This is a genomic window from Rhodococcus sp. RS1C4 (assembly GCF_002258225.1).
Lineage (GTDB): Bacteria > Actinomycetota > Actinomycetes > Mycobacteriales > Mycobacteriaceae > Rhodococcoides > Rhodococcoides fascians_E.
Window position 1 is genome coordinate 115327 of the sequence record NZ_NOXZ01000051.1, and the last position, 57161, is coordinate 172487.

Here is a 57161-nt window from a genome sequence, read left to right on the forward strand (position 1 = left end):
TACGCCTCTATGAGTGCGCCCATGAAGCCTGGTCATGGAGCTCCTATCGGTACGCCGGTGCCGGGTGATGCGTTGTTTGTGTTGGATTCCGGTTTGCGGCGGGTTCCGATCGGTGTGGTTGGTGAGTTGTATGTCGCGGGGCGGGGTGTGGCACGCGGTTATGTGCGACGGCCGGGCTTGACGGCATCGCGATTCGTCGCGTGTCCGCTCGGCCCTTTGGGTTCGCGGATGTATCGCACCGGCGATCTGGTTCGTTGGAATCACGACGGCGAGCTGGAGTATGTGGGTCGCTCTGACGATCAGGTGAAGATTCGTGGTTACCGCATCGAAATCGGTGAAGTGGAAGCAACACTCGCTGCCTTGACCGGAGTGGAGCGTGCGGCAGTGGTGGCCCGTGATACCGATACCGGCAAGCAGTTGATTGGCTACGTCGTACCTACCGAGGTGTCTGCGGGAATCGATGGTGGGGCGCTGCGCGAACGAGTTGCCGCGCGATTGCCTGCGTACATGGTTCCGGCCGTGGTGATGGTCATCGACGAGTTGCCGTTAACTGTCAACGGCAAGCTGGACAAATGGGCGTTGCCCGAGCCGCAATTCGCCAGCGGCGTTCACAGAGCGCCGTCATCTCCGGTTGAAGAAATTATCTCCGGCATTTTCACGAAGGTTCTCGACCTGCCGCGAGTCAGCGTGGACGACTCCTTCTTCGACCTGGGCGGCAACTCGCTCTCTGCGATGCGTGTCGTAGCCGCCGTGCAGGAAACCTTCGACTGTGAAATCAGCGTCCGTGCACTCATGGAAGCCCCCACCGTAGCGGGCCTGAGCAAACAACTCTTCAACTGGTCCAGTTCCGACGAGATACCTCAGGTCGTGAAGTTGTGCCGAGGGCCAGGGCGTCCACTTTTCTGCATACACCCTGGTGGGGGCGTCAGCTGGGCGTACCGCGCCTTGGGAAGCATCGTGCAGCGCCCAATATTCGCTATTCAGCAAACCGTCGACGGCGAACGTCCGCGTACGGTCCGCGAAATGGCCGGCGAGTATGCCGACCTCGTCCAGTCAGTCCAGCCCGATGGGCCCTACGACCTGCTGGGATGGTCCTTCGGTGGTGTCGTCGCCCACCAGATGGCTACCGTGCTGGAACGGAGAGGGGCGCACGTACGTCGGCTAATACTGTTGGACGCAGCTCTAGTAGAACCCGGTACGACACGCTCGCCAGACGCGGATTTCAATGAGACCGACGTCCTGCGGCATTTCGTGTCCAAGAACGTCGACCTGCCCGATCTGAAAGAATTGACCTCTTACGAGCAGGCCACGGAATGGCTGGAAACTCATTCGTCACTCGGCGCAGCTATTCCGCCAGCTTGGATGATCAGCCACGTCGTTCGCAATCTCCGATTCAATTCTGACCTCTGGCACGGCCACACACCGGACCTATTCGGGGGCGGCGCTGTGGTGTTCCAGGGAAGCGATCACGAACGCGATCCAGGTTATTCAAGAGACTGGACACGTTTTATCGCTCGTCCAGTCACGGAGATCGCAGTGGAGTGCGAACACAACGACATGTTGAGTCCCGATGCGTTGGACGCCTACGGCGACCGGCTGCGTGCAGAACTGGAAGGCGACGATTATGAGTAAACCAGGCGAGTTTCCTTATGAGGCAGGTATTCATCCCAAGGGCTATGTGTCTAGGCCATGGACGATCAGGCAATTGGCTGGGCTTGGCGACGGCGTAGACACCAATAGGCGGTTCCATTATCTCCTCGACCAAGGCGAGACAGGTCTTTCGTTGGCTTTCGACCTGCCCACCCAGCTCGGACTCGACCCGGACGATCCAACGGCTGCCGGTGAGGTCGGTCGCGCCGGGGTCTCGGTGTCCACCGTCGACGACTTGGCCGCAGTGTTCGACGGAATACCGCTGGATCAGGTGTCAGTCTCTTTCACCATCAATGCGACCGCACCGATGATCTTGGCCCTATGGATCGTGGTTGCCGAAGAATCAGGCGTCAACCCTGCGCTATTACGTGGCACTTTGCAGAACGAAATGCTGAAAGAGCACGCGGCTCGCAAGGCGTTCGTGTTCGACTTGGACGACAGCTTCCGCTTCTCGTTAGACGTTATCGAGTACTGCATACGCAACTTGCCCAAGGTCAATCCGGTATCGATCTCGGGTGGACACGCCCGTGAAGCCGGTGCGAGCCGAGCAATGGAAGTGGCGCTCGGCATCGCTGATGCGGAGACGTACTTGCAAGGGATGCTGGAGCGGGGGTTTACCGTCGACGAGGTCGCACCCCGGCTCAGCTTCATCTTTGGGACCCATATGGAGGTTCTTGCCGAGGCGGCCAAGTTCCGTGTCCTACGCAGGATGTATGCCCGCCGCATGGTGGACCTCTTCGGCGCTGCTGACGCGAAGTCGAGCCGCATGCGTGTTCAGGTCAATACTTTCGGCTCCGCTCTCGCCGCCTCCGAACCGCTCAACAACATCGCGCGTACGACCATTCAGGCCGTAGCGGCCGTCCTCGGCGGGGTGCAGTCTCTGCATGTGTGCGGCTTCGACGAGGCCGAACAAACGCCTGGGCAGCTATCGGCACGCATTGCGCTGAGGATTCAGCAGATCATCTTGAAGGAAACCGATCTAGCCAGATACGTCGACCCCCTCGGCGGGTCCGAGGCAATAGCTCGCATCGCCGATGAAATCGAAGCAGAGGCTACGGGGTGGCTAGATGACATCGCTGCCCATGGTGGCTTGTTGGACTGTCTGCGCAGTGGCTGGCTGGAATCGCGCATTGACGACATGGCCTACGCCACCCGCGGCCCCGTCGTCGGCGTCGTCGAAGCCGAGAGTTCCGAAGAAGAGGAGTGGCTCACTGAAAGGCAACTGCGTTCGGGTGTCGTACCGGGCCGCCGCCGTCCCTTCGAGCGCGGGGTTTGTAGCGCAGAACTACGTGCTGTGACCGATGACGTGGCCGCGGGCCGCAATGTCATGAATTCGATGATCGCAGCAGCACGGGCTCGGGCCAGCATCGGCCAAATGCAACGGGCGGTGGCAGAAGGGCTCGAATCGAAATGACCGCATCTAACCGGAGCAGCAGCAGTCCGGGTCAATCCCGTACCCAAACACACTCAAGGGTGCAGCCAACTGACCACTCGGATGGGGAGCAGAGAAATATGAGCAAACAACGGATGGCTACCACTATTACGAGTTTCTGGGAACGGGCTCTCGGCGAAGAAAATCTCACGCTCGATGACAATTTCTTCGATTTGGGCGGTGATTCGCTCACGGCCGCGAAAATCCTTGCCCTTATCCAGCGGGAGTATGGGCTGCAAGCGGAATTGCATCTAATTTTTAACAACCCCACCATCGAAGAATTCGTGGAGGCCGTTGATGAAGAACTAGCAGGGGTAGCGCCGCGGGGAGAAGATGCATGACCGCCCCAAAATTCAAGTCACTGTGGGGAGGTCCGGCGACACCCGATTGTCACTTAACTGGATTTGTTCGCCGTGTCACCCACGATCCGGGGCGTACGGCTGTAGTCGACGCCGATCGTTCGTACACCTACGGAGAACTGGCAGCTTGGGCGCAAACGGTGTCGTCCAACTTGACGCTGGCCGGCGTGAACGTAGGAGACCGGGTTGCGGTATCGCTTCCGCGAGGCGCGGGTGCAGTCGCTGCATTACTCGGGGTGCTGCTGCATGGAGCGACGTACGTCCCGTTGGACCCCGAGTACCCCGTGGAACGGATTCAGTTCATGGTGGATGACTGCGCACCTCGCGCCCTAATCGCCACCACGCGATCACGTGTGAACCACCACGCCCCGCTGGTCGACATCGGGCTGCCCCCCGGAGTAACCCAACCGATCGACCTGCGCGCCGTCGCGTGCGATGCCGCACTTCCGGTCTACATCATCTACACATCCGGATCGACCGGCTGGCCGAAGGGCGTAGCGCTGAACCATCTCTGCATCGACACAATGGTCGATTGGCAAACATCCCACTCACCCCACCCCGAACTACGCACCGCACAGTTCGCCCCGCTAAATTTCGACGTCTCGTTCCAGGAGATATTGGGCACGCTGTGCGGCGGCGGCACGCTTGCGATCATGCCGGAGAAGCTACGCCGTGAACCAGCCCAATTGCTTCGATGGCTCTCCGATCAACGAATCGAGCGGCTGTTCGTCCCATTCGTTGCGTTGCAGATGCTGGCAGTGACGGCCCAGCGGGACATGCTGGCGCAACTGTGCTTGGTCGAGGTAAATACCGCCGGTGAGCAAGTAGTGTGCTCGGAAGATATTCGCGCAATGTTCGCATGTATGCCCGGCTGCCGGCTGGTCAACCACTACGGACAAAGCGAATCCGCCATGGTGACCTCGCACATCCTGGGGCCCGATCCGTATGCCTGGCCCAATCTGCCACCAATCGGCGAACCCCTGCCGGGATGCGAACTACTCATCGCGCCGGAAGTTCCAGAAACTCCGAACATCGGAGAGCTTCTCGTATCCGGAAATCCATTGTCGGATGGATATCTGGGGCGTCCCGAGCTGACAGTGGAGCGCTACGTCAGCATCCTTCCCTCACCAGCCGGTAACACCCGAGCCTTCCGTACCGGTGACCTGGTGGAGCTGACAGACAGCGGCTTGCGCTTCCTATCCCGAATGGACAGCCAGATCAAAGTGCGGGGAATCCGCGTTGATCTCCTAGAAATCGATGCGCAGTTGCTAACAGCTCCCGACTTCGCTGCAGCGGCGACGGTCATGGTGGTGACTAAGTCCGGCCATGCCAGCCTGCGCGCCGCAGTAGTCCTTCGTGAGGGCTGCACCGGCCCAGTCGAGGCCAACGCTCTTAAGCGACTACGCAAGGTACTGCCCGAGGTTTCGGTCCCTGTTTCGGTGACGGAACTGCCCGAACTGCCCAGGACCCCCAGCGGGAAGGTTAATCGTGAGAGAGTCGCTGAGCTCATCGCAGATGACTGCCGGCGGCGTCGCCGACACAGTCAGGGCGGTGACGAATGACCACAATCCTGCACGATAGGCCCGCCGATGCGGGCCAATACGCACTCTGGGCCGAAGCCACGATTGATCCCTCGATTAGTGGCGGCGGATATTTCGTGGCGACCTTTCGCGGTGTACTTGACGAGCATCACCTCGAGGCCGCTGCGCGCGCCGTGCTTGAACGACACGAGCCGCTGCGGTCGGTGCTGCGGCTTGTGCGGGGACAGTTGCGCCAGTGCGTCCTGCCGGCACTTGAGGCATGTTCTTTCGAGCGCGCCACTATCCCATGCGAAGACGGCTCCGAGTCGGCGGCGGTCCGAGAATGGTGCAAGCAGCGCGAACAGGACAAGCGCTGGGACCTAGCCACCGAGGCACCAATTCGTTTCCAACTTCTAACCCATGCTCCCAACCGCTGCTCGATGGTCTTCGAGGCTCATCACGCCGGCTTTGACGGGCGCAGCAAGTTTATTGTCGCCCGCGATTTCTCGAACTATCTGGGGAAACTGAGAATCGGCCATCAAGTGAATCCGACGCCGCTGGCCGCGCCCAGTACGCCCGTTGCCACGGAGGCAGTCACCGCGGAGGCCATCGAATTTTGGCGTACTGCTATCGACAAACGGATGCCCTTGACACTTCCCGAGGGCGGCCGTCTGGGGCAGCGGTCCATTGCTGCCTCGCCGACAATCGAACTGGAGCCCTCAGCGGTTGCCGCCCTTCGCGCGATCGCTCAAAACCTGCAGGTGAGCACATTCACGATGCTTTTCGCAGCGCTCACTCGACAAATGACGGCTTACGACAACATTGATCCGGTGTTGTCTGTGGCTTCGGACGTCAGTGACGAACACACCGGACATGTCGCCGGCTTGCAAACCAACGTGGTCCCCGTATCCATCGAAACCTCCCGCCAGATGGCGACGGAAAAATCCGTTGCCTCGGCCCGCCGGGCGCTCACACACTTGGCTCGCTATCGCCGCGTCCCGTTCGTGGACCTGGTGTCCGGTGTGCCCGGCAGACCCCTCGCTCGGCTCAGTACTGAGCTCGGCCTGTCATTTCCCCGTCCGCCAGCCCAACTTGACCTGGAAATCCCCGGCCTACGTTCGGAGTGGGAGTTTTTCACGCCAAACACAAACGCTGCTTTGGCCAGAACGCTGCAGATCCGTGCGCACTGGCCGCAGTGCCGGGTGCGGCTCGACTATCGCCAGGATCTGATGGGTGCAGCGGAAGCAGAAATATTTCTTGCCGATTTTCGCACTGCTGTCACAGATCTCGCTTCAGACCGAGAAACATCCTTGGTCAGCTCTACGAGCAAAGTCCGGCCCCGAGCAGCCGGCGCGGGGACCCCGTACATCTGTGCTGGCGTCCGCGCGGGGACACTATGTAACGACGACGCTCCCCACCCTCCGCGCTTGATGCCATCGGACGGTGTGAGATTCACCGTGCGTGGCCGGTCGGAACAGTTACTGCCCTGTTGTATAGCGGGCACGATCTGGGTTCATCTCGCCGACGGCCGCGAGGTTTGCACCGACGACTGTGGGTACGTCGCGGCAGACGGCGAGATGCGACACCTAGGACCTCGGGAGGGTCGGTGGATCCGCACCCGAAGCCTCATTGATGCCTCCGCAGTCGCCCGCGTCGCCCGAACCCACACTTGGGTACGAGAGGCGGAAGTGCAGCTGGTGAGGGGCCGTACCGACACCGCGGTGCTCAGTGTGTCTGGACCAACTCGCAATGTCCCGAGCGCACGAGAAATCCGAGCACATCTGCGGACTTTTCTGCACGCCAGTGATCTGCCTGGACGTATCAAAATCACCTGTACCGACACCCTACCGACGAACAAGGATGACAATGAACGAACTCTCTGAAGCTGTAATCGCGGGTGCCTCTCCGGACGTACTTGAGAGCCTTCCCGTCCCACCTGAATACAACGCCGCCTACCTAGATGTAGAAGACATCCAGATTTTCGCCGGCGTCGAGGACAAAGACGTTCGAAAGTCGATTCACCTCGGCAGTGTGCCCATGCCGGAACTTGCTCCTGATGAGGTGTTGGTCGCTGTTATGGCAGCGGCGATGAACTACAACACAATCTGGTCCGCTACCTTCGAGCCGATCCCCACTTTCAACTTCCTGCGGCACTACGCAAAACAGGGCGGCTGGGCCTCTCGTCACGACCAGCCGTACCACGTACTGGGGTCGGACGCAGCCGGGGTGATCGTGCGCGTCGGGGCCGGTGTGCGCAAGTGGAAGGTCGGGGACCATGTCGCCGTAGGGACGGCTCATGTCGATGACCAGGAACCGCTCACCCATCACGACGGCATGCTCGGCCACGAGCAGCGAGCATGGGGGTTTGAGACAAACTTCGGAGGCCTCGCTGACTATGCGGTCGTCCGCGCGAGTCAATTACTACCCAAGGCAGCGCACCTCACCTGGGAAGAGGCTGCCAGCAACCCATTGTGCGCGGGAACGGCCTACCGGATGCTCGTCAGCGAGCGCGGTGCCAACATGCGTCAAGGCGATGTAGTCCTCATTTGGGGCGCGGCGGGTGGCCTCGGTGGCTACGCCGTGCAATTCGTCCGCAACGGCGGCGGCATACCAATCGGCATAGTCAGCTCGGACGCAAAAGCCGAGGTCGCCCGCAAGCTTGGCTGTGAGCTGGTCATCGATCGGCGCGAGATCGGTGAGATTTCCGCTGACCCGGACGCCACCGTCGCGGCAGGAAAACTGCTGGGCAAGATCATCAGGCGAGAGATCGGAGAGGATCCGAACATCGTCTTCGAGCACGTTGGCCGCGAGACCTTCGGCCTCTCGGTATTCGTGGCCCGCCGCGGCGGCACAATCGTCACCTGTGGATCGAGCACGGGTTACCAACACACGTTCGACAACCGCTACTTGTGGATGCGCCTGAAAAGAATAGTAGGCAGCCACGGGGCGAATTTGTACGAGCAGTGGCAGACGAACCGCCTCATCCAGCGCGGCCAAGTGCAACCTATGTTGTCTGAAGTGCACCCGTTTCAAGAGACACCAGAAGCCGCACGCAGGATTCAACTAAACGAGCACCTCGGCAAAGTTGGCATACTTTGCCTAGCACCCTCGAGTGGGCTCGGTGTCACCGACGTCGACCTGCGTTCCCGGATCGGCGAGGCGCGGATCACACCGCTGGTGACGGCATGACAGCTCCGAACCCGAGCTTCGACGCAGGAAAGGCCGAAGGCCGCGTGCATCGTGTCCGAGTGGTGGTTGCCAAACCTGGGCTGGATGGCCACGATCGCGGTGCCAAAGTGGTGGCGCGCGCACTTCGTGATGCCGGCATGGAAGTTATCTACACCGGATTGCGTCAGACACCCGAGCAAATCGTCCGCACCACTTTGGAAGAGGGTGCCGACGCTGTCGGTCTGTCACTGCTATCGGGCGCTCACATGGAACTGGTACCCCGCGTAATCGAGCTGTTGGCCGAGAATAACGCGATGGAGATACCCATCTTCTGTGGCGGCGTCATTCCACCTGGAGACGCACGCAAGCTCGCTGAAATGGGAGTGCTCCGGGTCTTTACCTCTCGGGATTCCCTTCAGGAGATCACCCGTTGGGCACAAACGAACCTACATCCGCTCAAGGAGACGGAGTGACGAGGCACCAGAACTGTCAGACCTTGGAGTCTGCACGGCAAGGCAATATCAGGGCGCTGGCGCAACTAATGACTCGCGCGGAGAACTACGCCATCACTGAGGTTGACGTCATCTCTCCGGCTGCACCGGACCACCCCCGAACCGCCTGTACGGTGATTGGCTTGACAGGTCCTCCTGGTGTCGGAAAGTCGACGTTGATTTCATGTCTTATCGCCGAGTACCGCAAGCGGGGTCAGCGCGTGGCAGTGCTCTGCTTTGATCCGTCATCGCCGATAACCGGCGGTGCGCTCCTCGGTGACCGCATCCGTATGCAGGAGCACTCAGATGATCCCGGAGTTTTCATTCGGTCAGTGTCCAGTCGTGGCCATCTCGGAGGACTTTCGGCCACGGCCAGGACAATGATCGCGATCCTGTCTGAGATCGAATTTGACAGGATCTTGATCGAGACGGTCGGAACCGGGCAGTCAGAGGTGGAAATCGCATCAATCGCGGACGACACCATCGTTGTTCTAGCGCCTGGAGCAGGTGACGGCATCCAAATGGCCAAGGCTGGTGTTCTGGAAATCGCCGACCTCTACGTCGTAAACAAGGCAGATCAGAACGGAGTCCACGCAGTACTTCGCGAACTCCAGGCCGTGATCGAGCTTGGTCAACGCGACGTCCCCATTGTGACGACTACCGCCAGCCGTCAAGAAGGGGCCGCCGAGGTAGTTAGAGCCCTTGAGGCCAAGCGAAAATCTCCTATGACGTAGAGCTGGAGCAGATCGTTCCTCCAGTCATTACCTCTGCCGCGCTTTGCAAAGCAGCGAAGCTTTGGGCCACCGTTAGGTGATCGAAGTCTGCGACATCGACGGGGACACCTGCATGGCACGAAATCACCTGCGCAGCGGCTTGAACTGGGCCCGAGTCAAGGGTTGGGCTGAATTTGACGACCTAGGCAACCAAGCAAAGTAGGGACTGTTGGCAGAGTTCAGATTGACTGATCTTGTAAATATCAGTCAGACAAGCGGATTCGGTCATGTCAGCATGTTGCATAGCGAGCAGTTATGCGGTGGACTGTAGGCATGCTGACTCGAATTGACCATATCGGGATTGTTTGTTTCGACCTCGACAAAACCGTCGAATTCTACAGTGCCACCTATGGATTCGAGGTTACTCACCTGGAATCGAACGAGGAGGAGGGTATCCGTGAAGCGATGTTGAAGATCAACGAGACCCCGGACGGTTACGCCTCGTACCTCCAGCTGCTGGGCTCGACCCGGGACGACTCAGTAGTAGGCAAGTGGCTGGCCAAGAACGGAGAAGGCGTCCACCACATCGCATTCGGCACGAACGACGTGAGTGGCGAAACAGAAGCCATACGGAGTAAGGGCGTCCGGGCACTCTACGACGAGCCGAGACAAGGTTCAATGGGGTCCCGAATCAACTTCCTGCACCCAAAGGATTGCCACGGGGTCTTGACTGAACTCGTCACCGCCGCAACACCAGACTCCGAATGACAACTGCCAGTTAATGTTGCGATGGTCCATATCGTCAGAGTGTTGATGCGGATTTGTGCCATGGAGTGGTAGACGAGGGGGCGGGATGGGAAAATTGGCGCGGCGTTCGGATAGAAGAGGGCAGAAGCCTCGGAATGCGAAGGGCACTCGGGTTCGCCGTGATGGATTCGACGGTGAGTTCGTTCCAGGGCAACAATTTTCGGTCGACATGCGTATCCGCCGGCAGGCCGCCGAGGTCCTGGAAGCAAAGGTCACCGCGGCGCGGTGGCCCCTTGTGCTCGAGGCCATCGAGGCCGCAGCCTGGCCGGTGGAGACCTACCTGGGAAAATTCCTTAAGGGCGGCTACGACGTCATCCGGTTTCGGTCCGACCCGACCGACGTGGGCGAGATGCTCCACAGGTTGTCCCGGATGACGAAGCTGCCGGTCGAAGTTGTCGCGCGGGAGCCCCACAAGCACTTGCCCTTCTGGCTCGATGACGAACCGGAATCGCACGATGTCGGCCTGCAGCCCTTCCGTTGGTTCCAGATGCTCTACTACAGCCACTTCCTTCTGCGCGCGTCGACGGCGGACCGGTATGCCTACTATGCGACGCCGGAGATGACTGCGTTGATCGAGGCCGGCCAGAGTGCCGATCGAGACCATGATGTTGCTGTGACCGTGGCAGATCTTCCCTCGAGCAGAGGAGTTCTCTATCTCGCTCCAGCGGATGGAGTGCCCGACCACGGGCGGGTCCTGGTGTGGAACGAGACAGGTCGCGACAGTGGAAGTGGAACCGATGTTCTCCTGATGGCCATGCTTACCGTTCCTGCTTTGCGGTGGTGGTTGGCGCGGGCCGACGGGGCAATTCCTACTGACGGAAACCGGTTGTACCGCGTCGTCAACGACTACCTACCGGTGTTTCCTTTCGCCGAGGTCCAGCTCAGCCCAGCCGAATCCGATGCTGCGCCCAGTGCACCGAACCGATCAGGAGGCGCGGGTTTCACGGACGTCGGTCCCGACGAACCTGCGCATTCCGTGACCGCCATGAATGACCTGGATTACGTTGCGCGAACGTTCTTCTCGATGGTGAACATGCTGCGAGGCAACAAGTTCGTGGAGTCCACCCGCCAGCAGTCGGCGCGCATGCGAGACAACGACGGCGTAGTCAAGCGGATGCGTGAGGTGACGTATTTGTCGTACCGGCAGCCGCGGCCTGCATCCAGTGCTTCATCGTCGGAAGGATCTGGCAAGCTCTCGCACCGCCACGTCGTTCGGGGGCATTGGCGTCGGCATTGGTATCCATCGCAGAAGCGTCATCTACCCATGTGGATCGATGAGCATTTGCAGGGGCCCGCGGATGCCCCGATTGTCGTCAAGAGCAAGGTGACTGTGGTGCGCCCGCCTGCGGAGAATGAGAGTGTTGAATGACCAACGACCGTAGTTTCGATCCGGACGCCGATCACGGCCAGGCGGGCTGGGTGACTCTGCCCAGTGGACAGCGTGCTTACCGCTACCACGGCTCGGACGACCTGATCTACGACGCAGCAACCGCCCCCGAGGCCGACGCGTCGAACTAGACGTAGATCGGAACCCCGCGGCGCAGGCTCGAGAAGACCGATGCACCGTCATGCCGGAAAGAACGACGCAGCTCGTCCAGTCATTCACATGAATGACTGTTGCCTGGGAACCACAAAGCAGCGCTGTGCGTCCAACACAGCATGGACGACGACGAGTGCGCAGCCATCCGTGACGAGGGGCGCGACCCCAGCGACCCGGCCGTCGTAAGCGCCCTCGACCAGGTGAAACGAACGCTTCACCTATACCGGCATCTCGCCTGGACCTTCACGGCAGACGACCTCGACACTCACACCCTCCACCGCTGAACGCGCCCACCTGCACGTTCGACAATCGAACATGCGTTCGATACGGTGTGGTGGTTCCTACCGGCGCGCGAAAGGTCGATCCACATGGCCACCGTCGACGCAATCGGGGACCTCACCGGCTTGGGCAAGGCCGAACAGCTCGCCGCGCTCCGACGCAGCATGGCCGCGATCCCCGGACGACGTGTCCACGCACCCATCGAGCCCGTCGACGCATCCCTGTTCGCCCCATCTCAGCCAACGGCCCCGCCCGCCGACGAACAGACCCTCAGCGGCCCTGTGCGTTCACAGACCCTGCGCACCATCCCCGTGCCCACGCCACTGTCGGAACTCCTCCCACGCGGTGCGCTGGCCCGCGGAACGGCCATCTCGATTACCGGTGCCGGATCGATCCTCGTCGGTCTCGTCGCTACAGCCAGCGCGGCCGGCCACCACGTCGCATTGATCGGGCAGTCGAAGTTCGGACTCCTCGCCGTCCACGAGCAGGGCGGCGACCTGTCGAAAATCCACCTGATCGACCCAGGCCAAGCAGACCCCCTCGACGCTGCGAGCATCTGTATCGAGGGCCTCGATCTGGTCGTGACGACCGTGCACGGACGCGATGTTCCGCCAACCCGGGCGCGTGCCCTGTTGGCCCGAAACCGTACGCACGCAGGAATTCTCGCGATCACGAACGGACGCATGCCCGGTCTCGACCTGGCAATCTCCTCGCGGCCTGTCGCGTACGGCGGAATCGAGCAGGGCAGGGGCCGTATCCGGTCGATCACCCTCGAGACCACCGTGCACGGGCGCGGTATCGCCGAGCGCACCGGCCGCTACACCCTCACCGCGCCCACGTTCGGCGAACAGGGCCTGCGGTGGACCCCGACCAGCGTCGACGCGGCCGTCCTGCACCGGCCACACGGTCTGGCGGTCGCGCAGTGAGCCCCGAGATGTACGAGAACTGGCCCGTCACTTTCGATCCGCCCACACGCCTCGTTGTCGATCCCCCTCAGAGAGTCTTGGTCAGCGTCGCGCTCACCGTGGCTGGCTCGTCTGGAGGATCCTTCCGTGACGGGGTGCCGCTCAAAGTCCGGTCCGAAGTTCTCTAGCCAGTGAAGTGTTGTTGCAATCAGTTGATTGATTTCTGGTCGCCGCTGTCCCCTGAGGATTACTACTTTACGAATCTTAAAGTAGCGGTTAGGCTCGTGGGAGATCAGCTAGGGAGGCAAAAATGTCCGAGCAATTCGACTCAGCGCGAGCGCTGTTCGAGTCCGAGCAGGCTTCACGCCGAATCGGCAGCCATCACCGCAGTGCCTCATCCCGTGGGCGTTCACTTACGCTCTCGTCGGTGGCAGTGGTGGTCGCGGCGGCTGGTTATGCAGTAATGGGGTTCGTCGAGCCTGGCTGGGTCTGGTTGCCCGCCGCTGTAGCGATTCTGGCGATATGCGCGATTCTGTTGATAGGCAAGTCGATTGGTGTCCCATTGCCACCGGGACGGGACTCCTCCGGGTCGACCACCGTCGGAACGGTGTTGATCGGCGTCGCCACGATCGCTCTTTGTATAGCGCCCCATGGCTTGATACTGGCGGTCGCATCCGGTGCGTTGGTACTGGCCGGCGCAGGTATCGTCGCCGTCGTCCCGGTGTTGGTGTCGGTGCGCGGAGTGCGAACGTCGTGACGGTCGATCATCCACGGCACCAACTCGATCGAGCACTGACCCAGCCGATTCGACTGTCGATTCTGGCGGCTGCGTCGAGGGAAGGTGTGGCTGCGGTGGAGTTCAAGATCCTCGCATCGGCACTTCAGATCAGTGATTCTCTACTTTCTCAACATGTGTCAGCTCTCGAAGCGGCCGGGTACGTTGCGGTAGAGAAGGGTCGAACCGCTCGGTACTCGCGCACATGGATACGGGCCACCGACCGCGGACGTACCGCGCTCGGTGAACACATGCAAGCCCTGCAGGACATCATCAAGTTCGTACCGGAAGGTGAGCAACCCACATGACTTCTCCCGTCGACACCATTACTGCAACTGTCTCTGTGAAGCCAGCGTGGGTGAATACGTGGTTTCACGCGTTGTTCACCAAACCTGGCCTCGAAGTCGATGGGCGCGGCCACGAATTGAACTGGGGCACCAACGACGTCGAGATCCCGTCTACCGCCAACCGAATCGGCGTCTACTTTCACTACCGAGGTCGGCCCGCGCAGCGCCTCGCATTGAGCGAAAAGCTACTCGACCATCGAATCGGTAGTCGCATCACTGCACGCCTGGGAGTGCGAAACTCTGCACAGTTCAACATCATCGAGCCGTAGAAATCCCAATAGCGAGGTTTCACGTCAGTCGTCCCATTCGGATCGTTTGTCTCGTTAATTAGTCCTTCGTAAAGGTTTACACCCGCCTGTCTCGTCGTTAGTATCAGCTTGTTCGGTTTGTTTTGTTCGCCGACGGACTGTCCATCGGCGAACCGGCCAGGCGACCCGCATGTGCCGTTGCTGCGTAGGCATGGTGGGGAAATCGGTGCGCGATAGCAGTTGCGTGGAGCTGCGTAGTCGGCACGGTCTGGGGTGGTCCACGCGGTCATCGGCGTGGCAAATCGAGCGCTCGAGTCGGCGAACCCGTCGATCGAAGCCGCCTCGGCGTCGCCCGCCGGTATAGGGGTCTCGTCGAAACACACCCTTCGAGGATGAATTGTGTTCCCACGTAAAGTTAAAGTCGCCGCCGCTATTGCCGCCCCGCTGGTGGTCCTGAGTCTCGGGGCAGTAGGGACTGCTCAGGCCTTGACCGTTCACGACGCGCCGGTGCAGGCCGCATCGGCGACCGGTCCGAAGCAGGATAAATACACCGACCAGGACGTGGTGGGGCTACTCGCGCTCGCCAGCGGCCGTGCGGCGCAGGACCATCCGGACGTCGCCGCCAAATTCAAGGTCGAAGGAGCACCTACCGCCACTGACGAACAGATCGGCCAACTCACCGATGCCCTGGTCTCTGTCGATCCGAACTTCCACTCCTCGGTGACCCACGCCGTTCAGGCGAACGATCCCTACCAGGCTCAGAAGGGTATCGACACCATCTCGGCTGATCTGAAGACGTTGGCCGCGCAAAGTGGCGCGAGTGAGTCCGGCGGAGATGTCCATACCGACGGATTTTTCTACCACGACTCCAACATCGCTGTAGAGATCAATGTGGCCGGCGTCCTCAACGCAGTCGGGTACGCCAACGTCGCAGCTGCGACCGAAGTAGGGGTCGTGCTCTACGTCGTCCCCGATGCGATCTCCTACGGCTTCGACCTGAATCGAAAGGGCGACTTCGAGCGAACCGAGACTGCTGCGTTGGTGACCTCAGCGCTCTGAGACCCGTCAACGCTTTCGCCCCTGGGTGCGTTGCCTCGATCCCGCTTCGATCCGTGCACCGCACCCAGGGGTGGTCGACCCATCCGATCAGCCACGTCCGAGCATGAGAGCCCGCCATGACAGACGTTCGACCCGAGCTGCACCAGATCGACGAGGCAACAGCGAGCACAATCGAGGCCGGTCGCGGCGAGTACTCGACTTCTATTGGGGCGCAACGTCGGCCACCGAAGGTGCTGATTGTTCTGCTCTTCGTGGTCGCCGCGGCAGTAGTAGTCGGCGGTTTCGCCTTCGCCATAGTCTTCACACTGCCCAGCAACGTCTTGTTCACACGCGACGGCGATCACCCCGTCCGGACGGCGTTCAACGCATTGGATCCACAGGACTGGGCATTCTTCACCCGCGATCCGGAAGGAACCCAGGTCGGTGCCTACACCGTCGACAGTGCCGATGCTGTCTACAGCCTGATGAAGACCCCACAGGGAGCGGTGACCAACCTCTACGGGCTATCGCGCACCCAACGGGCGCAAGGCCCCGAACTCGGGTTCCTCAACGCCGCCGTCCGAACCTGGTTGCCCTGCGACGACCCAACGGCCACATGCATTGTCACCGCTGCCGAGTCTGTTCCGGACGAGGTGACGAGCAACTCACCGATACCGACCGTCTGTGGAGACGTCGTCCTGACCGAAGAGCACACCACACCCTGGAGCTTCCGACGTCTCACGGACGAATATCGGAAAGTCACCGCAACCGCGCACCTGAATGTGCAGTGCTCATGATGACCACCGCTCGGCTCGAGACCGCAGGCACCATCAACGACACAGTGGAGTACGTCTACCGAAAAGTCTCCGAGCACGATCCTCGCAACAGGTGGTTCGGGACCGGCCGCACCGTCCTGGCGCTAGCTCAGCTGTCGATCCTGCTCTTCACCACCCCAGCTGCGTTGATGGTGCCGGTGATCGGACAGAACGATGCTCCGCATTGCGCCGGAGTGCAGAGCGCATCTCTGTACTGCCTCGGACACGACGCCATCCCACTGGAGTGGCGACACTGGGGCATGGCCGCAATCCTGCTGCTGGTGGCCACAGGGTGGCGTCCCCGAGTGACCGCACTCCCACATGCCTGGGTCGCCTACTCGATCGCCGGCAGCATCGCACTGCCCGACGGTGGCGAATCGGTCGTGCGCATCGTCTGCATCCTGATCGTCCCCCTTGCCCTCCTCGACGACAGAGGCTGGCATTGGCAACACCCCACCACCGAACCCAACCGGTGGATTCAACCCCTCTCGTACGCATGCCTGCTCGCGCTGCGACTGCAGCTGGCCTTCATCTACTTCGACAGTGCGATCAGCAAGTTCGGTGTCTCGGACTGGGTCAACGGGACCGCCGAGTACTATTTCCTGCGCGACAACGCATTCGGAGCAAGCTACCCACTCGAACCGATGCTGATCTGGACCTCGAACATACCGGCATTGGTGATCTCGATGACCTGGGGAGCACTGGTCATCGAACTGCTGATCGGAATCCTGTTTCTAGGCACGAGACGATGGCGCAAAGTGGGCCTGACACTCGACATCGTGCTACACGTCGGGATCATCGCGACCATGGGACTGTGGAGCTTCTCCACGATCATGATCGGATCCGCGATCATCGCCGCGATGCCCACCCGCCGGCGCACCACATTCTCGACGGACGGCACACGATCAACCCTCGACGTGAGCGAGCTCGATCGCGACCGAAGCCGCCGCCCCGATGTCACAGACCCCATCACCGCTACAGCGGGCCCTCCCGAAGCCATCGGGTCGGACGAGCGATGACGACCCAATCCACTCACCACGCCAGCCGCGACACGCGCCATCAGTGGCTGTTGATCGACACCCTCGGACCGCACGAACACACCGTGGTGGGAGTGGGCGACACCTCACGCCGGGCAACTCCACTACAGAAGTTTCTCCGCGGTTCCCACCGCACCGCGGCACTCGATGCGGTCCGCTCGGCATCCGATACGGGACGACGTCACGACGTCACGGCCGGCCGCAAGAGGGTGACCGCCGAGCCGATCCTCGATCACCGCGGTCGTACACGAGCTGTGTGGCTGCTCATTTCACCTGTCGAGGAGGCATCTGCAGCTCCGCCGTCCGCTCACGCCTTCGAATGGAATCTCACGCGAGGAACCGCAATCACGATGGCAGCGCCCCACCACGGCCGACAGCGTACTGTTGCCGACGCCATCGAGCCACATGATCTCGGCGTCGACGCCGCCCCAGCTCTGGGACACCTCGTGGCCGCACACGCCGACACAGCAGTGCAACTGACCACAGTGAAGGCCACTGCAGACCATGCGCAGCGCCGAGTGAACGTGACCGGTCGCATTCGCCTCGACCGCGCGACAGGAGACCGTGTGTTCCACGGCCTCTCGCACGACCTCGGACCCTCCCCGCTGCCACCCCAGAGCGCCGCTACTCACTTGTCGGACCTCATCGTTCACTCGCTCTTACGTCCCCAAGAACACCTTGCGATCGTCGATCCCGCCACGCTGATGTTGCTGGTTTGGCACACCGCACCGCCGCCCGGACTGGCGTGGAGAAGCATCGCCACTAAAGCGCGGCCCGTCATACACCCCGAAGACCTGCCGTGCGCACGACTTCTGGCGACAGCCGTACAACAACCTGCGGCCACTGCTCGAACGCCAGAGACAATTCGGTTGCTCCACGAAACCGGCCACTACGAGAAGTACGAAATCAGAGCTGCCCCATTGCCTCTGGGTGCGAAAGCGCGCGCAGCATTGGTCACCGTACGCAGAGTGGGTGAGGTCGGAGCCGGTAGCTCCGCAGATGTCGTGTTATACGACAACACCTTTCCGACCGCGGCATACTGTTCGCCGTGACCTTGAACGACGTCGATGAGGTTCTCTCAGGCCGTCGGCCACGGCGGTATCGAGCAGGGAGGGGCCGTATCTGGTCGATTACCATCGAAACCACCGTTCACGGACGCGGCATCACACAGCGCACCCACGTTTCGGCGAGCAGATTACTGCGCTGCAGGCCCGCCGGCGCGGACATGTCTGTCGCCCACCGGCCGCACAGGCGAGCGGTCGTGCATTTGACCAGCGAACTGTGAGAGAACTGGCCCGTGACCTTCGAGCCACTTAGCTCTATTCGACCCGCTTCAGCAACAGCGACGGACAGGCGAGAGATCGGAAGGTCTCGCGATGGACGTCAAGGCCCCTGGGCTTCTTCACGCATGGGCGAAAACTGGACGGGGACAGTGGATTTGCTGCCTAAGTTTCAAAATTCCGATCGGCAACGGCAAGGGGTACCTTCAGCTCGATCACCAATGGTGCCCCGCCGACGCCGCCCAGCCCGTCGAGTAGCTACCGGAGCGGGGTGTTCGGGCTGGCCGATCAGTCTTGTTCTGTAATCGGTGTTTTCCGATGGGCAAGTGCGTTACTCATCAACGCATCCATCCATTCCCGTGTCATGTCCAAGCCTGAGTGGTTTTCCAGCAGTTCAGCTGCGGTAGCCGCCACCTTCTGTGAGAAGAGAGCCAGAATGCTGATTGACTCGTGCGCCACCAGAGTCGTCACCACATTCAGTGCGTCACCACGCGCTCGCTGCAAGGCGTACGGCTCGTCCGCGTCGAGCTGCAAGTCCTTCAGGAGCTCTCTAGCGCCTTCCCAATTAGGCTTTTTGTGGGCGTGCGCGTACGCGCCCAACACTCGATTCCAAGCCGACAGTCGACCCCACCCGGCGGCCTCTATCCACCGCTGAGGCTTGTTGTGCACGGATTCTTCAAGGCGCTCCGCTTTCGCCGGTTTCGTCCGGTGGACCCTGGATCGAGCGATTTGCTCTAGCGTGCATCGAAGCGAAGCCATCGCCCGGTCGTCGTCTTCCAACCACAACCAGTATGCGGACCGCAACGTCGACGACACCAGAGCCAGGGGAGTCGATGCTGCTGGTATCAGAGGACCGTTGCGTGTCCACAGAGCAGCAAGAGCCGCCAACTCGGCAACCACGATGTAGTTCGTCCCGCGCGAGGCCACCGAGTCAATGTTGAAATCGTCGCCTAGTTCGTCTCGCTCGGCGGCGAGGGCTCGTAGCGCAAACGATGCACTCGCCTGGCGATGAGCGCCGAAGGCTAACGTCGCAAGCTCGTCGTCCCGATACAAGCGACCTGCGGGCCGATGATTCCAGGCCAGCGACTCGTACGTGGATCGTTGATCGTCTAGGTAGCGAACAAACACCGGCAAGAGGCCTTCATCGGGCGACAATGGCATGACGGTAGGCAATCTCGGCAGTACGAACGATGACGAATACGGGAGGGCATCGTCTGGTGGTTCTTCACCCGCGACGTCAGCCGAAGGCCGTACGGCAAGGTTGATACTTGCTATCAACGTCACGGCGTCCTCGGGATCGCCCTGCCGATACAGGCCAGCAGCCGTCATGTATTGAATCTGGGTAAGGCTCAAGCTCAACGCATCCGCTATGCAGTCCACCGCGCCGTATACGACACTTGGTACATCGAATCTGCTCAGGAGCGCGGCCGACTCCCACCACATGGCTTCCTCGAAGAGTCGCGCATGCATTATTTCGCTGAGAACGCCGTAGACGACGGCTGGGCATACTTCACGTCCGTTCGCCAGGACGACGTGCTTATGAGGCGCGGTTGGCTCCTCTGTGCTTGCGGAGCTGTCGTCGCCCTCGATATCTTGCGCAGTAGTCGGGTCTGCGTCGCCCTCGATGTTGGATGATTCCGGCGGTGCGCCAGGATTTGGCATGCGCTCGGCGTATGCGGTCCACGCACGCGCAATGAAGTCCTCCACTTTTTCAGACGGATGTTGCTCGACTCCGACGACAGGTGCCATGACCGCAGTCCATCGTTCGAGTTGTTGTCGGGCGATCGTGGCAGCGGCCACCACTTGTCCTGCGAGAAGCAGTCGGGTGGCCGCGACGCAGCTGTCCACTCCCCAGCCGAGGTCGTGAGGCCATTTGCCATAATAGGCTGACGGTGCGCGATCCAAAGTAAGGTTCAGCTTGCGATGCGCGATATCCAGTATTGCTATCGGTGCCAGAAAAAGGATTGCTTCGAATCGGAATCCATCCGGCAGCTTCTCCGTGTTCTTCATCCTGACGTTGTGGCGCGCAATCAGAGTCTCGGCCAATCGATCGGGTCCAGATCCGCACATGCGCTCGTAATCGCGCACGTTGGTGCCGACTCGCCGTCCACGGTCATCTTTGCGCTTCGCTTTGCGTTCTGCGCTGCTCAGATGGTCCATATCGCCAGGCGACGGAATGCTTGCTCTGTCCATTCGTGCAGCCTACGAGGTCGAGCAATGCTAGGTCGCCGAATGCAGTCAGCCAGCTGTAGAGTGGTCCCAGCATGCACGACGCCTCCGGGGTGATTGAGGCGAGGTCTTGAATCGTTTTGGCCGGTGATCCGGGAAGTGCTATCGCAGGTATCGAAGCGGTCAATTCCGTAAGGTCTGCCGGGCAGCGGCGCGGCAGAATTGATGCGACAATAGGACTACTTAAAGTATCTGCCTTCTACTCTTCGCAGAGTTCGTTATCATCGTTTGGAGGAATGGGTTGCTCAAGCGAAAAGGTGAATTACCTGCTATAATTGGTGGATGCCGGAAAAGCATCGGTAAATCTATTGAATGGAGGACCTATTTGAATCGTGATAGATAAATTATACACCTTAGCGGCGATCATTGTTGCCGTGACAGAAGTAATTAAGGCAACAACGGGATTGGTTGTAGCAGCGTCTACATTGATCCCTTCGATATTAATGTTGATTTGCATTATTTCGGCGCTTTAATCGATGGAAAGACCCGTCACTCGACCTAGGGTGGCGGGTTTTCTGTATCTGTAATGTCAGTTGTCATGGTCGTGTTTTCGTTTCGGTCGGTCAGTGGTTAAGAATGCTGGTCGTGGCGACTTCGGCCAAGACGTCAATCAGGTGCTGACAGACAGAATAGGCCTATAAAATTCTAAATCCCACGCACGTTACAGCGTTCCGAGCAGTTCCATCCAGGGACAAAGCCGAGAGGTCAACCGGCCGGTGAACTAGCGAGTTCCTGAACGGGTAGTCGAACTGGAGTAGTTTGCGATCCGTTGGGTCAGCTGTTCTGCGACCGCCTCGGTGGAGGCGGGGTTCTGTCCGGTGATGAGGGTGTCGGTGATTTCGATGTGCTGCTGCCACGGGTGTCCTGCGGTGTACGTGCCGCCCCGGCGCCGGATTTCCTGCTCGACGGTGAAGGGGAGCGTGCCGAGCAGTCCTACATCGGCTTCCTCTTGGTCCGAGAAACTCGTCATCGTCAGGGCTGCATACGGCCACGTTGCTCCGGATGCGGTGTCGGCAAGCAACGCCGCAGTTCCATGGCAGACCGTCGCGATCGGGGTCCCCTCCCGTCGGAGCGCGCGGAGAAACTCTCCAACGTGAGAGTTCTTGTGCAGGTCCACCACTGGCCCGTAGCCGCCGGGCACAAAGATCCCGTCGACGGTAGAGGGGTCAACCGTTTCGAGCGCGGCCGGCGCGCGCAAATTCTCGCTCAGACCGGATAGGTACGTTCTGTACCCGTCAGGGTCTGGGCTGTGAGGGGCGTGCATGCTGTCGGGTTCGACGTGCGCAGCGCCGCCGCCGGGTGTCGCGATGATCGTCCGTATGTTTGCGGCCGTGAAGATTCGATGGGCTGTGATGAACTCTTCGGCCCAGAAGCCGCATGGTCGAGTGGAGCCGTCATTGAGCGTCAGGATGTGGGCTTCGGACAGCAGGATCGTGATGGTCGACGTTGGTGTCACCGTTGTGCGTCTTTCTCTTCGCGGTAGAGACCGAGGGCGGTCATCGCGGGCGCGTCGTTGAACTCGAACAGCACGGCTGGAATGTCGGTGTCGTTGACGTAGCTGACAGTCGACCACGATGGAACGGCGATGCTGTCTCCTTCGCTGCACCGGAACGGCTTTCCGTCGACGTGGATGGTGGACAACCCTTGTGCCCCGATCAAGACGGCGGAAGCGGTGCGCCGCATCGGTTGTGTTCGGATCCCTGCAGGTAGGAGTGTGAATGCAGCATCGATGACCGGTGTGACAGGGTCGTGGGTTCCTTCTGCGTGCAGGGTGTGTCGGTATGCGTGGTGCGGGTCGGCCTCGTGGGTCCGCTGTTGCTCACCGAGGGCGCGAAGTACGTTGTCCCACTTGTAGAGCAGCGGCTCGCTCAGGTTTCGGTGGTGTCTGTCCTGCGCGAAAATGTGGGGCTCGAGGTGGGTGTTGTCGGTGTGGAGCTCGAACTGTGTCGCGGCGAGGGCGGCGACGAGGGGGTCGTTGGTGCAGTCCTGCCAGATGGCGGGGGAGTCGGTGGGGCTGTCGTTGCCGTGCTCATGCCATTCGCCGGCGGGGGTGATCACCACGTCGCGAGGCTCGAGATACATCTTGGTTCCACCGACGGCCGTCCATGCCCCGTCACCCTCGTGCATGTAGCGCAGGGCCGTCGGCGCGTGCCGATGCGGGGTCATACCTTCACCGCGGTTGATGATCTGCAGCCCCGAATAGAGATATCCGACGGCGGCCTCGCGGGCATGGCCCGGATTGGCGAGGGTCAGTACCCGTAGAGCTGCTCGGTCGCCCTTGACCATGTCGGCTGCCGCGATCGCGAGCGGTCGAAGCTCGGCATAACTCCAGTGCACGGCATGGGAGTCGGGGGCCGGGGCCCACGGCAAGTTCTCGTTGGCCGCGGACCACCGCCCGATGGCGGATATTGCTGCCGCCTTCTCGTGCAGCATGGCCTCGGTGGAAATGGTGGTGGTCACGACGCGGATACCTCCTGTTGGGTGACGGTCACTGAAGCGAGTGGACGGGGTGTGCCGACGACGGCGTCGGCTGCCTCGGTGAGCTCGGCAACCAGTTGGTCGATGTGGTCGGCAGTGGTGTGGATGTTGCCGATGGACACTCGGATGACGTAGTGGCCGTTGAGCTCGGAGTGGGAGAGCAGCGTCCGGTGGGTGCTGTTGACGGTCTCGAGGATCTTCCGCGTCGCCTGTCCGTCGGCAGAGGAGATCCGGAGGCAGAGCAAGGGGAGCGGCGAATCGTTCGCGAGATGCCACCGCGGGTCTGCGGCAAGGGCGTCTCGCAGCCTCGTCGCCAGGGTGAGACTGTGTTCGAGTCGAGTTCGGATGCCTCGTATTCCGAAGGCGCGCAGGGTCCACCACAGTTTCAGAGCTCGGAATTGTCGCCCAAGGTTGAGGGTGTAATTCATGTAGTCGATACCGCCGGTGGTGTCGGTACGCAGGTATTCGGGAACCAGTGTGAAGGCGGCTTCGAGTGCTCCGGGGTGACGGCAGAACAGTGCCCCGCACTCCATAGGGGTGAAGAGCACTTTGTGTGGGTTGGCGACGAGAGAATCGGCGGCCGCGAGTGACGGAAGGACCTGCGCGATGGCCGGGGCTATGCGCCAGAAGCCTCCGTACGCGGCGTCGACGTGCAGCCACACTCGGTGGTCGCGGCACACGGCCGCAATCGCCTCGACCGGGTCGAGAGCACCTGAAGTGGTCGTACCGACGGTGGCGACAACAGCGATCGGTGTGTAACCGTCCGCGACGTCCGATCCAATGCGAGTCGACAGAGCAGCAGGATCGAGTTGGCCGCTAGCGTCGGTGGGTAGGCGTACGACATTGTCGAGCCCGATGCCGAGAGCGATCGCAGCTTTGTCGACCGACGAGTGGGCCTGGTCGGAGGTGTAGATCCGGCCGGGTTTCTGGCCGGATGTTCCGTGATGTCGAACCTCGGGCTGTGCCCGGTGGCGGGCGGCGGCCAACGCGTAGAACGTGCCCAGTGATGCACCGTCGACGAGCAGTGCGTCTGCGGCGGGGTAGTCGAGCAGTTCGGCGAGCCATCTGGTGACGGTGTCTTCGACGGCGGCAGCCGAGGGCGCGCTCTTCCACAACATGACGTTGACGTTCAATGCCGCAGCGGTCATCTCGGCGAGGATGGCCGGTCCGGAGGAACTGTTGCTGAAGTAGGCGTGGAATCGTGGATGGTTCCAGTGCGTCAAATGCGGAACGACGTTGTTCCAGGTGTCGTCGAGTATGTCGGCGAAATCTGTTGCCTCGGATGGCAGCTCGCTGTCGATCGCGTCGGCGACATCGGCCGCATCGGCCGGCGTCGTGACGGGCACGTCGTCGAGCGCGGCGAAGTGTCGACATATTCGATCGAGGGTGTCGGTGCCGAAGGCTTTGAGCTGCTCGGGAGTCCAGTCGCCAGTCGGCTTTGTTGGGTCGGGGGTCATTCGACGTCGACCGGCAGCTCGTGGGCGAAGACGACCTCGCGGGGGCGTTCGCAGTACCGGCGGTAGAAATCTTCGAGTAGTGGCGTCTCCGATTCGATGAGGTGCGTGGCGTGCTCGGCGCTTTCCCAGGGGTAGGTCATCGTTACGCGTTGGGGGTCCGATGCGTGCTGGAAGAAGCGCGCGTGGCCCGCCCACCCCGGGTGGTGGTGTGCGTTGTCGTCGAGGAGTTCGTCCATTTCTTGCAGGACCGAGAGGGCGTTCTCGGCCGCTTCGGCGGTCAGGTGCCAGGTTTCGATGACGGTGATCATGAGAGGGCGAAGCCTTTCTGTTTCAGTTGCTCTGACCGGTGCTGTCGAAGTGCTCTTGCAGCAGTGAATCGCCGCCGGGGACGAATCGTTGGCAGATGAGTTGGTGGGCGCGCCGGTTCTCGGCCTGGCTCTTCCAGAGCCGTCGTGCGGAATCTGCTGCGACGCCGGGAAGTTCAGCCGTCTTGAGTGTTGTACGGACGATCTTGGCGCGGGTGAGCATCACGTCGTGATCCCGGTTGAACACGGCGGAGAACCCGGGTTCGAGCCAGGGCGGTTCCATGGATGGCCGGACGAAGTCACGGTAGATCTCCGGTGAGAAATCGGACGCGTACCGCATGCTCTCGGTCGCCCCGGCGTAGAGAGTCCCTAGTTCGGTGAGTTGGTGGGCGAGAGCGGGCCACTGCTTGTTTGCAAGGCACTCCAGCACTGCCGCGAGCCGGCTGTTCATGGATATGACGAACAGGTGGAACAGGTGGTGGCCCTTCTTCCAGCGTGTGATCGCTTGTCGTGCAGCGTCGTTGGGAGCCTGCGGGGTGCGATCGTCCGTGCTGTGGTCTGCCGGCGCTGCCAGCGGGGAAGGATCTCGTCCCTGTGCGGCCACAGCTGCTGCGGCGGAGGCGTCGCCGACGACTACGGCCAGGGCGTCGAGTAGGCGGAGTCGTGAGTCGTTGTCCAGAGTGGACTGCGGCAGATCTGTGGTGATGGCGGTGACGACGGTCAGTGCGCTGACCGCCCACGCGTGCGGGTCGGCGCTGCGGGAGATCCTGAAGTAGGTGTCGTATTCGGCGCTGCGGGCGACGGGGATGGTGCTATCGGTGGGTAGGACGACTCGATCGATGCTCGTCGGAGATGGGGTCATGAAGGCCTCTTCCGTGGCTTGAAGTGGAGTCAGGGTGGTGGGGGTGTCGGGTTGCGGTCCAGACGGCTCCGACGACGACGGCGGCTCCGGCCAGTTGAATCCAGGTGGGTCGCTCGCTGAGGACAACGAATCCGAACGCGATAGCCAGCACAGGCTGCAGCAGGAGTAAGGCCGCGACGGTATTAGCCGCCAGCGATCGGGATCCCGAACTGATGAACAGCCAGGCGGCAACCTGTCCGAGCAAAGCGAGCGCGATCATCCATCCCCACGCGGCCGCGGAGATGTCGAGATCGAGGTCTCCGAGGCCTGCCGAGACAATGCCGGCAGTGACCGTTGCCGATGCGGTGGCCACACAGATCGGGGTGACCAGATGGCTGGGGCTTCGCTGGGTGGAGCGGCGGTTCAGGAACAGGTAGGCCGCGTACGCGGCACCGGCGGAGATTCCCAGGATGGACCCGCGGAGCGCGTTGTCGGCTCCTGTTCCGCCGATGAGTCCGCCGGCGAGTGCAACGCCGAGCAGCATGCAAGGCACCGCCATGAGGAATCGTCGGGGGATTGCGGTTCGATCGACGACGAGCGCGATCAGCGGCAGCACGACGACCTGGACATTGATAAGGACGGTGGCGATCGAGGCACCGACGTCGAGGATGCTCGCGGTCCACATCACGTAGTCCGCTCCGAGGAAGACTCCGGCACCAATGGCCATGGGATACAACCTCGTCGGCATTGCGCCGCGTCGGTGAAGTTCCCACAGCGCCATCGGAACGAGAGCCGCCAGCGCGATAAGACATCGTAGAAATGCCGCCGTCCCCGAGGTGACATCGGCGAGTTTGACGAAGGTGGCGGACAGCGACAGCGACGCGGCACCGGCGATGACCAGCGCCGCATTCCCGCCCACCCCCCGATCGGCGGCGTCAGCTCTCGGTATCGCGGTTCTGGTCACCTGGTCAAGGCAACCAGTTACAAACCGATAAGTCTACTAGCCAGTTCTACCGCTAAAACAGTAGTATCACTTATATGTTGTCGTGGGATCGGATGAAAGTTTTCGCCGCAGTAGCCGAACAAGGTTCTGTCACTCGAGCTGCAGAATCTTTACACCTCACCGGACCTGGAGTGTCGCAACACATCCGCAAGTTGGAGAAGGAAGCCGGCACCACCCTGGTCGAGAGAGAGGGAAGGTCGATACGGCTGACCCCCGCCGGTCGCGCACTGGCGACACGTGCGGCCGCCATGTCCGCTCTCGCCGAAGCCGCAGAAGACGACCTTGCCTCGATCGATACCGACGTTGCCGGAGCGCTGAGAGTAGGCGCGGTCGCAAGTGCATTACGTCGGCTGGTGGTCCCAGCTCTGGCAGACCTCGCTCGCACGTATCCACTGCTGCGCCCCGAGGTCGTCGACGGAGAAGGAATCGATTTGCTCGACCGCCTCCAGCACCGCACCCTCGATCTCGTCGTCTTCGAGTCCTGGGACCATCGGCCGGCGACGGTCCCCGCAGGTATCGACGTCCACACCCTCCACACCGAGGATGTACACCTCGCGGTACCGATCGAGGATAGCCGTGAGATGGCAACCCTCTCCGGCGAAACGGAATCGATCTGGACGGTATGCCCATCAGGGTCGGATGCGCACTCCGCGCTCGTGCACGCATTGCGCGAAGCTGGAGTCGAACCGACGATCCGCTACGAGGTGTCCGACTATTCGACCCAACTGGCCCTCGTCGAAGCAGGTCTGGCCGTCGCGCTGGTTCCGGACACCGCGCGAGTCCGAACGGCCGGGGTGCGGTATCTGCCGACCGAGCCGGCCGTGACGCGTTCGTTGCGTGCGGCGAGCTCGACCCGAATCCCGGCTGTCGGCGCGCTCCTGAATGCGATGAACGTGATTCTCGCAGGCTGATTCCGCGGCCGACCTGCACCCGTAACGCTCGGTTCTCAGGACTGCTCAAAAGGTAACGGGCAGGCATATGACATCTGCGAAACAGGTTGTATGGCAGTGATTGTCAGGGCGCAGGTATGCGCTAGATCCGGGTTCACGGCCACCGGAAGCGCGGGAGATCGCGAATGCTGAACGTCGGCAGGGCGACGGTGGTGGCCGAACACTGTCCGACACGCCCGTGGGATCAAGCTTCGTAGAATTCCCCTATTCGGGGAATTCTACGTTCCGTTCAAGACCTCCGCCATCGGTGCCACAATCGTTACGGTGCGGCGATGAACAGCATCACGCCCCATGAAATGACCCCACTCAGCCCGATTGCATCGGCAGGTTTGCTCGGACGAGCGGCGACGACGTGCTGAACTTCTGCTCCCTGGTAGTGGCAGTCACTGCCGTTATAGCGATCCGTTCCTTCACGGAGTTCCGATCCAGGCGGGTCACGATAGCCGTCTTCCTCGCGGTGTTTCTGCTCTTCAGGTTCGGTGTTCCTCGTCTTACGCCGTTCATCGGATGGCTGCTCGGTTTGTCCACCGAGTAACGGTGCGGGCCAAACGTGCAGAGCTGGCCCGCTGGCCGGGAGAGAAAGGAGAGTGATGTCGAGCGGTATCGTGCATCGAACGATCGATTAAAGGGTGGGTGCGAGTTGTGAGCTGCAGCGAACAGGGTTCGTTCGAGGACATCGTGCCGGGGCTTTTCAAGACCTCGAACGGCATCGCCGACGACGCCGTGAACGGGTGTCCGGGGTACAAATCGCCCCAGGTCCAGCAAGTGACTGGGGTAACGTACCGCCAGCTCGACTACTGGGCCCGTACAGGGCTTGTGTCACCGTCGATCCGCGCTGCATCCGGTTCGGGATCGCAAAGGATGTATGCCTTCTCCGATATCGTGGTGGTCAAAGTGATTCGTCGCCTGCTCGAGGCCGGAGTGTCTTTGCAAAATGTACGCATTGCGATCGAGTGCCTGCGTGCGCGTGACGCCCAGGGTCTGGCATCTGTGACCCTGCTCTGCGACGGTATTTCGGTGTACGAGTGCACATCTGACGACGAGATTGTGGACTTGTTACGCGGTGGGCAGGGCGTGTTCGGCATCGCGCTCGGGCATACAGTCGCGGACGTGGCTGCCGATATCCGTGCGCTCCCTGCAGTCGCTGCGGGAAGCGGCAAGGTCGCCGGGATCGACGAACTGCGATCGCGACGCGACCGCAGGACCGCTTGAAATCGACTACGGAATGAGTAGACACCCTCGGACCAACCATATGGTCCATGCAATGAATTTCGCTGCTTCCGACACGTGGGACCTGATGGAGACGGGAATTGCAGGCGGCATCGGACCTGGAGAAGAGACGCTCACCGATCTCAATTTGATTCGGTTGCAGACTCACATTCCGTCGTTGCGAGTGACGAAGTTCGACAAGGCTGTCGAAGCGGGAAACGGCGCAGATTGGGAGTGGTGGATCGGTTCTTCGGCCGAGGAGCGGTGGATCAAGCTCCGAATTCAAGCGAAACGCGCAAGTCACGATGCCGACATGTACGAGCAGCTCGGACACACAGTGAAGGGAGTCAAGCAATACGACAACCTGATCTTCAAGAGCCTGACCGAAGATGCAATTCCGCTGTACGTCTTTTTCAACGGGTGGCCCGAGGACAGGTTTCTCGTGGGAGGCCACTATCACGATGCGATCGCACAAAACCTCAGAGCGGTGCACGGTGGGCACGTTCCGTACCCGTTGTGGGGCTCGTTGGACTGGGGGTGTGCAATAGCCGCGGCGCAGAAAGTCAAAGCGATCCACGGCGATCCATCGGTATCGGACTTCCCGGCGGCTCTCATCCCCAGGAGACGCCGCAAAAACAAGCGCTACATCCCCCGCTATCTCGTGCACTCGACCCCCTGGGCATACCTCCTGCACTCCGGATCTGGAGGCGCGACACCCACAATTCGACAGGTGGCCGAAAATCTTCACCATATGGAGGGAAACAGATCGCCGCTCACCGACGACGCCTTCGAGGAAATGACCCATCCTCTGCCGTCAAGAGCAGCCGAGCAGGCCGCCTACAACGGCGGGTTCTCGATCCGGAAATCTCTCACCACAGTCGATGAAGCGCGCCATGCTGAACGTCTCGTCACCGCGAGGGAATTCGCTCGCGAGATCGGCAGAGACGATCTCGTGGGTCGGATGCTGAACCTGACAGATGAGACCGAGCGGACAGGACCGGGATATCGACTGTTGTTGGAGCTCAACCCTGAAAGCTCATTTTTCATGAGCCAGGGATAGCGGCGGTCGCCGGATGTGAGATCTCCTGGTTCGACACGAAAAAGTAGTCGGAGGCCACCGTGTGGTGTGCCTCCGACTCACCCTGTGCAATCTCAGTACCAGGAATGCTACACGCGCACAGTCGATATGGCGATCTACACGAACTCGCGTATTCGAGGGAGCACTGCGGCGATCTCCTCGAACAGGCTCGGCCAACCTCGACGCAGACGAGTGACCCTGCCCGATTCGAGAAAATTTCCGTCGAGAATGTGTGAAACCCGCAGATTCGCTGCAGGTGCGCCCAGCGCGGCCAGTTTGGCGTAGACAGGGTTGCTCGGAAGCTCGTGCTGATGGGAATAGGCCAGCACATCGTCCGCGGACCAGTCCCACACCGGACCATAGGCCACAGTTCCATCGTTGCGGCGAACCGTCCCCCCGTGGTGTCGACGCTGCTCCGCTTTGTTGCTGCAGCAGCTCGCGCCTTGGCAGCGCTCGTTGATCTCACGTGCGAGAGCGGAGTAGTACATCGACCACCTGCCGGTTCCTTTCCTGGATTCGTCTGCCCGCACGCCCCAGACCTCCCCGTCACCGAATTTGGTGTGCGCAGCCCGGGCAGGCTGCGCAATCAAGGTCTCGAAGCCTCGCGCGGGTACATGAGCCGACGGGCTACCGCCGTGGTCCCATTCCCCGGTCCGGGCCATCACAGTCAACAGCGTTGGTTCAGCGCGAATGATGTGCAGGTCCAGTCCCAGCTTCGTCGCAATCTGCTCGACGTAGGCGTAGGTCTCGGGGTATTCGAGACCGGAATCGAAAAAAGCTACCGGGACATCTGGGTCCGCCTGACGGGCGAGATCAACAGCAACGACGGAATCCTTTCCACCGCTGAATGCGACGTACCCATCGAATTCGTCGAGGTGTTCGGCCACGCGATCGACGATCGTCGAAATGTCATGTCGCGAGGATCGAAGGGACCGCAGGCGAGTGAGATCGAGGCCGTCGAAATCGTTGCTACGCACCGCCACAACGATAGTCGGGACACGGACACTTCAGACTGGACGAAGCAGAAGCTGCTACCCCGAACAGGCGGAATTACCGGTTACACAATGGGCGTCCGTGTGGTCGCTCGGCAGCAGTTTTCGGGTTGTTCGAGGTGTCCGGTGCCGGTGTTATGTTCGCCCGGATATCGTCCGTTGAATGAGCAAGAGGAAGAGGTGGCGACCGATGAGTCCCACAGAGTCCGACCCAGGCAGCGCGTTGCCCCGGTGGGTAGTTGATCCGTCGGCGGCGAACAATGCGACCGATCAGTCGAACGATTCCGAGCCAGAAGGGGGGTCGGAAGATCGCCACGATGGGCAGGACAGTGACCTCCTCCAGGACTCAGGTGCAGGTCAGCCAGAACCCGCCCGTGAACAGCCTGTAGCCAGCGAATTCGTGCCAATCGACGCACCCAGAATCGCAGCCGACAACGCTGATGAAAACGTGTCAAAAAACGTACCCCAAGCCCGGTCCAAAGTCGCATCCGAAATCGTGCCGAGAGACCGGCCCAGCGCCGCACCCAGCAGCTCCCCCTCGGCGAGCCAGCCCAATTCTGGTGCTCATCGACCCACCTCGGAGCCGGCCCCACGGCCGCCGCGCGTCAACGATGGTCAGGTACCAATACCGGACCGGCCCTCGGCCTGGCCAGGGCAGGGCGGCTCCGCACCCGCTGTTGAGCAATGGCACACCAACAAGTCGGCCGGCAGTTCAGCACCGACATCTCACCCGGAGCCAACAAGCGCCCCCGACTCTCCGGCAGTGACAGCTCATCGCCCCTTCACCTCGCAGCCCGTTCAGTTGGTAGAACCAGTGCCCACAGCAATTCCGACAGCAAGGCCGACAGCAGCTGTTGCCCCTCCGCGGTCGATCGACGAACTGGAGCTGATCCGCCGTGCGCAACTGCCACCTAGCAAAGGTTGGCGACGATGGCTCTACCGACTCTCCTTCGGTTCAGCCAATCCCGGCCAGTCGCCGGCTGAACTCGAGTACGAGCAGCTCCTGCGCCGCGTACGGCAACCGGTTCGAGGGAACTACAAGATCGCAGTCCTCTCCATGAAGGGCGGGGTCGGAAAAACAACCACGACAACAGGGCTTGGATCGACCTTCGCAGCACTGCGGGGCGACCGCGTCATTGCCTATGACGCCAACCCAGATTTCGGGACGCTCGCGTACCGCATTCACCGAGACAGTGACCGCACAGTGCGAGACTTGCTCGCGGACAAAGAAGTACACAGCTACTCCGACGTACGGAGCTACACCTCGCAAGCGCGAAGCAGGCTCGAAGTTCTTGCAAGCGAGCGTGATCCGTCCGTTTCCGAAGCATTCAACGAGCACGACTACACCGCCGCACTGCGCATCCTCGAACAGTTCTACAACATCATCTTGACCGATTGCGGCACCGGTCTCATGAACTCGGCCATGGCAGGCGTCCTCAAAGAAGCCGACGCACTGGTCCTGGTCTCCTCCGCAGCCAAGGACGGAGCACGCAGCGCTGGGGCGACCCTCGAATGGCTGTCGCGACACGGCTTCGACGACCTGGTCAAACGCACCGTCGTCGTCATCAACGAATCACGGAAGGGCTCGACCGCCCTCGATGTCGAGCAACTCAAGTCCTACTTCGCAGAACGCACTCGCGCCGTCCAGGTCGTCCCGTACGACGACCACCTTGCCGAAGGCGACACCATCGATCTCGAGTTACTGGGCAAGCCTGCACAACGCGCGTTCGTTGAGCTGGCTGCTCTGCTCGCCGACGACTTTCCTGCCAACGTCGGCCGGCACGCACCAGCGCCCGGCCCGAGTCCTTGGTGAGTTGGACTGTGCCGGTGAAAGTTGGCCTGTCCGTAGTGTCCGGGCGCGCCGTTAGAGTACAGATATGGCCGAACTATCAAGGGGCAGAGCAGCGCTCGACGTTGTGACGACCGCCTACGAGGCCGCGACAGGATTTGCGGTTTCGTGGCCACCAACCGGAGTTTCAGGTGACTCCGCGTGCGCGCGGTGCGGTGGCGCGACAGAAGGTTCCGGACGGCGAGTGCGTGAGACTGTGTCGAGAACGTTCACCGGGTTCGACGGGTGGGTAGACGTTGCGGCTCCTACGATGTGTCGCGTCTGCGTTTGGGTGTACACGACAACGGCACTTCGCTCGGACCTCCTGCTGGTCACCAGCGATCCACGGCGTGCCACGAAATTGTCGAAGACCCGCTTACGTCGCGTTCTGGGACAAGCGATCTCTCCGACGTCCGCCGTCGTCGTTCCGTTACGTCCTGGGCGCAAGCACATTCTTCCTCATGCCCGGTGGGGTCGGGTCGCCGTCGACGACATCGCGCTTCCATGGACAGAGCACGACGCGGAACGCCTGAGCGCAGTCGTGCGATTGCGACGGCGAGGGTTCTCCCTGGCCGCCCTTGCGCGCGCAGCGCCGGCATTCAGCACGCTCAAGAACATTCCGCATCGAACGTGGACGTCTGTGTTCGCGGATTGGGACAGCCTCGATCCGTGGCGAGAGCGGCCTGTGTACCTCGACCTCGCAGCGACGGCTTCAACGTCAACCAGAGGCACGGCATGACCCCGATCAGAGCTACGACACCGACCCAAACCTGGCTGGACGCAGCCAGCTTCCTGCCGCCCGTCACCGGTGCAGCAGCAATAGCCGAACGACTGTTGCTGCTGCTGCACTACGGAATCAACTGGGACACCGGGTGGGTGGGACGCCGGAGAGAGCTGTACTGGGACCACCACCTGCCAGACCGAGTCCGGGTCGCGACATACACCGGCGGAGCCGACCTCGATCGATGGTGGAGCACCGTGGCAACCGATCTCGAGTCAGCGCCGTCGACGAAAGAACAACGCCTCGAACTATCGGTCCTTCTACGCGAGGAATCGATACCGGTCCTGACCCTCTTACGGGAAAACACCACCGCCCTCGTACTCCGAACACGGATCGTGGCCGAAGCTGTTCAAGCGCGCCGGGCCACCACAGCGACTGCTACATCGCCCAGGAGGCAGAAGTGACCTCGACCCTGCGCTGGCAGCTCGACATCACAGCGGTCTCGGCGATCTCGCACCGCGGTGAACACAGCGCCACCACAACGACCTTGTTCCGGCGCGAAAAAATACTGCAGCCCAACGGTTCCGCAGCCTTGGTTCCGATTGTGTCCGGCAACTCCTTCCGAGGGGCGCTCCGGCGGATCGGAGAGGAGCTATTACGGGACGCCCTTGCATACGAAGGGCTTCTCAGCTTGTCTGCAGCTCACACACTTCGGAACGGGGGCAGCCTGACCAAGGTCACCGGAGAGCCACTGTCCGGCGAACGGCTCCACCGGCTCCGTACATTGAACCCACAGGTCAGCGTCTTTGGCGGCAGCGGCGGCGGTCGAATGATCGACGGCTGTCTCCGCGTGGGCAAAGTGATTCCGCACGTCCTCGAAACCGACCACCTCATGAGCCGTCCCGCACCTGACCGTGCTGTCTTGAGCCAATTCGACACCATGGCGCTCGAACGATACAGCCGGTTCGACGATTCCACCGATCATGACTTCCCCACAGTCGCCCGAACCGACGCAGCCACCGTCGACGGTAGCTCTCTGATGCGTTACGAGATCGAAACACTGCCTGCCGGTACACGATTCGAGTCCTTCTTGCGTCTCGATCGCGCAACCGATCTGGACGTGGCCTTCTTCTCCGACGTCGTCGGCAGGTTCGTCGAGTCCGGAACCATCGGCGGGCGTACAGCTATCGGACACGGTCTCGTCCGCACCAGCTTCGAGCGGACCCTTCTCGCCGGCGACGACCCGAAGGAGCTCGACTGGCGAACCCATCTTCGAGAGCGCCGTGAGGAGGCGCTGGAAGTCATGGAGGCGCTGACGTGATGAGGCCGTTTGAGGTGAAAGCACACCTGGCGGTCGGACTTGCGCATGCAGCTCCATGGGCGACGAGCCTCGATGGCTTGCTCGCATCCGAGATGTGGGAAGACGAGAAAGCCGCTGCTCGGGGCCGCGGACAGTACCTCGAAGCCGCCGGCCCCGACGAAGTGCCCGCCGATCTGGATCTGCCACTCGCTCGGTGCACTCTGGGGGGAGGCGACGACTGGCATTGGTGCGCTACATACGCCTATCCCGAAGACCCGGTCGACGCCCCGGAAATCCATCACTGGAGCGGACGCCCCGACCACCGTGCGCTCGAGCAACTCTCGAGGTACCGACCATCGGTCATCTCCGACCGGCAGGGCCGATATCGCGCACGCCAGATGCCGCTCCTACTGACCTCCACGCGGACTGTGCTCTGGCGAGGTGTCGGCGACATCGACCGGGTGAGCGCAACCCTGGCATCGATCGATGCAATCGGGAAGAAGCGCAGCCAGGGTGAGGGGCAGGTGCTGAGATGGGAAGTGCATCCCGTCGACATCGATGCCTGGTCGGCCGGCCACCTCCATCCGAACGGCCACCTCGGTCGCCTGAGCCCACGGATCTGTCTGCAGGGCAAACCAACAGTCGAAACAGGCGGTTTGGGCCGAGGCGCGATACGGCCACCGCACATGCACTGGTCGAGAATGCGCGAGGTATGCATGCCATGGACACCCCAGTGACCCGTGAATCGGCACCGGAAACGTTGCGGGACAGCAACTTGTCGGAGTCGAACGCCATACTGACAACTATGCGAATCCGAACCCTCGATGGTCCACCGCTACCTGCCGAAATCTTGGCCCATGCGGCGCGCGCGGTCGTTCTTGCGGACCTTCTCGCCGGCCAAGACATCTCCTGCGGCGAGAAGCTTTCAGCGAGGAGCGACGCAAGTCGAGACGCTTCAACAATCAACCGCGGTTGACCGCGCCGACTATAACGGGGTCGGCATCACCGGGCAGGTTTGACCGGCGACTCGCGCGTTGATTCACGCTGTGCGGGAGCGTATTCGGTACACCTGCCGGGTGGTGATTCCGAGCTGGCTTGCGATGGACTCGACTGGGACGTTCTGGGCCGAAAGCGTGGCTATCGTGAGCGCCTGTTGTTGATGCCGGGTAGGCCGGCTCTCTGTGGCTGTGGTGTGCTGAAGCTCTTGGCGCTCTCGTGGTGTCTTTCCGCCCCAAATGCCGTGCTGTTCGTTGTACGTCAGTGCATGGGCGAGGCAAGCAGCTCTGGCGGGGCATTCTGCGCAGACCCGCTTTGCTCTGCTGGTTGCTCCACCCGGGGGCGGGAAGAACTCCTCGGGGTCTGTCTGTGCGCACAATGCGTCCGAGCGCCATGACGAAATGTCCGCCGCCGCGGGCGGGGGCAGTGGCACGGCGATGGCTGTTTCGAGCGGTGTCACGTGTTGGGTCCTTTCTTTCGGGCGACCCGGCCTTTTTCGAGTGGGTTCGACGATATCGAGGGACCCGGACACTTCACCCAGCACACGTGGCGGTCCGGTGCTTTTTGAGCCCGGACCGCCACTGTCCCCGGCACTGAGTGCGCCGGGGACAGTGGCGGTTGGTGTGACTGGGTGAAAAGCGTTCTGGCGCGGTATGATTGAGGCGTTCTGTTGTTGGCGAGACTGACCATCTTGCCCATCTTTCGAGGAGTTTCAAATGCCGGATTTGGCGACTGCGGTAACTGTTGTGGATGCGTGCGGAAGGGCTGGTGTCCCGTCGTTGTTGATTTCGGGGCCGGGTATGGGGAAGTCGAGCCTGGTTCGAGCACTTGCTGCATCCGAAGGGGTGTTGTGCGAAACGGTCTTGGGGTCCTTGCGGGAGCCTGCCGACTTCGCAGGCCTGCCGGTAGTCCGTGAGAGTGGAGTGAGATTGGAGGCCCCGGATTGGGCGCGACGGCTACATGCAGAGGGCGGGGGCTACCTCTTTCTGGACGAGCTGACCACGAGTCCACCGGCCGTTCAGGCTGCGATGCTGGCAGTCGCACTGGATTTGAAGGTGGGTGATCTGCAACTGCCGAAGGAGACTCGGGTCATCGCAGGTGCAAATCCGCCCGATTGCGCAGCAGGGGGGTACGAGTTGGAGGCCCCCTTGGCAAACCGCTTCTGCCACATCGAGTTCACGCCGTCTGTCGATGAATGGCTCGACGGCATGGCCACGGGTTGGGCAAGCACAGCCTATTCGCGTGCGGTGACCAGCGACGAGCAGCGGGAGGCGTTGGTGCGCAGTTCCATCATCGGGTACATCCAGCGTGCACCCGAGGCGCTCGATGCGTTCCCGAAGGTCGGAGTGCAGACAGGTGGCGCATGGCCGTCTCGGCGCACCTGGTCGATGCTCGCGAAGGTGTTGCCACATCTTCGCGACGATGACAACGCCGCGACCAACGCGGTGGTGTTCGGCCTGATCGGGGAAGGCACCGGTGTCGAGTTCCTCGAATGGCGTCGCAACGCCGACCTCCCCGACCCCGTAGCCGTTGTCGAAAACCCCGAGACAGCGTTCGATTGGCGCTCGCGTCCTGATCTGGTGTGGGCCGTGCTGTCCGGTGTGACGGCGTGGGCGGCCTCGCGCGGCACTGTCGAAGCGTGGCGCAACGCCTGGGGTCCGCTGATTGCCGCCGCCGAGGCAGGAGCGCCCGACGTAGCCGGGGCTGCGGCACGAACCCTGGCGAAAGCGCGACCGGCGAAGGCCTCCGTTCCGGCCAGCGCGCGCCGATTTGCACCGATGCTGGTGGCAGCGGGCTTGGTCGAGGCAGCGGCATGAGCGGTGTGCGCGCGCTCGAACCGGCTGAAATGCGAGCGTTCCGACTCGCACGGCTGGTGTCGGCCGAACACATGCCCTACTTCATGCGCGCCCTGTTCGCAGCCCAACCCGTGGCGGCACCGGGCCTGGGTACCTTCGCGGTGGATGCTCGGTGGCGGCTGTACTTGGACCCGGATCTGTTGATCGGGCCTTGCGCATGGCCGGTGCCGATGGTCGGTGCAGTGCTACTGCACGAGGTCGGGCATCTGTTGCGGGCACATGCTGACCGCGCCGCCGCTCTGGGGAAGCCCATCGATCACCTGGTGTGGAACTTCGCGGCCGACGCCGAAATCAACGACGACCTGTTGGCTGCGGGAGTCGGCCTGCCCGAAGGGGTGATCACCCCTCAATCGTTCGGCTGCCTTCCCGGAGACACAGCCGAGCAGTACTACGACTACCTACGTGACCCGGTTGTGCAACCGATTGCCGTCGAACTCGCTGGCGCTGAAGGCGATCCGGGATGCGGATCAGGATCGGGGTGCCCTGCGGTCCCCGGCGAACTCATCGGCTCGGGAGAAGTGATCACGGAGGGACTGGACAATGCGGAAGCGGACCTGGTGCGCCGATCTGTCGCGCAGGCAGTTCGCGAAGCAGCTGGTACCGGTCGAGGTAGTGCCCCGGCGGGACTGGTCCGGTGGGCAGCTGATGTTCTCGCCCCGCCGACTGTGGCGTGGGATCGTCTGCTACGGGCCGTAATTCGGCGTGCGTTGGCAGAGCAGGCGGGTAGGACGAACTATTCGTACTCCCGTCCCTCCCGTCGTCGCATTCCTGGAATCGTCGCCCCGGCTATGCGGGGGCCGTCGATCACGGTTTCGCTCGTCATCGACACGTCCGGGTCGATGACGAGCGCAGACCTCGATGCCGCGATGGGCGAAGTGGCGGGAGTTCTCAAAGCTGGTGGCATCGCACGCGACCGGGTTCGGATTCTGGCGTGTGACGCCAAATCCACTACGGCACAACACGTACGATCGGTCGCTGATGTGACGTTGGTTGGTGGTGGCGGAACCGATATGAGGGTGGGAATCGCCGCAGCCAACGCTGCGCGCCCTGCACCCCACGTCGTCGTGGTGCTGACCGATGGCGATACACCCTGGCCCGACCGGCCCACGAGGTCGCACCTGGTGTGCGCAATCATCGGCGGCGTCCAGGGTAGGGGCGTCACACCGGCATGGGCATCGACGGTGCACGTGCCAGTCGGATCGGGGGCCACGCGATGAACGAAAGCGGACCCGTGGAACTGCTCAAGTACGCAGACAGGGTGCTCACCGGCACTGGAATCGCCGCCGCCGATATCCGCATCGTCGTCGCCAGCGCAGCGGCCGACGCCGCCACAATGGCGTTGCGCGCAGGGTGGGAGTGCGCGAGCAACGCCCTGATCCTCGTCGACGGTGACGAGCGATGAGCGTGGAGTGGTTCGACCTCGCGCAACGCCTCTACGCCGCCGAGAAGATGCAACCGGTCCCTCGGCTGGCACATGCAACCTTCAAGCCGTCCACGACCGCAGTGGCCGTGCGTGCGGTCACGCGAGGAACAACGCTGGCCGTGTCCGTCGCTCGAGATGGATGCACCGAAGAGTCCGCGCACGACACCGAGGCTCTGGCCCTGCTCGCTCGCAACGGGGCAACGACGGTGGGTACGGCTGAACCGGCCATGCTGCTCACTGATGACGCCGCGACGATACCGAGCCTGCTGGCCCTGGCGCGTGCGCACGCCCACCACCCTGATCCGGACATAGCGGGGGCTGCCGCCATGATCGGATGGTGGGCCGATCGGGCCGACCATCCCGGAACGTCGGCGGTGATCGATCTGGTTGCTGCGTCGTCCTCGCGTCTGGTCCTCGGCACTGCGCCCGACGCCGAGCGAGCGGCCCGAACATGGCGTTCCTGGCTCGGCATTACCGACGAGAGCGTCGCAGGCCTGCATGAGTGGGCAGCGTGCATCGCAACGGGACCGCTGTTGCCGCTTCTCGATCCGATACACGACGATGACCGATACTCCTGGGATCGGACATTGTCGGCCACGACTGCGGGCCACGACTGGTCACGGCCGGACAACTCAGCTAGTGCAGCCATGGGACTACGGACCCGATGCGATGCCGCCGACCTCAAAGCCGCTGCGTTGCTGAGTGATCCACTGTGGCGAGTACGAGCGCTGCACACGGGACACGTGGCCCAGGGCATCGCATCGGTGGCGGCACCGCCGACAGGTTCACGCCGCCGCAACGTTTCGGTGTCGGTGACCTGCGACCGGCTGGACTCGAGGATGCGGGTTGATTCGGCAGTTACGGGATGGGTCGGATCAGCACTCGATCAATTCTTCGAGCGCTTCTCTGCCGACGTCACGTCCGCACAGGTGGTCAACGGCAAACTGACGCTCGGTCTCGGCTCGGTCGGAGCGCACGCACCGAACGACGGAGACCAGGTGACCTTGATGCCCCAACCGCCTTCACCGGCGACGATGCGAGCAGGACGGGCGAGGTACTGGAATCTGTACCGCGCTCGCCGTTCCTGGCTTTCGACCGGACAAGCCCCGAGCGCCGTGCGCCGCGAAGTCCCGCTCGATGTCCTGATAGCGGGTGCAGAGGATGTCCAGGATCACTAGGGGATCAAAAATGTTCACTGACAACACATTAGAAGAAGAACGGCACAACAATGCGTATCGTCGCACCCCGAACGGACACCCCGAAAACCGCCGCAACACCTTTCACGGGAACCGAACCGTCATCGCCCGCCCACTGGCCCGGATCACAGATCATGGCCGACCCGATCACTGCACGCGTGCTGTTCTCTGTGTGGTCCGGAGACCCCGCCGTCGTCGTCCCGTCACCACCGGGCGCAGGAAAAACTCGACTGGTCGCGTTGCTCGCCGCCGCCTTGGCCCATCGCGCAGACCTACGGGTGGGTATCGCGGCGCAAACCCGAGAACAAGCCGTGGAAATCGCACGTCGGCTCGGCGCGCTGACAGATCGAGCAGCGTTGATCTGGAAAGCGAAAGCGCCCCTCCCCGACAGTGGAAACACTCCCGTAGTGGCAGGACGAAAAGTGCGGTGGTCGAATGAGACTGGCGCAATTCTCATCGGTACCACGGCGCGGTGGCTCTTCTCGGACCCGGACCGAATCGGTGCCGATGTGTTGATCGTGGACGAAGCATGGCAATGCACCTACGCCGATCTGGGGGCGCTCGGCGCGATGGCTCGACAGGTCGTCTGCGTCGGAGACCCCGGACAGATCGATCCGGTGGTCACAGGAGACGTATCGCGGTGGGAGGGCAGCGAGACCGCACCGAACCTGCCTGCCCCCCTCGCTCTGCAAGCAGCTCACGGCGATTCGGTCGGCGTGGTCCGTCTGCAACACACCTGGCGTCTCGGCGCGAGGACAACGGCCCTCATTCAACCGCTGTTCTACCCCGGCCTGCCTTTTACTTCCCGTCGCCCACCGGAGCATCTGACCGATTCCAGCGGCCCCGACCTGCCTGAACTCGCGCATCGGCCAGTGCGGGTCATCGGAGGCCCAACCGACCCCGTCCTGGCCACACAGTGCGCCCTGCGCGCGCGAGAACTGCTGGACGCCGATGTGACCACACCGGACGGGCAGCGGGCCATGACAGCGGCGGACCTGGCTGTCGTCGTCCCTCATGTCACGCAGGCTGCCGCTGTCCGGGCCTTGCTCTCGGATCACCCCGACGTACTTGTCGGCACCGCAAACTCTCTGCAAGGCCTCGAACGCGCCGCCGTTGTCGTGTTGCACCCGCTTGCCGGGTACCGGACAGCCGAGCCGTTCAATCTCGACTCCGGCAGAGCGTGCGTGATGCTCACCCGCCACCGAGCCCACATGACCGTGGTCATCGATGACGCCACCGCCCACGTCCTCCAACACGCCGAACCATCCCCGGCTCACGCCATCCATACCGGCCTGATGGCCGCACTGCACTGCACGCCCATCGTGTAGCGATTCCCACAAAAAGAAAGGCACACAACATGTCCGACGCATCTATCGAGTACAAGGCCGAGCGACTACCTGGCATCGAGACGTCGAAAGAACTCCGCGCATCGGTCGAGGGACGCGAGCGTCCGCGCATCGGCTACACCCTCGATACCCGAAGCCGGGACAACGGTGTTCGAGCGGCCAACGCTGCCGAAGGGCTGATCGCATACGCCAGGCCGATCGGCCTCGAAACCGAGGAGCTGACAACGGTGTTCGGAGACTTTCTGGGCGACCTGCGGCACCTTGCCGACGCCGTCGGCGTCGATTGGGACGCCGTGGACGAACGCGGTCAAGACCACTACCGCTGCGAGCTGTACGGGACCGAGTAGGGGACGCCTTGGGGAGAGGAGTGAGCGGCGGTTCGGTGCGCCGGGTCGCTGCTCGCCCCAGGCCCGTCCCCGGCACTGGGTGCGCCGGGGACGTTTTCGCTGCTGAGCCCTAGCGAACTCCGGGTCCGGTGGGTAGTGTCCTGGCGTATCGGCTTGGTGGGTGGTTCCACGAAGCCGCGGCGTCGACCATTTCGTTGTTGTCGCCGTTTTCACCAGATGAGCGGACTGACCATCCGACTTCCGAGAAGAGCAGAGGTGTGTCGAATATGAGAGTCCTCGTCCGGATCGACGGTAGGAATCATGGACCTGCGAGCAGTTCGGGTTCGCCGCGAGACTGCGCGCTGGCCGTAGCGCGTGGTGTGGCGGCAGTGTTGGCGGTTTTTGCTGCATTTGCCGGATTGGCCTGGGCTGCACTGCTACGCCGGACCGACCATGCCGCCATCGACGGAGATCCGCGCCGTGTAGCGATGGTGTTCGCCGCTTCTTGCTCGGCGTGTGCTGTAGCAACTGGGATCGAGTGGCTGCTTCGACGCCGCAGTGGCGCAATGGATACCGATCCCGTCCAGGGTGTGCGACCACCGAGAGAGGCTTCGTCGCAGCGCCACCGGACTGTGAACTCGAACAGTCGGGCGGCAGGGGAGTTCGACAGACCGGAGCGTCTGGCCGGTGCGACATCGTGACGAGAAAATTCGCCCCCGCACTTCGGATCGAGGTGATCGTCGTCCGCGATCCAGATGGTCCTACCCACATCCAAGTCTTCGTCGACGGTGTTCCGGCTGCAGCAACACAATTTCACATCGACGCAGGAAGGGGATGGACGTGGGGCGACTGGGCCGACACACGAGACTGCGATCTCGCGGTCATCTCATCCGGAGCGCGGGGAGCGCTCGAAGACGCCTACGACGATCCCCCCGGTGGTGACGCCGTCCGCGGCAGGATCGGTGACTGGCTGGACGGCGCTGAAAGATCGGAAAATTAAGCAGCAGAGTGATATCGCGCCGCGTTGTTGGTCGCATAGCGGCACAGAGACCAGTCAGAAATTGATCGACAGACCGACCATCTGTCCCACAGAAACGGGAGTACCCATGCAATCCTCGATCTCGACAACGCGGCCGCCCTCGGTCGACCTCTCACCGCACGCACGAGCTGCCGGCAGTACCGGCTGCAGCTCGAACAGTAAGGCGCACAGCGCCATCGCCAGCGAAGTCCATCGCCGGATGCAACACGGCCTGTCTGAGAGGTACTTTGCTGCTACTCCGAACGCCGCCGACCGCTTCCGACCAACCGTTCCTGACCATGAGCTGACGGACCACGTTTTCGAGGTGGTTTTCGGATTGCGGTGGCGGCAGGTGTTCGACTTGGCGCGCACCCTCGACGTCGAGTCCGATCTGCTGGAAACCGCACCGGAGACGGTCAGCGCCGCGTGGTGGTGCGCACCCGGCTGGCGGAAAGCGACACACGCTGCCCACACGGCGGCCTGCGGCGACAATCGGCGTCACGAACTCACAGCGACCATGAACCTGCTCGGCGTCCTCGGATGCGGGGCTGCCAGAGTCGCTGCCCGCGATGTCGGCCGAGGCTTGGTCGTACGAGATCTGATCGGTTCCGATTTCACTCAAGAGCACTACGACTACCTGACCGGGCCGTGGCGTCGCAACGTCGGCCCGGTCCATCCCGGCGACCGGCCACTAGACCAGTACCCGACGGCCCCGAACTCGCAACGCTTGTGACACCCGGGCGCATATTGCCCGCCCGGTGCGGCCACAGGAGAACGCTCCTGGGGTGCGATTCAGTGGCCGGCTGTCACAGACCTCACCGCGACGCTATCTACCCCGTGCAGGACTGCGTTTGCTATCGCGCTCACTACGAAAGGACTCCCTGATGGACCCACAATCCGGCCGAGACGGCCTCATCCACGACGTAGAGCGCCACCTCGCGGCCGAAGATGGCCGCCGCGAGGCTCGCACTGTTGCGCTTGCATGTGTCGGCTACGTCGTCGGCATGCTCGCGATCTTCAACGGGGCTCTGCCGATCGTGAAGGATCTGGTCACCGTCAGTTTGGTCATCTCCTTGGCCGGCACGTTGCTCGCTGCCTTCTCGGCTCTGACTCTGGCACTACTGCATCGTTGGTCAGACCGTTCGGACCGTAGGCGGCGCGGAAGCTGCGGGCATGCCGACTTGCCGGCGGAGGCGGTTCGATGAGCGCGCGCGGACGACTCCGCATCGCGGTGCCCATCGTGATGGCCGTACTCGCGGTCGGGACGTACACGTTCGGAACGCACGCCGATCCGCTCTCACGACCAGCGGTGGTCGACACCCCAGACCCAGCCGCGGCGAGCACGCCTGTACCCATCGCGCAGCTCCTCGCTCAGCTCGAAACGGTGGACTCGCTCGCAGACGTCGATGGATACGACCGATCCTGCAAGAAGGGCTCAGGGTGCGTGTTCGGCCCGGCGTGGACCGATGACTCGTCCGCCCCTGGATCGCACAACGGCTGTGACACTCGAAACGACGTCCTGGCAACCCAACTGATCGACGTCGAGTTCAAGCCCGGAACCCGCGACTGCAAAGTCGCAGCAGGGATACTCCACGACCCCTACACAGGATCGACGATCGACGACCTCGGGAAGATTCAGATCGATCACGTGTACCCGTTGGCGAGGGCGTGGGACGCAGGGGCGTGGGCCTGGTCGATCGACCAGCGAACCGCCTTCGCCAACGCCGTCGACATCAACTTGCTCGCGGTGGACGGACGTACGAATCAGCAGAAGTCGGACAAGGGAATCGACACCTGGCTGCCACCCAACGCGCCATACCAATGCCGTTACGTCACTTCGTATCTCACCGTGGCCGCGAAATACGACCTCGACATCACCAGCGCCGATGCGCAAACAGCGTCGAGCGTCTGCAGCCAATGACCCAACGTTCGGAGGACGCCATGACCGAAACCGACCCCACCACCGACACAAACGCTGTCCCGCTCCACCCCAACCCATGGATCATCACGACCGCACCTGATCGAAACAGCTACACGATCGAATTGCCCAGCAGGGGGATCTCGTTCGCGATTGACGCCGATCTACGATTCCAGCTCCTCGATGCCCTCCACGACCCGGAAGAGCGATGATGGGCGACGCCACGGCCATCGAATGGACCGACGCAACCTGGAACCCGGTCACCGGCTGCACCGCAGTCTCGTCGGGCTGCGATCATTGCTACGCCCAAACCCTCGCTGAGCGGTTCCGCGGCACACCGGGGCACTACTTCGAGCACGGATTCGACGTCGAGATGCGCCCCGGCAAGCTCGACCAGCCGCTGCGATGGAGCCGGCCACGCCGGATTTTCGTGAATTCGATGAGCGACCTCTTCCATCCAGCAATCCCGGACGACTACATCGCCCGGGTGTTCGCGGTGATCGCGCTCGCCCGCCAGCACACCTTTCAATTGCTTACCAAGAGACCCGCTCGGATGCGGGCACTGCTCCAGTCCGATGCCTTCCGCCGCGCCGTCGACGACGCCATCGCTGGCGTCGTCGCAGCCTTCCGCCCCGCCGATGTCTGGTACCAGAGCTGGCCGCTGCCGAACCTGTGGATCGGCGTCTCGGCCGAAGACCAGAAGACTGCAGACCTTGCGAGTATGGGCGCTGCTGGACACGCCTGCAGCTCTTCGGTTCGTCTCTGCCGAACCGCTCCTCGGACCGATCGACTTCACGCGCCTACGACCCAGCAGAATCGGAGGAGCGCTGACTCGCGACGGGCTCCGTTCGGTCGAAGACTCGAAATGCGGCGGCGAGCGCGAACCAGCGCTTGACTGGGTGATCGTCGGCGGTGAGTCCGGCCGCGGGGCACGGCCTATGCATCCGCGATGGGTACGAGAGATCCGGGACCAGTGCACCGCTGCCGATGTGCCCTTTCTGTTCAAGCAGTGGGGCGAGTGGGCACCAGCGGAGGTGATCGCCAGATTCCGTGACTACCACCACTTCGACGACGGCACCGAAGTTCGACGAGTCGGCCGTAAGGCCGCCGGCCGGATCCTCGACCGACGGGTGTGGGACAGCGTGCCCGACGGAGCCGGACGATGAGTGGATCGCTCGACATCACGGCATCGGACTTCTTCTGCGGTGCCGGCGGATCCACGACCGGAATGATCGCCATCCCCGGGGTGAGGGTATCGGCAGCGTCGAACCACTGGGACAAGGCAATCGAGACGCACCAGTACAACCACCAGCACACCGAGCACATCCTCGCGGACCTCTCTCAGATCACTCCGAAGCTGTTTCCTCGCACGACAATCGGATGGTTCAGCCCCGAATGCACCTGGCACTCGAATGCTCGCGGGGCCAAGCGCCTCGCCGCGCAGATCTCGTTACTGTCCGACGACCTACCGTCCGAGGCCGCCGAGCGATCGAGGGCGACGATGTGGGACGTCGTTCGGTTCACCGAGTATCACCGATACGAATTGGTTTTCGTCGAGAACGTCGTCGAGATCTACTCATGGCCTCTCTACAGGCCATGGATCGCGGCGATGCACGCCCTCGTTTACGAACATCGCCTTATCTGCCTGAATTCGATGCACTCATGGACTTTTGGGACACCAGCGCCGCAGTCCCGCGATCGCCTCTATGTGTGCTTCTGGAAGGCCGGCAACCGGGCACCTGACTTCGAGACCGTGGTCCGTCCGCCGGCAACCTGCTCTCGCTGCGGGCCCGTGCGTGCGTTGCAGGCCTGGAAGAACCCAGGGGTGGCTGTGGGTAAGTACCGTAGCCAGTACTCCTACCGGTGCCCCGCACGTGCGTGTGCGGACACCGTGCTCGAGCCCGACTGGCTCCCTGCCTCGACCATCATCGACTGGACCAAGACCGGCCAGCGGATAGGGGACCGCACTCGTCCGTTGAAGCCGAAAACGATCGCACGAATCCAGGCCGGCATCGACCGGTATTGGGCAGCTCCGCATGCCGAGGACGCGAGAGAAGCCGCGGGCACGCTGTTCGAGTATCGGCAGGCAAGATCACGGCCGTCTGAGGGGCGGGCCCCGGTGTTCGAGCCGTTCGTGTCGGTGCTGCGGGGCCAGTCGAAGAATCATCGAACCTCGGAGGCGCTGTCGACCGTATCCGCGGGCGGCCGCCATCATGCGGTGATCACCCCGTTCATCGCAGAGCTGCGAGGTGGAGGTTCGACTGCGCGATCGGTCAGCGACGCTCTCTGCACCGTGACGGCATCGGGTAACCACCATGGCTTGGTCGTGCCCGCTGCCGCTCACCATCGAAAGTCCACACGCCGACCGATCGCCGTCGAAGACCTGTCCTTCAGAATGCTCGACGTACCGGAACTCAAAGGCGCAATGGGATTTCCGTCCTCGTACGTTCTACGCGGGGGAACCAAGCAACGAGACGTCCGGATGTGCGGTAACGCTGTGACACCGCCGACCTCGCGAGACCTAGTGGGAATTGGTATTCGGAGTCTAGAGGCCGACTGTTCGTGAACACCGCTCACTTTCTGCTTCAGCAGCTTCTTTGTGTCAACCGAACAGCGACGTCCATCCCGAACCGTGTACCTTCTTCATCTCGTTGTCGAAGTCGGTGACGTCCGAGACAGTGAGTACGTGGTGGTCAACCAGCCAACGACTCATCCCTGGATTGAGGCCATCTTCGCTTGCCCATGACAGCTTGTTGATATCGTCGAAATGCTTATCCATGACTCTGTGGAGATTCTTGAATACGCCTGTCTCGCTGATCGAGTAGCTTCCAAGCCACTCTTCTATCTTGCCTTTTCTGACGATTTTGGGATTCGAGAACCCGCCGATAATGAATTCATATTCACGAAAGGTCAACCAGAAAAGAGTGCTTTTGTGCTTGTCGTCGTGTAGCCATTCGCGCAGCGCCCGAGCAATGTGTTCGTTGGATGAAAGCTGTTCGATATGCTCGTTCGGTACGAAAGTCGGGATAAGATCCGAATTCGATGTGTCGGGGCCTGCTTCGGGCGTGTCGACCAGTACAACGTACTCGCGCTGGCGGCGGATGGCGTGGACTGCAAACGCTGGAGGTGGTCCAACCGCTATGCGGTAACGGGCACCAGGTTCTGACAGTGCAAAGCGATTGCCTTTGCGCTCATCGCGGGCGTCTCCTGATTCGCGTGCTTCTCTGGGTAATTGTTCGAGTACTGCGCCGTAGGTGTGGCTACCCAGTCTGTGTTCAGGTTCTGCTGCATCAAGTTTCACCTGCCTGTATGACAAACTGGATGACTTAAGCGGTACGCTCATCGCGACGTATACGGGGTACTCGCTGTGGTTGACCACGTGATATGCGCCCGTCTCCGTGTCCCGGACAACTGCGGGGCACCAGTTGTTGCTCAGTCTTGGGTCGCCCTCGAAATTGTTGAGTATGTATCTTGTGAATGGCGTGTAGATCGATTCGACGTGGAATCCGTGCTGTCCAGTCTCGAGAGGTGGAAGGACATAGGGCGCTTTCAACGGGATCCTCCTTGTTCCGGTTCAGCACTGGGTGACAGATGCGCCACGACCACGGTGATGTTGTCGGCGATTGTGCCGTGGCGTTTGTGCTCAGAAAGGGCCGCACGAACGAGTGCTTCTGCTAGTCGAGCGGGACTGGCATCCGGTGGCTGGGATCCGAGAACCTCACGTATGGCGTCTTCAGGGTCTCGATCAGGTGTGGTGTCCATTTGGGTGTGCGGGCCGGACCAGGCGTTGAGGAAGCCGTCTGTGACCATGATGTAGCGGTCATTGGCTACTGCTGGCTGGTGCCATCGAGACAACTTGTAGGTGTAGCCCGCTGGGGCGTCGGAGAAGAACCCGATTGCGTTGTCCAGGGCAGCGTGCTGATGCAGGGCTGGTGTCATCGCTGTGACGTGAACGGTGTCGTCGGCTGTGTCGGTGTGGGCACGAAACACCTGACTGTCTCCCACGTGCCCGCCGGAGACAGTGAAAGTGGAGGTGTCGAGTGTCAGGACGTCGAGCGTGGAAGGCGCGGCGAGAACCGAGCGTCCGCGGAGTCCTCGAAGTGCTTGATCAGTGGCGGCGAAGACGTCGTCGATAGGCGAGGTGGGCAGAAGGGTTCGTAGTGTCGCGCGTACGGTTCGGGCTGTGAGGACGCCGTCTTCGCCGCCGCCCGCGGCATCGGCAATCGCTGATGTGTGTCCTCGAATCAGGAAAACGTCGTTGTTGTGACGGCGGTCGCCCGCCGAGGTCTCCCCGGCTGCTTGGAGTTTGAGAGGCGCTGCTGCTGCGGGTGCCATTGCCTGCGTGGGTGACTCGTCACCGGCTGGTTGGGGAATAGGTCGTCCGAGTGTGTGGGGCAGGCTTTGTCGCACGGCGGGCGCAGCACGCTCGGTGTGTACCTGTCCGACGGGGATGGTCGGCGGGAAATGTTGCTCGCCGACGTACGTGACGCGATACACCGAAGCCCCCACAATCAGGACCGCGCCGTCGTGTATCTCGAACGGCGGTTGGCCTGCGTACAGGCGATGCCCATCGACGGTGATGGGCGCGCCGGACAACGCTGTCACCCACCACCGACGCGTCTGTGGGTGACGGACGAAGTGCGCACGCTGGCGTCTTGTTTTTCTATCGGTGACGACCGCTGTTTTACCTCGTGCGCGCCCCAACGTCACTGTTTCGCCTCGCAACTCGATGGGTGGAATATCGCTCGTGCCGCGCAGATCATGTAGAAAGACGCGCTGCGTGTTGTCGAGCGACGCCTTGCCGAGGCGGTCGGTGGTGGGCGTGTGCGAGACGGGTCTCAGTTCGACGGTTCGGGCAGCACCGTTTCGTGTGCCGCGTCGAGACGCCAACCACCACAGTCCGCAGCCGGCCAACAGCGCGGTAATGATCGCCATGCCCATCCGCCAATCGATCATCCACAATCCGGCCGCGATGAGAGCACCCACCGCGATGGTCCCGACTCGTCCGATCAGTGGGCAGTGCCGAAGTCGGTCGAGACGTCGCCGCAGCGAACGCTTCGACACGCGTGGCCGTGGAAACCGCCGGCCTGTTGACTTGATGGGCATCGGAACTCCGTTAGCGATTGATGGCGGGTGAGCGCGGCGCGTCCGGATCGTTGTCCGGTGGCAGGTAAGGGGGGTCGTCGGTCGGCACACTGTCGGGGTGCGGTGTTCGCGGCTGGTGCTGCTGTTGAACCAGATGGCCAGCATTGCCGATGACGTCCTGTTGCTGTTGTTGCTTGGGAGGTTTCTTGAAACGCGTGAAGTTACCGACCTGTTGGGCTGCCGGTATCGCGCCGCCTGCGTCTACGTGCAGAGCATCTTGTTTGACGAGTCGTAGCCATCGAATGAGCTGGTCCGCGCTACGTTCAGCTGCTTTCACACGTGCGTCGAAACTGTTGTCCGTCGGCACTACGTGGCGTCTTTCGGGTGCAGGGTCGAGGCATCGACGCAGCAAGTTGTCGAGACCTTCGGGTACAAACGGTGCGAACTTCGAAACCGGGGTGAGAGGCCCACTGCGCAGTCTGCGATATGAGTCCAAGGCCCTTTCGGCACGAGGGTTGCCGTTTTGGAAGTCGTTGAGGGTGATTCCTTGCTGTTCGGCCTCGTACAGATACGGCGGCTTCCCGGTGATCATCTCGTACAGAGTTGCGGCCCAGGCGTAGATGTCGGCGGCAACGAGGTGGGTCGGCCACAGCTGCCCTGCTGAGCCTTGCTCTGGTGGCGAGTAGAAGAGGCTTTGCAACCGCAGCCGTGAGCTGGTGTGTGCGGCCTCATCGAGACTGCGAGAAAGTGCCCAGTCGATGATCTTCGGGGTGCCGTCGTTGTCGATGCAGATGTTGGGGGGCTTCATATCCAGGTACGCGCGAGCCCCCTTCTCTCTTTTCGTCCACGACCAGGCCAGTGCGCTGAGTAGTCGTTCGGCGATCTGCAGTACCAGGGCAAGGTCGAAGCCCCCGGGCTCGTTGCCGTTGATTCGGGCGTCTTGAAATGTATTCAGGGTGTGGGGATATCGTCGGGTGACGATCACCATCTGGTCTTGGTAGATGTCCGAAAAGTAGACGTCTGCGACGGCGTCGTTTATCGACACGCCCAGTGCGGGAACAGCATCGAGTTCGGCGAGGCCTTGGGCCCGATCACGCTTTCGGAGCTTCCAGGAGCGGTCGGGGAGGTAGACCTTGATCACGTATTCGATTCCGTTGTCGGGACTGTCCTCGTCGACGGCGAGTAGAAGAGAACCGCCGTTGACGTGTCGCCAGAACTTTGTGATTCGCCAGTGCCTGTCGAGCGGGTTGTCGACTGTGTCGTCGGGAAACACATTGCCGATCTCGAGTCCGTACTCATCGCGCGGCGAAGCAGCAGGAGGTCTGTGGTTGCTTGCGCGCGGTGCCGGTGCCGGCGCCGGTGGGGGTTGCGGTTGCGGTGTCTGTGGGGGTTGCGGTGTCGGAGTTGGGGTCTCGCCGCTGAGGTCGTCGGGTTGTTGTTCACCTTGCTGTGCGTTGCGCGGGTGTTGTTGTGTGTATGGCTGGGTGGGGGTTGCGCGCGGACGGTGGCGGCGCTCTTTCAGGTGTGCAAACGCGGTCTTGAGATAGTGGTCGGCCAGATCCTTTGCGGCGGCGGAGTCGTCCGACAGTTTGTGCAGCGCTTCACGGGTCTGTGCGACGGCGTGCTTCGCGGCAGCGTCGGCCAGGGTGTGCTCGTGTTCTCGGGTCAGCGAGTCCATCCGGTTGCGGTGCTCGCGTTCGTCGAGGTCACCGGCATGGGCCACAGTGTTCGCCCGGTTGCGGTGCTTGCGGTCGTCCAAGTCGTATTGGGCGTCCGCTTCGCCCTTCGCGCCTTCGATTACTTGGACAGTGGTGCGGGCGCGCAGACGAGCTGCGTCCCGTCGCGCATTTTCCAGGTAGGGAGTGTGAGGGCCGAATAGTTTGAGCAGCAGTGGGGTGAGGTCGACGACAAGTAGCGTGACGATGATGACGATGTAGAACCATCTGTATCCGAGGTCGTCGCCGATGAGTCGGACAAGGGCTCTGTGGCGAGTCACAGCATTGGTGTCGGCGGCGTTGACCGCTTCGTATTTGGCGGCCTTCTCGTCGATTCGAGTCTGGCGGGTGCTCTCCAGCGTACGAACGAGGTCCTGCGCCTCTAGGGCCTTCTGCTGGCTGGTAATTGCAGTCGTGTCGGCTTGGTTGTACACGTATCTTCTGTTGCTTTCCGCGCAGATCTCCCGCGGGTCGCTCGGAAGTAGACAGTTCGCGCTGGGGGGACTGTCGCCGGCGTCAAGCGTGCCTCCAGTCCCCCGACGTTCATCCTGCCAATCAGCCTGGGCAGTCTCCCGGGTGCTATTGGCTATATCTCGAGCGTTTTCGGCGGCTGTGCGCGCATCTTTCGCATCGGCGATTGCTGTGTCGTACTCTGCGCCTATGGATGCTTTGTAGTCGGTGAGGTTGTCGGACTGGATGCTCGGCAGCTCCCGTTCGATTGCGGTGTTGAACATGCCGAGAGCGACCGATTCGGAGATGACGTAACCGACGACGACCGCCATCCCGATGCGTGCGAGGTAGAACCATGCCGAACGCCATGCTCGCCGAAGCCAGTTTTGGGGTCCGACCAATAGGTCGCCGTAGTCGATCGAGGTCATGATCCATCGGTCGACGCAGAATACGAACAGTGCCCACACGGCGGCAAGGACCCAGATGAACCAGTAGTTGAAGCGGTGCCCGACGTTGACTGCCCAGGCACTGGCCAGAACGCCGCCGAAGGCGATGGTAGGCACCAGAATCAGGATCCCGGCTTGGGCGGCAAGTTTGGAGGCGTCGGAATTGTTGTCGATCCACGGGCGGTGGAAGCCGCCGATCCGCAGCAACATTCTGGTGAGCCAACCGCAGTTGTTGTCGACGTCGAACTTCGGCTTCTGACGACCATCGGGCCCAGGGGGGTCCATGCCGTCGTCTTCCTTGGCCGAATTGTCGGGTGGAGGCGCGCCGCCGCTCATCGGATCATCGGGGTCGGCGGAGTCGACGCGTGAGCGGGGACGTCACTGCTCAAGGCGGTTCTCCTCCGAGTGTATTGGGCTAAGAAGTGTCGCACAGGGTCGGCGGTTCGGCGTGGCGAGAACAGCAGGTTCCGGTCAGCGGGCAGCATGGGCACCCGTTCGGTAGAACGTGGCGGTGTTCGTGCCTGATGTGGTGCCGAACGCGATGCGGTCGCCGTCGGCGAGTTCGGTCCATCTGCCGGGGGTTACACGCACTCCGTTGATCCAGGTACCGGTCTTGCTGTTGTCGGCACACCACCACACGCCATCGTTGGAACGCAGGGTGAGGTGATGTCGCGAGATGCTGGTGTCGGCGCTGATGGTGATGTCGCAGTAGGTGCCCCGCCCGACGGTTATCTCGGTACCGACGACGCGGTGCGCTCGACTATCGGGACCGACCAAGGTCGGTCCACGCCCGGGTGAGTCCGGGATGAGAGTTGTTGCCACCTGACTGTCGCTGGGGTGGAGGTCGGTTTGGTCGCCGTAGGCGCGTGTGGGTTCCACTGGGTGGTCGGACATCGGATGCGTGGAGCCACGCAGGGCGTAGTGGCGAGCGCGGACCTTCGGGTTGGAGACGATCTCGACCAGGGGCAGCATTCCGCTCGGAGTGTCCGCGGAGTAGCGGCGCGTGACATCGACGGCTTCGGCGGTGAGATGGGTGATGACGTCGTTGATATCGAAGTGATCGCTGAGGTCGGTGAAGTCGGCGGGATTCAGACCGACGGTAATGCAGTCGGGTAGATACCAGCGCCCGTCGGAGTGACGGAAGACGAGGGTGCAAATGTGTTCGCGGGCGTTGTCGCACAATGCAACTGGATTGCTGCGACCTGGTCGTCGCCATTCCCCGCGCACGAGATGCACAGCGGCGATAGCGACGACGGCGGTCATCACGAACAACACGGTTCCGCCGGTGAAACCGCACACAATCACGAAGATCAGCCACGCTATGCCGAACACGGTGGTTACCGCTCGAGAGTGGGGTGTCCATGCGCGGATCCATTGCAGGACTGCGACGGACGTGGCGCGCAGCTCATCGGAGGCTACGCGGATCAGATCGGTCATCTCCGGGTACTCCATTCGCTGTGACAGGTGGGGACTCTCCTAGGGGAGAACTTAAGGCGCACAGAGGTGGATGAACAGAGTCCGGAAGGTTGGTCAAGTCCAACCCTGAATGGGGTTGACAAGGAGCGAAAGTCGTGGACTAGAACCTCGACAGAGCCCGGGGTCAAGTGAAGTCTGGAATTCGTCACATCTCAAGTGGGTACCCCCAGGTTTCACGATGCGTCAGCCAGTGGGTCAGGGGCCGGACGTAGCGCGCTCAGCGCGCCCGTCAGAGGGCAGCGGCCGGTGACGACAACGAGCCCTCGAAAGGTCAACGCAGGGTGAGCTATGACGTCGTCGGGTGAAAGATCGGGCATCAGGTTCAGTGCCCGGGCAAGTACCATCGCCGACCATGGGTTGGGGCTGTGGTCGGCTCGGCAGTCGTCGCTGGTCCACACCGTGGCGGCGGCGACGTCGGTACGCACGATCCGGCTGCGGGCAGCGGTAGCGCGGAGTGCGTGGAGTACTTCCTCTGGTGTCTGATGACCGTCGGTTGTGGCTATGTCGAAAACGGTCACATCACGGTCTAGTCCAGGACGAACGAGGAAACCAGTAACAATATTCATTCCTGCATCGCACCGAATGAGTAACTGTTATAGCTAGTTGGTGTTGACCCACTTGACAGCCTGCGCGATATACGTTGGCGGACGTGCGTCCGTCCGGGCCGTTCGATTAGTTCAGCACGTACCGTCTGAAATGTAGCAAGTGGACGGTTGTGACCGGATCGTACCGCCCCTGTTGCCGAAACCGGACAGAGAACGGTTTCGGCAACAGCTGATCAGTTCGTATGCCGACGTACGGTCCGGGTACGAACTGCTCCTTCGACGTTATTGAATGCTCGTATTACCTGTGGATCGGCGAATGGTATGAGCTGGGTGAACAACACTCCTGCTGACGATCTATCGTTGTCGGTGTCGGCCCAGTAGTAGGTGTTCGCGCCCCCGGCCCATGCCATGGTTCCGACTGGGCGGCCTGCGGGTGTGACTTGCTCGTTTCGCATGCCGAGCAACGACCACGATGTGTTGATTCCTGGGATCAGGTCGATGTCGTGCGACGTTGCGTAATCAGCGGATTCGATGGTCCCGAAAGATGCTGAGTGGCTTCGTTGTGCGTCGACGAGGGTATCCGGCTGTAGGTACTGCACACCGTTCCAGGCTCCGCCGGCACTGAGCATGCGAAGGAACGTCAGGTAGTCCTGGGGTGTTCCGTACAGCCCGCCGCCGCCTGAGTGGAATTCTGGATCGGTGGGCAGCTCGAATGGTGTGGGTACCAGGCCGTGAGGTGTTTTCGTGTGTACATCCGCCAAGCGAGTGCGATCGGTGATTCCGAACGTTGTGTCGCGCATACCCAATGGGGAGAAGATCGTCTCGTGGAGGTGGGTTGCCAGGTCGTGTCCGGTCAGGCGGGTGATGGCAAGTCCCACCCATTCCAGGCCGGTGCCGTACATGGCGTTGGTGCCTGGGTGGTAGACGAGCGGGGCGTCGACGATCGAGGCGAGTTTGAGTTCGAGGCTCGATGGCACCTTCTTGTCGTGAAGATAGCGCGCGAGATCGGCGTGTAGGAACGAGTAGCCGGTTCCGGCTGTGTGCGAGAGCAGCATTCGTAGTGTGATGGGTCCTCGTGCGCGGACGAGCCGGGGCTGATCCTCGTCGTATCCCTCGAGGACGTACGCCGCGGCGAGTTCGGGCAACAGATCGGTAGTGGGAGTGTCGAGTTCGATGAGACCGCGCTCGACGAGTTGCAGTGCGGCGACGGCGACGATCGGTTTGGTCATCGATGCCAGCCAAGCGATGGTGTCGTCGGTCCATGGGTTTGTGCCATCACGTGTTCCCGCTCCGCCGGAGTACGTGATGCCATCGCGGTCGGCTGTCATGACGTAGAGGCCGGTGACCACTCGGTCGTGCACCGCTGTGGTCAGGATCGTGGAGATGGTGTTGCGCAGGGCTGATTGCCCTGATGGTTCTGGTGTCATGACCAGGTCATGGGGAGTTCGTCCACCCCATAGATGCCGATGGCGTGTTCTCGGAACTTGATGTCTTGCAGGGGTACAGCACGGTGGAGGGTTGGGATGCGCCGGAGCAGGGTGGGGATGGCGATTTGGAGTTCGAGTCGTGCGAGGGGCATGCCCAGGCATTGGTGCGGGCCGTATCCGAAGGTCAGATGTCGGTGCACTGGCCGGCGTAGGTCGAGGCGATCCGGGTCGGTGATCGCTGATGCGTCGCGGTTGGCGAGGTCGCCGGCGATGATGAGGCCGTCGCCGGCGGGGATGGTGATCCCGTTGATGTCGATGTCTTCTGTTGCGACTCGGCGTCGTCCGCCTTGGGGGACGGCGGTGTAGCGGAGGAGTTCTTCGATGGCTCCGGCGATTTCGTCGTGTGTGCGCATCGACAGGAGGGTGTCGCGCTGTTCGGGGTTTTCTGTCAGGGCCAGCGCACTGAGGGAAATGGTGTTGGAAGTGGTGTCGAATCCTCCGAGGAGCATCAGCATCCCGGTCATGGCTGCGTCGTGTTGGGAGATGTCACCGGTGGCGACGTGTTCGTGGGCGAGTTCGGAGAGCATGTCATCGCCGGGGTCTGTGCGTTTGACGGTCAGTAGCTGGTAGATGTAGTCGATCAGGCCTTGGCGGGCGGTTTCGGCGTCCTCTGCGGTGGCGTGGGGATCGATCAGGGATTTGGCGCTCGTTGTGAAGAACTGGTGGTCCGCGTAGGGCACGCCCAGCAGATGGCAGATCACGGTGCACGGCGCGGGTAGCGCGAAAGCTTCGAGGAGGTCGACAGGTCGCGGCCCGGCAAGCATTCGGTCGATGAGGTCGTTGACGAGATCTTCGATCGGAGTGCGCATCGCCTCGATGCGTTTGGCGGAGAACGGTTTGGCCACGAAGTGGCGTTGACGGGTGTGCTCGGGGGCGTCCATGGTCAGAAATCCCAAGCGGTGCATGAATTTACTGGGGGTGGAGTGGGGATAGTTGGGGTGCTCGGGTACGGCGCTGAGGCGTGGGTCGCGCAGCAGTGTCCGTGCTTCGTCGTACCCGCTGATCAGCCAGGGGGTGCTGCCGTCCCAGATCTGCGCGCGTGTGATCGGTGAGTCATTCTGTACTGCACGCAGTTCCGGTGAC

Annotated in this window: 54 protein-coding genes and 1 pseudogene; 39 read left to right on the forward strand and 16 right to left on the reverse strand. The window is 62.0% G+C overall.

The features are described 5' to 3' along the window. The 19 genes from CH289_RS28965 to CH289_RS26810 form a co-directional block, all read left to right on the forward strand. Nucleotides 1-1632, forward strand: a 1632-nt coding sequence (locus CH289_RS28965) for an alpha/beta fold hydrolase (RefSeq protein ID WP_179276880.1), incomplete at its 5' end; no start/stop codon positions are given. Next, a complete protein-coding gene (locus tag CH289_RS26730) occupies nucleotides 1625-3064 on the forward strand; it encodes a methylmalonyl-CoA mutase family protein (RefSeq protein WP_052069825.1) in 1440 nt (479 codons plus the stop codon). The genes CH289_RS28965 and CH289_RS26730, both read left to right, overlap by 8 nt. A gap of 98 nt (nucleotides 3065-3162) precedes the next feature. Continuing rightward, the gene (locus tag CH289_RS26735; RefSeq protein ID WP_032382025.1) at nucleotides 3163-3423 is read left to right on the forward strand and encodes a phosphopantetheine-binding protein; all 261 of its coding nucleotides are present in this window, start codon (nucleotides 3163-3165) and stop codon (nucleotides 3421-3423) included. Then, a complete protein-coding gene (locus CH289_RS26740; RefSeq protein WP_015586172.1) occupies nucleotides 3420-5003 on the forward strand; it encodes an AMP-binding protein in 1584 nt (527 codons plus the stop codon). The genes CH289_RS26735 and CH289_RS26740 overlap by 4 nt, the downstream gene beginning before the upstream one ends. Further along, on the forward strand, nucleotides 5000-6844 hold the full coding sequence (locus CH289_RS26745) for a condensation domain-containing protein (RefSeq protein ID WP_015586173.1): 1845 nt from the start codon (nucleotides 5000-5002) through the stop codon (nucleotides 6842-6844). The genes CH289_RS26740 and CH289_RS26745 overlap by 4 nt, the downstream gene beginning before the upstream one ends. Continuing rightward, entirely contained in the window at nucleotides 6828-8150 is a 1323-nt protein-coding gene (ccrA, locus tag CH289_RS26750) for a crotonyl-CoA carboxylase/reductase (RefSeq protein WP_015586174.1), read from the forward strand. The genes CH289_RS26745 and ccrA overlap by 17 nt, the downstream gene beginning before the upstream one ends. Beyond that, nucleotides 8147-8602 carry a cobalamin B12-binding domain-containing protein gene (locus CH289_RS26755; protein ID WP_015586175.1) on the forward strand — a complete coding sequence of 152 codons (456 nt, stop codon included), beginning with the start codon at nucleotides 8147-8149 and terminating at the stop codon, nucleotides 8600-8602. Before ccrA ends, CH289_RS26755 begins: the two co-directional genes overlap by 4 nt. Further along, complete coding sequence (gene meaB / locus CH289_RS26760; RefSeq protein ID WP_015586176.1) at nucleotides 8599-9354, forward strand: methylmalonyl Co-A mutase-associated GTPase MeaB; 756 nt, start codon at nucleotides 8599-8601, stop codon at nucleotides 9352-9354. The genes CH289_RS26755 and meaB overlap by 4 nt, the downstream gene beginning before the upstream one ends. A 312-nt stretch (nucleotides 9355-9666) precedes the next feature. Continuing rightward, a complete protein-coding gene (mce, locus tag CH289_RS26765; RefSeq protein WP_015586177.1) occupies nucleotides 9667-10101 on the forward strand; it encodes a methylmalonyl-CoA epimerase in 435 nt (144 codons plus the stop codon). 208 nt (nucleotides 10102-10309) lie between these two features. Continuing rightward, a complete protein-coding gene (locus CH289_RS26770) occupies nucleotides 10310-11509 on the forward strand; it encodes a hypothetical protein (protein ID WP_032364816.1) in 1200 nt (399 codons plus the stop codon). Then, nucleotides 11506-11658, forward strand: coding sequence for a hypothetical protein (locus CH289_RS28440; RefSeq protein ID WP_155290193.1), 153 nt, complete (start codon nucleotides 11506-11508; stop codon nucleotides 11656-11658). Before CH289_RS26770 ends, CH289_RS28440 begins: the two co-directional genes overlap by 4 nt. A 390-nt stretch (nucleotides 11659-12048) precedes the next feature. Beyond that, entirely contained in the window at nucleotides 12049-12885 is an 837-nt protein-coding gene (locus CH289_RS26780) for a hypothetical protein (protein ID WP_052049293.1), read from the forward strand. A 406-nt stretch (nucleotides 12886-13291) separates the two neighbouring features. Then, nucleotides 13292-13621, forward strand: coding sequence for a hypothetical protein (locus CH289_RS28540; RefSeq protein ID WP_212555970.1), 330 nt, complete (start codon nucleotides 13292-13294; stop codon nucleotides 13619-13621). Then, complete coding sequence (locus CH289_RS28545; protein WP_032364819.1) at nucleotides 13618-13947, forward strand: transcriptional regulator; 330 nt, start codon at nucleotides 13618-13620, stop codon at nucleotides 13945-13947. Before CH289_RS28540 ends, CH289_RS28545 begins: the two co-directional genes overlap by 4 nt. After that, nucleotides 13944-14255 carry a hypothetical protein gene (locus CH289_RS26790; protein ID WP_141214632.1) on the forward strand — a complete coding sequence of 104 codons (312 nt, stop codon included), beginning with the start codon at nucleotides 13944-13946 and terminating at the stop codon, nucleotides 14253-14255. The genes CH289_RS28545 and CH289_RS26790 overlap by 4 nt, the downstream gene beginning before the upstream one ends. Nucleotides 14256-14720: 465 nt before the next feature. Beyond that, nucleotides 14721-15293 (forward strand): hypothetical protein, encoded by a 573-nt coding sequence (locus CH289_RS26795; protein ID WP_032364821.1) that lies wholly within the window; start codon nucleotides 14721-14723, stop codon nucleotides 15291-15293. 116 nt (nucleotides 15294-15409) lie between these two features. Then, nucleotides 15410-16069: an SdpA family antimicrobial peptide system protein gene (locus CH289_RS26800; RefSeq protein ID WP_052049294.1), complete on the forward strand. Its 660-nt coding sequence runs from the start codon at nucleotides 15410-15412 to the stop codon at nucleotides 16067-16069. Next, nucleotides 16066-17106, forward strand: a complete 1041-nt coding sequence (locus CH289_RS26805) for a sporulation-delaying protein SdpB family protein (RefSeq protein WP_141214631.1) — start codon at nucleotides 16066-16068, stop codon at nucleotides 17104-17106. Before CH289_RS26800 ends, CH289_RS26805 begins: the two co-directional genes overlap by 4 nt. After that, a complete protein-coding gene (locus CH289_RS26810; protein ID WP_032364822.1) occupies nucleotides 17103-18176 on the forward strand; it encodes a GAF domain-containing protein in 1074 nt (357 codons plus the stop codon). Before CH289_RS26805 ends, CH289_RS26810 begins: the two co-directional genes overlap by 4 nt. 516 nt (nucleotides 18177-18692) lie before the next feature. On the opposite strand, the gene CH289_RS26815 is transcribed toward CH289_RS26810, so the two are convergent. From CH289_RS26815 to CH289_RS26845, 7 genes are all read right to left on the reverse strand, one after another. Beyond that, on the reverse strand, nucleotides 18693-20597 hold the full coding sequence (locus tag CH289_RS26815; protein WP_032364823.1) for a hypothetical protein: 1905 nt from the start codon (nucleotides 20595-20597) through the stop codon (nucleotides 18693-18695). Between the two features lie 757 nt (nucleotides 20598-21354). Next, on the reverse strand, nucleotides 21355-22089 hold the full coding sequence (locus tag CH289_RS26820) for a type 1 glutamine amidotransferase domain-containing protein (RefSeq protein WP_052049296.1): 735 nt from the start codon (nucleotides 22087-22089) through the stop codon (nucleotides 21355-21357). Further along, entirely contained in the window at nucleotides 22086-23093 is a 1008-nt protein-coding gene (locus CH289_RS26825) for a cupin domain-containing protein (RefSeq protein WP_052049297.1), read from the reverse strand. The genes CH289_RS26820 and CH289_RS26825 overlap by 4 nt, the downstream gene beginning before the upstream one ends. Continuing rightward, nucleotides 23090-24568, reverse strand: a complete 1479-nt coding sequence (locus CH289_RS26830) for a pyridoxal phosphate-dependent decarboxylase family protein (protein WP_052049298.1) — start codon at nucleotides 24566-24568, stop codon at nucleotides 23090-23092. The genes CH289_RS26825 and CH289_RS26830 overlap by 4 nt, the downstream gene beginning before the upstream one ends. Continuing rightward, nucleotides 24565-24876 (reverse strand): hypothetical protein, encoded by a 312-nt coding sequence (locus CH289_RS26835; protein WP_032364824.1) that lies wholly within the window; start codon nucleotides 24874-24876, stop codon nucleotides 24565-24567. Before CH289_RS26835 ends, CH289_RS26830 begins: the two co-directional genes overlap by 4 nt. Before the next feature lie 22 nt (nucleotides 24877-24898). Next, nucleotides 24899-25735, reverse strand: a complete 837-nt coding sequence (locus tag CH289_RS26840; RefSeq protein ID WP_052049299.1) for a hypothetical protein — start codon at nucleotides 25733-25735, stop codon at nucleotides 24899-24901. Then, nucleotides 25686-26678 (reverse strand): DMT family transporter, encoded by a 993-nt coding sequence (locus tag CH289_RS26845; RefSeq protein ID WP_230591638.1) that lies wholly within the window; start codon nucleotides 26676-26678, stop codon nucleotides 25686-25688. The genes CH289_RS26840 and CH289_RS26845 overlap by 50 nt, the downstream gene beginning before the upstream one ends. 92 nt (nucleotides 26679-26770) lie before the next feature. Between CH289_RS26845 and CH289_RS26850 the strand changes: the two genes are divergently transcribed. The 3 genes from CH289_RS26850 to CH289_RS26865 all read left to right on the forward strand — a co-directional run bounded on the left by CH289_RS26850 (nucleotide 26771) and on the right by CH289_RS26865 (nucleotide 29936). After that, nucleotides 26771-27628 carry a LysR family transcriptional regulator gene (locus CH289_RS26850; RefSeq protein ID WP_176460259.1) on the forward strand — a complete coding sequence of 286 codons (858 nt, stop codon included), beginning with the start codon at nucleotides 26771-26773 and terminating at the stop codon, nucleotides 27626-27628. 681 nt (nucleotides 27629-28309) lie between these two features. Next, the gene (locus tag CH289_RS26860) at nucleotides 28310-28879 is read left to right on the forward strand and encodes a MerR family transcriptional regulator (protein WP_303396048.1); all 570 of its coding nucleotides are present in this window, start codon (nucleotides 28310-28312) and stop codon (nucleotides 28877-28879) included. Nucleotides 28880-28931: 52 nt separating this feature from the next. Continuing rightward, nucleotides 28932-29936, forward strand: a complete 1005-nt coding sequence (locus CH289_RS26865; RefSeq protein ID WP_141215919.1) for a DUF6615 family protein — start codon at nucleotides 28932-28934, stop codon at nucleotides 29934-29936. A 134-nt stretch (nucleotides 29937-30070) separates the two neighbouring features. Here CH289_RS26865 and CH289_RS26870 read toward each other — a convergent pair whose 3' ends face one another. Continuing rightward, complete coding sequence (locus CH289_RS26870) at nucleotides 30071-30937, reverse strand: phosphoadenosine phosphosulfate reductase domain-containing protein (protein ID WP_052049301.1); 867 nt, start codon at nucleotides 30935-30937, stop codon at nucleotides 30071-30073. Between the two features lie 823 nt (nucleotides 30938-31760). Here CH289_RS26870 and CH289_RS26875 point away from each other — a divergent pair. The 4 genes from CH289_RS26875 (at nucleotide 31761) to CH289_RS26895 (ending at nucleotide 35532) form a co-directional block, all read left to right on the forward strand. Beyond that, complete coding sequence (locus CH289_RS26875) at nucleotides 31761-32759, forward strand: MinD/ParA family ATP-binding protein (RefSeq protein WP_327213655.1); 999 nt, start codon at nucleotides 31761-31763, stop codon at nucleotides 32757-32759. 750 nt (nucleotides 32760-33509) lie between these two features. Beyond that, nucleotides 33510-33959, forward strand: a complete 450-nt coding sequence (locus CH289_RS26885; RefSeq protein ID WP_032364830.1) for a hypothetical protein — start codon at nucleotides 33510-33512, stop codon at nucleotides 33957-33959. After that, on the forward strand, nucleotides 33956-34816 hold the full coding sequence (locus tag CH289_RS26890) for a hypothetical protein (RefSeq protein WP_032364831.1): 861 nt from the start codon (nucleotides 33956-33958) through the stop codon (nucleotides 34814-34816). The genes CH289_RS26885 and CH289_RS26890 overlap by 4 nt, the downstream gene beginning before the upstream one ends. Further along, nucleotides 34816-35532 (forward strand): hypothetical protein, encoded by a 717-nt coding sequence (locus CH289_RS26895; protein ID WP_032364832.1) that lies wholly within the window; start codon nucleotides 34816-34818, stop codon nucleotides 35530-35532. Before CH289_RS26890 ends, CH289_RS26895 begins: the two co-directional genes overlap by 1 nt. Before the next feature lie 302 nt (nucleotides 35533-35834). On the opposite strand, the gene CH289_RS29090 is transcribed toward CH289_RS26895, so the two are convergent. Beyond that, nucleotides 35835-36335, reverse strand: a complete 501-nt coding sequence (locus CH289_RS29090) for a WhiB family transcriptional regulator (protein WP_369597626.1) — start codon at nucleotides 36333-36335, stop codon at nucleotides 35835-35837. A gap of 172 nt (nucleotides 36336-36507) precedes the next feature. Here CH289_RS29090 and CH289_RS26905 point away from each other — a divergent pair, with 172 nt between their 5' ends. The 13 genes and pseudogenes from CH289_RS26905 (at nucleotide 36508) to CH289_RS26965 (ending at nucleotide 47440) form a co-directional block, all read left to right on the forward strand. After that, a complete protein-coding gene (locus CH289_RS26905) occupies nucleotides 36508-37608 on the forward strand; it encodes an ATP-binding protein (RefSeq protein ID WP_032364833.1) in 1101 nt (366 codons plus the stop codon). Continuing rightward, on the forward strand, nucleotides 37605-38864 hold the full coding sequence (locus tag CH289_RS26910) for a vWA domain-containing protein (RefSeq protein ID WP_032364834.1): 1260 nt from the start codon (nucleotides 37605-37607) through the stop codon (nucleotides 38862-38864). Before CH289_RS26905 ends, CH289_RS26910 begins: the two co-directional genes overlap by 4 nt. Next, nucleotides 38861-39049 (forward strand): hypothetical protein, encoded by a 189-nt coding sequence (locus CH289_RS26915; RefSeq protein ID WP_032364835.1) that lies wholly within the window; start codon nucleotides 38861-38863, stop codon nucleotides 39047-39049. Before CH289_RS26910 ends, CH289_RS26915 begins: the two co-directional genes overlap by 4 nt. After that, nucleotides 39046-40248 carry a hypothetical protein gene (locus tag CH289_RS26920; protein ID WP_032364836.1) on the forward strand — a complete coding sequence of 401 codons (1203 nt, stop codon included), beginning with the start codon at nucleotides 39046-39048 and terminating at the stop codon, nucleotides 40246-40248. Before CH289_RS26915 ends, CH289_RS26920 begins: the two co-directional genes overlap by 4 nt. Nucleotides 40249-40298: 50 nt before the next feature. Next, nucleotides 40299-41594 carry an AAA family ATPase gene (locus CH289_RS26925; RefSeq protein ID WP_032364837.1) on the forward strand — a complete coding sequence of 432 codons (1296 nt, stop codon included), beginning with the start codon at nucleotides 40299-40301 and terminating at the stop codon, nucleotides 41592-41594. Between the two features lie 29 nt (nucleotides 41595-41623). Further along, entirely contained in the window at nucleotides 41624-41959 is a 336-nt protein-coding gene (locus tag CH289_RS26930; RefSeq protein ID WP_032364838.1) for a hypothetical protein, read from the forward strand. A 676-nt stretch (nucleotides 41960-42635) separates the two neighbouring features. Further along, complete coding sequence (locus CH289_RS26935; protein ID WP_032364839.1) at nucleotides 42636-42938, forward strand: hypothetical protein; 303 nt, start codon at nucleotides 42636-42638, stop codon at nucleotides 42936-42938. Between the two features lie 379 nt (nucleotides 42939-43317). Then, nucleotides 43318-43689, forward strand: coding sequence for a hypothetical protein (locus CH289_RS26940; protein ID WP_141216193.1), 372 nt, complete (start codon nucleotides 43318-43320; stop codon nucleotides 43687-43689). A gap of 151 nt (nucleotides 43690-43840) precedes the next feature. Next, nucleotides 43841-44161: a hypothetical protein gene (locus CH289_RS26945; protein ID WP_015586223.1), complete on the forward strand. Its 321-nt coding sequence runs from the start codon at nucleotides 43841-43843 to the stop codon at nucleotides 44159-44161. Next, entirely contained in the window at nucleotides 44158-44877 is a 720-nt protein-coding gene (locus CH289_RS26950) for an HNH endonuclease family protein (RefSeq protein WP_032364841.1), read from the forward strand. The genes CH289_RS26945 and CH289_RS26950 overlap by 4 nt, the downstream gene beginning before the upstream one ends. Nucleotides 44878-44897: 20 nt before the next feature. Beyond that, nucleotides 44898-45086: a hypothetical protein gene (locus tag CH289_RS26955; protein WP_139278549.1), complete on the forward strand. Its 189-nt coding sequence runs from the start codon at nucleotides 44898-44900 to the stop codon at nucleotides 45084-45086. After that, a pseudogene (locus CH289_RS26960) lies at nucleotides 45086-46040 on the forward strand (DUF5131 family protein). Before CH289_RS26955 ends, CH289_RS26960 begins: the two are co-directional and overlap by 1 nt. Beyond that, entirely contained in the window at nucleotides 46037-47440 is a 1404-nt protein-coding gene (locus tag CH289_RS26965; RefSeq protein WP_032364842.1) for a DNA cytosine methyltransferase, read from the forward strand. Before CH289_RS26960 ends, CH289_RS26965 begins: the two are co-directional and overlap by 4 nt. 36 nt (nucleotides 47441-47476) lie before the next feature. Here CH289_RS26965 and CH289_RS28090 read toward each other — a convergent pair whose 3' ends face one another. From CH289_RS28090 to CH289_RS26995, 7 genes are all read right to left on the reverse strand, one after another. Next, nucleotides 47477-48175 carry a hypothetical protein gene (locus CH289_RS28090; RefSeq protein WP_141214628.1) on the reverse strand — a complete coding sequence of 233 codons (699 nt, stop codon included), beginning with the start codon at nucleotides 48173-48175 and terminating at the stop codon, nucleotides 47477-47479. 248 nt (nucleotides 48176-48423) lie between these two features. Beyond that, nucleotides 48424-49980 (reverse strand): SpoIIE family protein phosphatase, encoded by a 1557-nt coding sequence (locus CH289_RS26975; RefSeq protein WP_170945381.1) that lies wholly within the window; start codon nucleotides 49978-49980, stop codon nucleotides 48424-48426. A 10-nt stretch (nucleotides 49981-49990) separates the two neighbouring features. Further along, a complete protein-coding gene (locus CH289_RS26980) occupies nucleotides 49991-52855 on the reverse strand; it encodes a DUF4407 domain-containing protein (protein ID WP_170945382.1) in 2865 nt (954 codons plus the stop codon). Between the two features lie 186 nt (nucleotides 52856-53041). Continuing rightward, nucleotides 53042-54007: an FHA domain-containing protein gene (locus tag CH289_RS26985; protein WP_032364845.1), complete on the reverse strand. Its 966-nt coding sequence runs from the start codon at nucleotides 54005-54007 to the stop codon at nucleotides 53042-53044. A 212-nt stretch (nucleotides 54008-54219) separates the two neighbouring features. Then, nucleotides 54220-54564, reverse strand: coding sequence for a hypothetical protein (locus tag CH289_RS28095; RefSeq protein WP_032364846.1), 345 nt, complete (start codon nucleotides 54562-54564; stop codon nucleotides 54220-54222). Nucleotides 54565-54824: 260 nt separating this feature from the next. Next, the gene (locus CH289_RS26990; RefSeq protein ID WP_052049303.1) at nucleotides 54825-56018 is read right to left on the reverse strand and encodes a serine hydrolase domain-containing protein; all 1194 of its coding nucleotides are present in this window, start codon (nucleotides 56016-56018) and stop codon (nucleotides 54825-54827) included. Then, on the reverse strand, nucleotides 56015-57161 hold a 1147-nt coding region (locus CH289_RS26995; RefSeq protein ID WP_256977588.1), incomplete at its 5' end, for a cytochrome P450. The genes CH289_RS26995 and CH289_RS26990, both read right to left, overlap by 4 nt.

Excerpts from the sequence above, each read along its gene's own strand:
- CH289_RS26740 (WP_015586172.1), top strand. The coding sequence starts at position 3,420 with ATGACCGCCCCAAAATTCAAGTCACTGTGGGGAGGTCCGGCGACACCC.
- CH289_RS26920 (WP_032364836.1), top strand. The coding sequence starts at position 39,046 with ATGAGCGTGGAGTGGTTCGACCTCGCGCAACGCCTCTACGCCGCCGAG.
- CH289_RS26835 (WP_032364824.1), bottom strand. The coding sequence starts at position 24,876 with ATGATCACCGTCATCGAAACCTGGCACCTGACCGCCGAAGCGGCCGAG.
- CH289_RS26885 (WP_032364830.1), top strand. The coding sequence starts at position 33,510 with ATGACCCCGATCAGAGCTACGACACCGACCCAAACCTGGCTGGACGCA.
- CH289_RS26980 (WP_170945382.1), bottom strand. The coding sequence starts at position 52,855 with ATGGACCCCCCTGGGCCCGATGGTCGTCAGAAGCCGAAGTTCGACGTC.
- CH289_RS26780 (WP_052049293.1), top strand. The coding sequence starts at position 12,049 with ATGGCCACCGTCGACGCAATCGGGGACCTCACCGGCTTGGGCAAGGCC.
- CH289_RS26805 (WP_141214631.1), top strand. The coding sequence starts at position 16,066 with ATGATGACCACCGCTCGGCTCGAGACCGCAGGCACCATCAACGACACA.
- CH289_RS26735 (WP_032382025.1), top strand. The coding sequence starts at position 3,163 with ATGAGCAAACAACGGATGGCTACCACTATTACGAGTTTCTGGGAACGG.
- CH289_RS26910 (WP_032364834.1), top strand. The coding sequence starts at position 37,605 with ATGAGCGGTGTGCGCGCGCTCGAACCGGCTGAAATGCGAGCGTTCCGA.
- CH289_RS26770 (WP_032364816.1), top strand. The coding sequence starts at position 10,310 with ATGCGTATCCGCCGGCAGGCCGCCGAGGTCCTGGAAGCAAAGGTCACC.
- CH289_RS26895 (WP_032364832.1), top strand. The coding sequence starts at position 34,816 with ATGAGGCCGTTTGAGGTGAAAGCACACCTGGCGGTCGGACTTGCGCAT.
- CH289_RS26950 (WP_032364841.1), top strand. The coding sequence starts at position 44,158 with ATGAGCGCGCGCGGACGACTCCGCATCGCGGTGCCCATCGTGATGGCC.
- CH289_RS26905 (WP_032364833.1), top strand. The coding sequence starts at position 36,508 with ATGCCGGATTTGGCGACTGCGGTAACTGTTGTGGATGCGTGCGGAAGG.
- CH289_RS26925 (WP_032364837.1), top strand. The coding sequence starts at position 40,299 with ATGCGTATCGTCGCACCCCGAACGGACACCCCGAAAACCGCCGCAACA.
- CH289_RS26815 (WP_032364823.1), bottom strand. The coding sequence starts at position 20,597 with ATGGACAGAGCAAGCATTCCGTCGCCTGGCGATATGGACCATCTGAGC.
- CH289_RS26830 (WP_052049298.1), bottom strand. The coding sequence starts at position 24,568 with ATGACCCCCGACCCAACAAAGCCGACTGGCGACTGGACTCCCGAGCAG.
- ccrA (WP_015586174.1), top strand. The coding sequence starts at position 6,828 with ATGAACGAACTCTCTGAAGCTGTAATCGCGGGTGCCTCTCCGGACGTA.
- CH289_RS26745 (WP_015586173.1), top strand. The coding sequence starts at position 5,000 with ATGACCACAATCCTGCACGATAGGCCCGCCGATGCGGGCCAATACGCA.
- CH289_RS26755 (WP_015586175.1), top strand. The coding sequence starts at position 8,147 with ATGACAGCTCCGAACCCGAGCTTCGACGCAGGAAAGGCCGAAGGCCGC.
- CH289_RS26930 (WP_032364838.1), top strand. The coding sequence starts at position 41,624 with ATGTCCGACGCATCTATCGAGTACAAGGCCGAGCGACTACCTGGCATC.
- CH289_RS26810 (WP_032364822.1), top strand. The coding sequence starts at position 17,103 with ATGACGACCCAATCCACTCACCACGCCAGCCGCGACACGCGCCATCAG.
- CH289_RS26730 (WP_052069825.1), top strand. The coding sequence starts at position 1,625 with ATGAGTAAACCAGGCGAGTTTCCTTATGAGGCAGGTATTCATCCCAAG.
- CH289_RS26965 (WP_032364842.1), top strand. The coding sequence starts at position 46,037 with ATGAGTGGATCGCTCGACATCACGGCATCGGACTTCTTCTGCGGTGCC.
- mce (WP_015586177.1), top strand. The coding sequence starts at position 9,667 with ATGCTGACTCGAATTGACCATATCGGGATTGTTTGTTTCGACCTCGAC.
- CH289_RS26840 (WP_052049299.1), bottom strand. The coding sequence starts at position 25,735 with ATGACCCCATCTCCGACGAGCATCGATCGAGTCGTCCTACCCACCGAT.
- CH289_RS26915 (WP_032364835.1), top strand. The coding sequence starts at position 38,861 with ATGAACGAAAGCGGACCCGTGGAACTGCTCAAGTACGCAGACAGGGTG.
- CH289_RS26945 (WP_015586223.1), top strand. The coding sequence starts at position 43,841 with ATGGACCCACAATCCGGCCGAGACGGCCTCATCCACGACGTAGAGCGC.
- CH289_RS26975 (WP_170945381.1), bottom strand. The coding sequence starts at position 49,980 with ATGCCCATCAAGTCAACAGGCCGGCGGTTTCCACGGCCACGCGTGTCG.
- CH289_RS26800 (WP_052049294.1), top strand. The coding sequence starts at position 15,410 with ATGACAGACGTTCGACCCGAGCTGCACCAGATCGACGAGGCAACAGCG.
- CH289_RS26955 (WP_139278549.1), top strand. The coding sequence starts at position 44,898 with ATGACCGAAACCGACCCCACCACCGACACAAACGCTGTCCCGCTCCAC.
- CH289_RS26850 (WP_176460259.1), top strand. The coding sequence starts at position 26,771 with ATGAAAGTTTTCGCCGCAGTAGCCGAACAAGGTTCTGTCACTCGAGCT.
- CH289_RS26790 (WP_141214632.1), top strand. The coding sequence starts at position 13,944 with ATGACTTCTCCCGTCGACACCATTACTGCAACTGTCTCTGTGAAGCCA.
- CH289_RS28440 (WP_155290193.1), top strand. The coding sequence starts at position 11,506 with ATGACCAACGACCGTAGTTTCGATCCGGACGCCGATCACGGCCAGGCG.
- CH289_RS26985 (WP_032364845.1), bottom strand. The coding sequence starts at position 54,007 with ATGACCGATCTGATCCGCGTAGCCTCCGATGAGCTGCGCGCCACGTCC.
- CH289_RS26865 (WP_141215919.1), top strand. The coding sequence starts at position 28,932 with ATGAATTTCGCTGCTTCCGACACGTGGGACCTGATGGAGACGGGAATT.
- CH289_RS26990 (WP_052049303.1), bottom strand. The coding sequence starts at position 56,018 with ATGACACCAGAACCATCAGGGCAATCAGCCCTGCGCAACACCATCTCC.